Raw genomic sequence first — 56,080 nt, 5'->3', positions numbered from 1 at the left:
CCGGGGTGTGTCCGTATAGTCGTGCGCGGGCAACCTGTTCACTCCCCCCGAACAGTGTTGACCCGTATCGGTGGCTTCGGCCACTTCGATGTGACGTCGCCGGGCCAACTCCCCCCCTTCGCCCGGCGACGTTGCTCATTCCGGGGCCTGAACGGCTCATTTCGGGAGATCACTCGGCGGACGGCACCCACGTGCCGCATGCCGATCCATCCCCTCCACTGTCCAGATCGGACCCTGGCCGTCGATGCCGTCCGCGAATCTGAGACTAGGCCAGCCGACGCCCTGTCGCAATAAAATCAGTAGAGAACGACTGACCTATTGTGCCAAGTACAGCACACAATGAGGTAAAATCGGTTTACATGCGACCGGAGTACGCCACGTTTCTCGCAGCCTGTGTGCGAGAGCGGCGACGCGAGCTCAACCTCAGCCTCGACGATGTGATCGCGGCGGGCGGGCCGACCAAGCGCACGCTGGTCCGGGTGGAGGCCGCGGACCTGGGCCCAAGCCCCAAACCCGTCACCTTCCGCCGCCTCGACGCGGCCCTGTCCTGGGGCGAAGGCAGTGCCGCCCGGGCCTATTGGAGCGGTGCGAAGCCGCAGCCCGCGCCCGCCGGTCGCACGCTCGATCCGGGCACCGCCGTGGTCGCCGTGCCCGCCACGCTGGCGCTGGCCCTGTTCGAAGCCCAGGTCGAGCTGAATCGGGTCGCCGGGCAGGACCCGGCCGATTCCGGCGAGCTGCGGGCCGCCGTGGCCGGGCTCAATGTCGAATGCGGCCGCCTGATCGGCCTGTACCTCACCGACCTGCTGGAACGCAATCACGGCGGCGGCTCGATTCCACCCCTGCTCGAACGGGCCTTCGCCGGATTGCTGGACGGGCCGGTGTCGCCACAGGACCCCGACTACGAGGACAAGCTCTACCGTCGCTGGCTGATCGGCAGCACAGCCGAGATAACAGACCACCTGGCAGGTAGATTCGAGGCCAGGCTTCGGCAGGCACGACAGAACGCAGGAGAAGGCCCGCAATGAATCTCGTCGCGACTCGAGTCGACCGATTGTGCAGGTTGCTCGGAGCACGCGACGACCATCTCGAAGCCCGCGACGAAAACGCCGATATCGCCGAACAGACCGCGCGAGCGCTGGGCCGCCCGGTCACCCCGGCCGAGATCGCGGACGCCCGCGCGCAATCCGGCCGTCCCACCCCGGACCTACTGCGCGCCATGGCGATACAGTTCGAGGTAGACCCGCGATACCTGCTGGACCCGGACACCGAACAGATGCGCACCCTCGATCACAAGCTCGCCATCCTCGACACGGCACGCACCCTCGGCATCAAGCTCGGCGCGGTCCACTTCCGCGGCGGGGAGTTCTCGGTCGAGGCACTGGAACTGCTGATCGAGACCACCCGCCAGGCCCGCGCGGGGCAGGACCTCACCCGTGAGCGATAGCGATCAGCCGCCCGTGCGCGGTGCGGATCCGCTCGCGTCCGTGATCGCGGGCCTGAGCATTCCGGATCCCTGGGATCTGCAACAGTTCGTCGACGCCCTCGCCGCGCAACGCGGCAAACCCATCAGCCTGGTCGGCCGGGCCGGACTCAAGGCGGCCGGATTCCCCTGCGGCCTGCTCGCCGAGACCGATGAGCTGACGCTGATCGTCTACGAGGAGCGGTCCTCGCGCTACATGGTCGAGCACACCGTGCTGCACGAGATCGGCCATCTGCTGCTCGATCACGAGGGCGAGCGGATCCACGACGCCCTCGGTGAATACCTAGGCGGTCTGGTCGGACCGGGTTCGCTGGCCCGGATGGAGACGGCCTTGGCGCGTGGGGTTTTCGGCACCGCCAAGGAACTCGAGGCCGAAGCCTTCGCGAACCTGATCATGCCCGCCATGCGGCGTCGCCCGTTCGCGCCGTTCCGCAATATTTTCGTGCGCGGGTGAGCATGCCGTATCCGCCGATGCCCCCGTACTCGTCGCTGCCCGAGGTCGCGGCCTGGCCGCTGTGGACGTTCACCGCGCTCGTGACGGCCGGGCGACTGATCTGGTGCCGTGACACGTTCGGCAACCGGCACGTCAACAATGCGCTGATCGGATCGACCCTGGCGTGGCTGCTGATGATCGCGTCGGCGCAGGAGCGGATCGAGCGGCTGGATCCGTGGCTGAGCGCGGCCCGGCAGTATCAGCTCGCCAACGCACTGATGATCCTGGTCACCGCCGAGGCGTATCTGGTGGTTTCGCATGCGCAGCAACGCAAGACGCCACGAATGCCGATCGTGTACGCCGCCGCCGGGCTGATGGGCCTGGGCTATCTGGTGCTGGGCAGTCCGATCGCCGCGCGCGGTGGGCTGGTGCTGCAGTACCCGGGTTGGCAGGCCGCGCCGATGACCATGCTGTTCGTCATCTTCCCGTACGCGTGCGCGGTGTTGATCGTGTCGGCGTCGCTGCAGGATCTGCGGGCGCGGCCGCCGTGGAGCGCGCGCGTGTTCTCGCTGCTGTTCCTGGTGATCTTCAGCGGCCTGATCTGGAGTCTCAGCTTCGGGCTCACCACCTCGTTCGTCTTGGCGACCGGACATGTCAACGCCTTCACCGAGTACGCGGCGAGCACCGACCGGATGGCATTCGTGGCCGACATCATCGGCTTCACCCCGCTCGCCGCGATCGCGCTGGTGCTGCGGCTGATCGATGCCGTGCGCGGTGACCCGGCCGCGCGGGCGGTCGAGCGGCTGGCACCGCTGTGGGCGGATCTGACGCGGGCCTGCCCCGAAGTGGTCCAACCGCGTCCCGACGCCGCCGACGCGACCTATCGGCTGCACCGCTCGGTCATCGAGATCAATGACGCGATCCTCTGCCTGGCCCCGTATGTGCCGATCGAACGGCGCACGCGGGCAACCGATTTCGGGGCCATCGCGCGGGCCCTCACGGCCGCGTGCGCGGTGCGGCTGGCCGACGGCCCGCCCGATCCGGCCGCGCCCGTGCTGGACCTGCCCGGCGGCGCGGATCTGCAATCGGAAACCCGTATTCTGTCCGCGCTGTCGAAGGAGTGGTCGAAATGCCAGCCGTACCCCATCCGCCCTGGCGCGTACCACTCGTAGGCGACGCGCTCTCGCTTTCGGCGCGCACACCGGCGCAGAGCATCACCGAGCACGCGGCCGCGCTGGGCGACATCTACGAGGTGCGGGTGCTGCGCTATCCCCGCATGCTCATCGTGAACTCGGCCGCGCTCGCGGAACCCGTGCTCGACGACCGCAATTGGACGAAGGTGAACGGTCCGGCGTTCCGGCGGCTCGCGCCCATGGCTCCGACCGGGCTGCTGTTCACCGACACCGAGGACGCGGTCTGGCGGCTCGCGCACGACCGGCTGCAACCGGCGTTCAGCCGCGCCGCGATGCGGCGGTATCACGCGGCCATGAATCCTGTTATCGCCGAACATATCCGGCGTTGGGGTGCGCTGCCGCAGCCGATCAATGTCAGCGACCTCACCCAGGATCTCGCCTACGACCTGATCACCCGGGCCGGTTTCGGCGCGGAGCTGACCCGCGAGCAGCGGGCGGAATTCGTCGACACCATGTTCGCGCTGATCCGGACGACCAACCGCGGCAAGGTGATTCCGTTCCTCGACGCCGTGCTCGGCGTCAATCCGGTACCGCCGCACGCACAAGCGCTGTGGCGGCATGTCGAGATGGTCGTCGACTCGGGTAGCGGCGAGGCCCCGCTGTCGGCGGCGCTCGCCGACACCGATCCGGAGCGGGGTGCGCCACTGACCCGGCAGCAGGCTGTCGACCAGGCCGTGGTCATGCTGATCGCGGGACACGAAACCACCGCCGGGACGGTCGCTTTCGCGCTGCACGAGCTGTCACGGCATCCCGAGGCCGCCGACCGGGCTCGCGCCGAGCTCGCCGAAACCGGCAGGCATCCCGGGGAATTGGAGTACGAGGACATCGCCGGACTGCGCTACCTGCGCTCGATCGTCGACGAGACCTTGCGGCTGCACCCGGTCGCGCCCGCCTTCATTCGCGCGGCACGGAGCCCGGCCACCCTCGGCGGGCACCGTGTCACACCGGATGACTGGGTGTATCTGAATCTGCTTGCCATCCACCGGGATCCGTCCGTATGGACCGACCCGGATCGGTTCGACCCGGAGCGCTTCCTGGCCGGTCCCCCGCCGCTGACCTACAAACCCTTCGGCACCGGCGCGCGGGCCTGCATCGGCCGCGCGCTCGCCCTGCACGAGGCGGTGCTGACCCTGGCCCATCTGCTGCACGAGCACGATCTGGGCCGGACCGGCTACCGACTCGACATCGAGGAGTTCCCGACGTTGAAGCCGCGGGACCTGACGCTGCGGGTCACCGCTCGCGCGGCGGCGCACTGAACCGCCCGTTTCGGAGCGGCCCGGTTCAGAACAGGATGATCGGATCGTCCGGGTCGCCGATGCGGGCGATCAGGGCGGCCCGGTTCCCGGCGCGCACGGTGACATCGACGTCGAGCGCCCGCAATTGGGCCGTCACCGGCTCGATGTCGGGATGCACGACCTCCAGGCCGAGCAATGACACCTCGGGCAACTCCCCCGCCGGATGATCGGTGTCGCCCCAGTCGATGAGCGCGGGCACGACCTGTGTGCCCTGACTGGGCAGCGGAAAGGTCAACCGCCACTTCAAAACCCGGCCGTCCGGGGTAGCCCGCGACAGCGGCGAGGGCTCGCCCGGGTGGTATCCGGCGGCCCGCGCCGCGGCTACCGCGGCATCGATGTCATCGACCCGCACCAGCCAGCCCGCCAGCCGCGCCTCGGTCAGCTTGTCGATTCCGAAGGGTCGCGGCAGTTCCGGCTCGGGTTGCTCGGTATCCGGCCCGATGATCTCCAGATACGCACCGCTGCCGAGCCCCAGCAGGAAGTTCCGGGTTCCGCGTCCCGGATGTACGCCGCCCGCAACGGGTTTCACCCCGAGCAGTCGCCCCACGGTCTCTACCGTGGCCGCCAGATCCGGCGTCGCCAGCACCACATGATCGAGTTCACTCACACCACAGCACGCTAGAACCCCCGGAGCCCGCCCGACACCGTTGTGCTCGAGCCGATCCGAGGCGCGGGCCGACCGGAGGCGGGGTCAGGCGGTGAAGCCCTTGGCCACCAGGCGGCGAGCCAGCCGCGCCGCGGACAACGTGGTGAGCCCGGCCGGGTCCTGCGGGTCCAGGCCGGTGAGTTCACAGATCCGGGTGAGCCGGTAGGTCACGGTGTTGCGGTGCACATTCAGCGTCCGCCCGGCGGCGAGCTGGTTGAAGCCGAGATCGAGGTAGACGTCCAAGGTTTCGGCGAGCAGCGGCTGATCGTCGAGGGCGTCGAGCACCTGCGCCAGCCGCGCGCACGCGGGACCGCTGACGGCGAGCGCGAATTCCAGGACGAATCGATCTCGGCGACAGAGGATTTCGGGACTGCCGAGGCAACGACCCAGCTCACCCAGCACCCGGGCCTGCCCGTGCGCGGCGGGGACGGCGGAGCGGGTGGCCGCGGTCACCACGCCCACCCAGAACTCCGGCGGTGTGCTGGCGAAGGCGTTCAGCACGGTCGCGAGGCGTTCGGCGGCGGCGGTGCCGTCATCGTCGGGATCGAGGGGGATCAGCGCGGTCCAGCCGCCGCTGTCCAAACGCATGAACGATCCGGGAATCTCGTGCATCCGATTGCGCAGGGCCGTCATGGTCCCGGGACCTGGATCACCGGCGCGCAACACCGTCACCAGGAAGGCCGACGCCACCGGAATGGCCGGGGCCTCGGCCCATTCGAGCGGGTCGCTGCCCGCGAGCAGGGCGTCGGCGATGCCGCGCCGCCGTTCGAGCTGCTCCCAGTGCGGGTCCGGCGTGGACGGGAGGCAGCCGATCGTGACCCGCTCGGTAATGATCGACAGGTAGTGGGCCAGGGGCACGGCGGCGGCGAGCATGGTGTCGCGTTCACTGTCGGTCGCCGCCTCCAGCAGCTGCGACCAGATGAACGCGACGCCGAAGCGGTAGTTGCGCAGCACCACATCGACCGTCATGCCGTCGCGGACGACCGCGCGAGCACGTTCCAGCAATCCACTGGTTTCGGATTCGTCGGGTTCGATGCCGTCGGCCAGGAAGCCGAACAGCAACTCCAGGTTCCGCACGATCGACGGCACGAAATCGACATCGACGACGGTCTGCGGCAGCTCGCTGAACACCGGAGACTCGGCCGAGTAGGAGTCCAGAAACGCCAGCGCCCGCTCGTGCAGCACCTTCAGGACGTCACGGTGATGCGGTTCCATTCGTGCCCTTCGCTGCCGACAACCAGGACGCGAGGCTCGCGCCTGGACCGAGAACAGCACAGCTCTGGCTATTCTGCTATCTCGCAGCAGATGATCTTGGGACCTTCGGCCGGAATTCTTGGAGGCGGACGCATGCGATCAGGGCGGACCGTGGCCCGGCTGGCCCTCACGCTCTGCCTCACCGCCGTCCCGATCCACCTCGCCCCGCACTCCGCCGCTGCACCGCCGACCGGCCCGGCGCCGACTGTTTCGGGCGGCATCGGTATGCCGGAGGGGTACACACCGCCCGCCCCGGTCTTCGGCGTCGGCTACGAACTCGGAAGGCTGATCCCGCTGTCGGACGGCACCCAACTCACCGCCGCCGTGCGCTACCCGACCGATCCGGCGACCGGACTGCGTGCACCCGGCCCGTTTCCGGTGGTGGTGAACTGGACCACCTACGGTTCCATGAACGGTGTCCTCACCGCCGTGGCCACCAGCATCTTCGACCTGCTGCACATCGACCTGCCCGACAATGTGAAAGATGTTCGGCGCGTGCTGAATCAGGCGACCGGCATGCAGGACAGCCTGGTCTCGCGCGGCTATATCGAGGTCACCGCCGACGTGCGCGGCACCGGATCCTCACCCGGGGAATGGGATCCGGCCTCCCGCCAGGACGGCCTCGACGGCAACGAGGTGGTCGAATGGGCGGCGCGGCTGCCCGGATCCAATGGCCGGGTCGGCATGTTCGGCTACTCGTTTCCGGCCGCCTCCGCCCTGTTCACCGCCGAAACCAGCCGTCCCGGAACGCCTTTGCGCGCCATGCTGCTGCACGATGTCCCCGCCGACCTGTTCGCGGACGTGCTGGGCCACGGCGGCATGTTCAGTCCGATCCTGTTGACCGTCGTGGTGCCGCTGGTGCAGTACATGAGCGTGGTGTGGCCGCTGTACAACCTGCCGCTCACCCCGCAGGTGGCGGTCCAGGCGCTCGTGGATCACCTGCGGGGCGCGCTGTTCTCGCCGGAGACCCCGCTGCTGAAAGTGCTCGACGGCTGGCAGGGCGGCACCTTCGCGCACAAGGACGAGTGGTGGGCCGCCCGTGATTTCGGTCCCGGCCTGAAGGCGCTGGTGGACAATGACATTGCCACCTACTTCGTGAACGGCGGCTGGGATCTCTACCAGGACGCCGGGGTCCACAACTACGCCCAGTTGCAGAATCTGGCGGCCGGACGGCCGCAGTACGGGCCGATGCCCGCCACCGCCATCGGCGATCCCCGCTTCCAGCTGTTGCAGGGCCCGTGGTCGCACCTGGAGAACGGTGCGGGACCGTATGCGCGAATGGACACCGACGCGGTGACCATCGCCTGGTTCGACCACTGGCTCAAGGGCATCGACAACGGTGTCGATGCCATGCCCGGCACCCTGCACATGATCGACCAGACGGCGCGCGGCACGAACACCACCGCCTACCCTTTCGCCGGCGCACGCACGAGGACCTACGACCTCGGTCCCGGCACGCTCTCGGATACCCCGGCCGCCGCGCCGCCGGATCGATTGCCCTACACACTGTTCGACAATCCCTGCAACCGTGAGAATTTCGAGCAGTGGACCGCCGGATTCGTGCAGGCGCTACTGAATCTGGTGCAGGTCGAGGATCCGTGTGCGGCGGATGTCCGCGCGCCGCAGTCCGGGCTGACCTACACCGGCGACCCGGTCGCCGCACCCACCCTCGTCGCCGGACCAGGCACCCTGCACGTCTTCGTCTCCCCCAGCGCCGATCAGGCCGCGCTGCAGGTGTTTCTGGAGGATGTCGCGCCGGACGGCGGTGCCGTCCACATCACCGGCGGCGCGCAACTGGCCACCCTGCGCACCCTCGATGAGGAGAAGACCTGGCGGACGGCCGACGGCACCGTCTATTCCGCCGAGGTCAGGCAGTCCTCGGCGGATGTCCTGCCGGTCACGGCCGGGCAAATCGTCGACTTGGCGGTGCGGATCCGTCCCGCCTACTACCGGCTCGAGGCTGGTCACCGGCTGCGCCTGCGCATCACCACCGGCAATTTCCCGTCATCCTTCGCACCGCCGAAAGATGTTCCCGCATTGTGGGGTTCAAGTTTCGACCTGCTGCACGACGCCGCCCATCCCAGCCGCCTGACCATCTCGCTGGCCCCGGCGACCCCCTGACCTGGGGACTGACAAAGTGCACAAACGGCCCCGAGGGAATTCTCGGGTTAGTCAATAGCCCCGAGTTCGGCAAACCAGGTTTGCTATTCGCAGCTCGAATTCCATTCCTCGAATGCGAAAGGGCTCGACATGAACCGCAAACTCACCATTACCGCACTCTCCGCCATTATCGCCACCGGATTCGCCGGCGGCTTCGCGTATGCGGACCCGGCCGGCCCGGACACCGTGCTGCACGGCATCGATCAAGGCGTCGCCTACGACACCGACCTCACCGCCGATGGCAGCGGCGTCACCACCACACTGGCCGACGGCCGCTTCGACCTGGCAGCGGACGGTAAGTCCGTGACCCTCACCGATGCCGGGGGCGCGCAGGTCGCGACCCTGCCCATGGCCGTCCAGGTATCCGGCACCCGCTGGCTGCTGGATCCCCGGATCGACGATGCCGGGCGCAGCCTGACCCTGACCCCGGTGGGCGCGGCCGCACTCACTCCCGAACAGCAGATCCAGGCGCACCGCACATTCGTGGATTACAACGCGGATATCGCCCGGCATCAACACAATGCGGCGGTCGGCGCACTCATCGGATTGGGTATCGGAATTATCGTCGGATTCCCGTTCTTCGTGGTCGGCGCAATTCCCGGCGGCGTGCTCGGCGCGGCGATCGGCGCGATCATCGGCTGGATCGTACCGTAGCCGTCGGCCGCAATTCGACAGGCAGAATCGATCGCCGTGAAAGGGGCTCCGCCATGAGGTTTCACCGCTCCACCGCCGTGATCACGCTCTGTGGTGCCGCTGTCATCGGTGCCGGTTGCTCAGGACGAACGGCCGAACCGTCGGACCGGGCCGTCGTGCCACCCGGGTTGGAAACGTTCTACGCGCAGTCCGTGCAGTGGGTTCCCTGCGGGGAGGGCGATACCGTCGGCTGGTTCACCGGCGAGACGACGCCGGGCCAGGTGTGCGGCCACGTGCTCGCGCCTCTGGATTACCAGGCCGCCCGTGGACACGGTCCGGCCGATACCGCCACGGTGTCCCTGGCCGTCACCCGACGGCCCGCGACCGGAATGAAAGAGGGCACGCTGGTGACCATCAGCGGCGGTCCCGGCCTGCCCGGCCTGCCCATGGTCGAGATGCCCTTTCCCGCATCCGTGCGCGAGCACTTCGATCTCGTCGGATACGACCCGCGCGGGGTGGGCCGTTCGACCCCGCGAATCGATTGCTCGAATCCGGCGGGCCCGGCCCCGGAGGGGAGCCCGGATCCGGTTGCGGCGCAGGAACAATCGGAGCGTGAACTGGTGGCCGCCTGCGTCCGCGGCACCGGGCTCGAGGTGCTGAAGCACATCGGCTCGGACGAGGCCACCAATGATGTCGATCTGCTGCGAGCGGTGCTGGGCGAACGCCGCATCAACCTGCTCGCGGCTTCCTACGGCACCCAGGTCGCGGCCATGTACGCCACGCGTTTTCCCGACGGGTACCGGGCCGCCGTCCTCGATGGCGTCGTGGACACCGCCGAATCCGAGAACGACATGCTGCTGGGCCAGCAGCGCGGGTATCAGCAGACCTTCGACCGCGTCGTCGCGTACTGCACCGGCGAATACCGCAGCGATACGGGCGCGGAATGCCCGCTCGGGAACGAGCCCGCGGCAGCCGAGGAATCCTTCAAACAGCTGTTGCGCGACACCGATGCCCAGCCGGTGCCCGCTACCGGCGGTGCGGTGAGCGCCGGTGAGATCCTGGCCGCCACCACCAACGGGCTGCTGTGGCGCTCGGAGTGGGACCCGTATCTGCGGGCCCTGGCGGCGGTCCGGCACGGGGACGGCACCGAGATCCGCAAGATCGCCGAAACCTTCAGTGGCAGTGAGAACTCCGAGAGCGGTGACATCCCGGCTCCGCGGCAGCCGGTCGACGGCGCGGCCGGAAAGGCCACCGACCCGGCCGCGATCACGGCCATCATGTGTGCGGACTTCGCCGCACCCACCACCGACCGCACGGCCCGTCAGCGGGATGCCCAGGCCCGCCACGATGCGGCGAGCTACGACGACTACCTGCCGCGGCCGGCCGAATTCCCCTTGGGTACTTGCGATCTCTGGCCGTTCGCGGGTGCGCTGCACCCGGCCGTGCCGTCACGTCCCGATTCCGCGCCGCCGCTGCTGTTCGTGGCGATGCGCTACGACCCGACCACGCCGGTCGGGAACGCCGAGCGGATGGCCCGGTACCTGCGCAGCCCGCTGGTGGTGCGGGAGGCCGACGGTCATACCTTCGTCTTCGCCGACGTGAGCAGCTGTGTCGACAACGAGGTGGTGCGCTACCTCGAGGATCCGAAATCTGTGCGGGACAAGACCTGTGACTGAGCGGAGGCATGCGGTGCGTCGTTTCGACAAGTTCGTGTCGGCGGTGGTGGCGGTGACCCTGGTGGCGCTCGGAACAGTTTGCAGCCTGTCGCTGTATCGCCTGCAGGAGGATCACGGCAGGCCCGCATACCTGATCGGCGACGCCGCACTGACCGACCGGATCGATATCGACGTGGTGGTCGTCCGGGTCGATCCGGCGGCCGGGGAGATGGCGGTCCAGGTGACGCCCACACCGCGGGGCCGGTTCGACGATGGCGGGCGCTTCGCCGCTGACACCACCGTCTACACGGCGGGTCTGAAATCGGAGACCATCCAGATTCGGGCGGGTGAACCGATCTCCACCAACGAGATCCGGATCCCGCTCAACACCGGAACCATCACCGACTATCCCTTCGACGACTACCGTGCGCAGGTGGCCTTCGCCGCGGAGGTGGACGCACACGAGGTACCGATGAATGTCAGCCTCTACGGTCTCGACGCCTTCTTCCGGCTCACCCCGCACCTGGCTGCCGAGCAGCACGGTGACGGCCTGAATTCCATGGTCGACGTCGAAAGGTCCGTCCCTTCGGTGGTATTCGCGCTGTTCGTCATGGCCCTGATGCTCGGTCTGGCGGTGGCCGCCGCCACCGCGGCGTTCTACGTGCTGCGTGGGCGGCACGGCCTGGTCTGGCCCGCGATGACCCTGATGGCGGCCATGCTGTTCGCCATGATCCCGCTGCGCAACGCGGTGCCGGGCGCACCGCCGATCGGCTCGATCATCGACTTCGGCTCGTTCTTCATCGCGGAAGCCGTTGTCGCGCTGTCGCTCATCTGCACGGTGCTCATCGGCTACCGGCAGGAGGTCGGGAAGCTAGCGAGCGGTGAGGAGTAGTCGCAGGCCGACGGGTTCCACCGCGAAGGTGAATCGCTCACGCGGCGGCACGTGCGGGGTGGGCAGGGACAGTTCGAAGTCCCGGCACACCATGGTCGCCACCGCCTCGATCTCCAACAAGGCCAGCGACCTGCCCGGGCAGAAACGCGGCCCGCCACCGAAAGGCATGCTGGCCTTGGCATTATGTGTTCCGGTGTAGCCGGTCAGCCAGCGTTCGGGCCGGAAGGCTTCCGGGTCATCGAAATTGGCTTCGTCCACGGCACCGTGACCCGGCAGCACGATGACCGCGGTACCGGCGGGCACCTCGGTATCGTCGATCACATAGGGCCGCAAGGATTCCAGGAACAGGAACGGCGAGATCGGCAGCAGCCGCATCGATTCCGCGATGACGGCGGCGAGATACGGACGCTTCTCCTCCGCCGATTCCGCGCGGATCCGCTCCCGCACCTCAGGATGCTGGGCCAGGTGGTACAGCAGCCAGGCGAGAGTATTGGCGGTGGTGTCCTGACCCGCCACCAGCACGGTCAGCGACTCGGCGAAAAGCTCTGCGGCGGTGAACGCTTCGGAATCCTCATGCTGCTGGATGAGGGCCTCGACGAAGTTGGTCGGCGTCTCGGCGGTCCGGGCCGTCGCGATCACCGCGTCGACATCCTCGCGCAGTTCCCGCAGCGCACGATCCAAGGCGCGGTCGGCGGGCAACTTCACGTAGCGCCAGTACGGCACCGGCGCGTTGACCCGCTTGCCGATCATCGGGAACAGGCGCTGCAACCGCTCCTCGATGGCGTTGCCGCCGCCCTCGAGGGTATTGAGGTCGTAGCCGAACGCGACGCGCGCCATCACGTCGACGGTGAACCGCATGAGGTCGGCATGCACGTCCTCGACCGGGTCCTTCCGCCAGCGCCGCGCGAGCCGGTCGGTAATGACGTCGACGGTGTCGTCGAGGCCGCGCAGCCGGTTCGGTGTGAACGCGGGTGTGACCAGGCGACGCCGCCGCTGCCATTCCTCGCCCTCGACCGCGAACAGGCCGTCGACCCCCATTTCGGTGAGCACCGACTCGATGGCGCTCAGCCGCCGGAAACCATCGGGTCGTTCCCGCAGAATCCGTTGCACGGCCTGGGTTTCCGAGACCACGACGAACGGCCGCCCGAACAGGTTGAACCGGTAGAGCGGACCGTAACGGCCACTCCATTCCAGCAGCCGCTGATGAATGGTGGACGGATTGCCGAGCAGCCGCAGGCCGTTGGCAACAGGGAGATTCTTCATGGTGCGCCCCCGCCGATTCGTTCGCTGATTCCCCGTACTCGGGTCGATCCTGCCCGCCGCATCAATCGCGCGCATCATGTCCGGATAATTTCACACGGCCACCGCCCGAATTGTCGGTGTGGTTGGCGCGCAACCGGAGCCGCCCGCCCTATCCTGTGGACGTGCCGCGGCGGAACCCCGGATCGAGACCCCGACGACCCGAACCTACCGAACGGCTTCGCAATCCCCGGCCCGTGTTCCGGCGGCGGATGCCGTCCCGGCGCGGCGCCATGGAGCAGCCCAATGCCCGGCACGACGGGGACGCGGCATTGACGCCGGTGTTCTGGCTGGTACTGCTGCTGACCGGCGTCGCCACCGGGCTCGGCGGAATCGCGCTGATGTGGCTGCTGTTCCGGGTCGAGGCGTTCGCCTTCCCCGGAAACGGAACGTATCTGGCGAATGTGGCGGCGGCTTCGCCATTGCGGCGGGTGAACTCCTTGCTCATCGCCGGTGTGGTGGCCGGGATTTCGCTGTATCTGCTGCGTCGGCTGACGCCCGGCGAGAAGACCGATCTGGACGACATCGTGTGGACCGCGTCCGGCGAGCTGTCGTTCCGGCGCTGCCTGGGGACGGCGGTCATCTCCGAGGTCGTCATCGGGCTGGGTGCCTCGATCGGGCGCGAGGCGGCGACCAAGCTGATGGGTGGCGCGTTCGGCAGCGTGCTGAGCCATCGGTTCGGGTTGAGTGCGGCGCAGCAGCGGCTGCTCATCGCCTGCGGTGGCGGGGCGGGCTTGGCGTGCGTCTACGACGTGCCGCTGGGCGGGGCCTTCTTCACCGCCGAATTACTGCTGGGCACAACCTCGATCGCGACGCTGCTGCCGGCGCTGGCGTGTTCGGGGACGGCGACCATGACGGCGTGGCTCTACCTCCCCAACCGGGCCACCTACCTCGACATCCCCGACTATCACTGGAGTGTGTCGCTGCTGGTCTGGTCGCTCTTGGCCGGACCGTTCCTGGGCTTGGCCGCCACCGGATACATCCGGGTCATCGGCTGGATCTCGCACTACCGGGTCTCCGGCCGCGTCGCCCTGGTCGCACCGATCCTCGCCTTCGGCACCCTCGGTCTGATCGGCATCGCCTATCCGCAGCTGTTCGGCAACGGACATGGCATCGCGGCGGCGGCCTTCCTCGGGGTCGGTGGTGCCGGATTGTTCCTGGCCCTGGCCATTCTCAAGCCGATCGTCACCGCCCTGTGCCTGGGCAGCGGCGCGCCGGGCGGACTGTTCACCCCGGTGCTGAGCACCGGCGCGGCCTTCGGCGCGGGCACCGGAATCCTGTGGACCCAGCTGTGGCCGGGCTCGCCGGTGGGCGCGTTCGCCATGGTCGCGGCCTGCGCCGCCATCGGTTCCGCCATGCAGGCCCCGCTCACCGGGCTGGCCCTGATCCTCGAACTCACGCACGGCGGGTTCGGCTTCATGCCCGTCATGATCGCGGCCACCGTGACCGCGACCCTCGTGGTCCGCCACCTCGACGGCTACTCCATCTACTCCGCACGCCTGCCCGCGCGCCCGGCCACCACGCCGATCGAGACCCCCGGACTGTCGTCCTGATCACCTCGCGTTCAGTGCTACATCATGTAGCAGATATCATCGCCGCGTGGCCAAGCTCAAGGTTTCCGTAGACGTTCCGATCTCGCCCGACAAGGCCTGGTCGCATGCCTCCGACCTGCCCGAACTCGATAAATGGCTGGTCCTGCACGAGGGCTGGCGCGGCCCGGTCCCCGAGGGCCTCACCCCCGGCACCCGCCTCATCGGCGTCGCCACGGTCAAGGGCTTCCGCAACCGGGTCACCTGGGTCGTCAAGACCGCCGAACCCCCGAACCGGCTGGTACTCAACGGCTCCGGCATCGGCGGCACCAAATTCGGCATCGAACTGCAGGTCTCCCCCACCTCGAACGGGTCCAAGGTCACCGCCAACTTCGATCTCGGCGGCGCACCCCTGTTCGGCCCCATCGGTTCGGTCGTGGCCCGCGCTCTGCGCGGTGACGTCGAGCGCTCCCTCGACCGCTTCGTCCAGCTCTACGGCTGAGACTCAGGGCTTACGACCGACGCCGCACCAGCAGGAGACCTTGGCGTCGAAAGCGGCAGAGAATTCGGTGGATTCGCTGCCCAGCCAGCGGTGCGGGGGCACGACGCCCGGGTCGATGAGGTCGAGGCCGGTGAACCAGCCGACGATTTCGTCGTGCTCGCGAACCTGGGCGGGGAGCTTGCGGACCCGGTAGACCTCCTGGGCCGGAAGGACCTGTTCGGGGGCGAAATCGGCGGTGATGGCGCAGATTACGAGGTAGGAGCCCGGGGCGAGGGCGTCGAGGAAGGTCGACAGGATCGCGGGGATGTCGGCCTCGACGAAGTGCAGCAGGGCGATCATGCTCAAGCCCACCGGCTCGGATAGGTCGAGGGTGTCGACGAGTTCCGGTGCCCGCAGGATGGATTCGGGATCTCTGACATCGCCCTGGATGTAGGTGGTCGCCCCGGACTCGCTGCCCATCATCAGCGCCCGCGCGTACGCCAGCACCACCGGATCGTTGTCGACGTAGACCACCCGCGAATCCGCCGTGATCTCCTGCGCGATCTGGTGCAGGTTGGGCTCGGTGGGAATCCCGGTGCCGATATCCAGGAACTGCCGAATCCCCGACTCCGCCAGGTACCGGGTGCTGCGGTGCATGAACTGCCGATTCACCCGGGCCGCGGTCCGAATATTCGGCCACACCTTCAGGATTTCCTCGGCGGCCTTCCGATCGGCCTCGTAGTTGTCCTTGCCGTCGAGAAAGTAGTCGTACACACGAGAGGTATGCGGCTGGTCCAGTGGGATCTCTCCGTCCATGCGAACACCACAATCGCCTGATCGACCGCAAACCTACCCCGACAGGCTAATCCGCCTGCCGCCGGACCGAGGGGTTTCATGCGGACTCGGCGCCGCCCTGGCAAATTCGGGAAAAGGCCCCAAAACTCAAAGATCAATTGAGTTCCGGGGCCGTGCCGTCAGCAGTTGGCGGACTTCCACGCGGCCAGCTTGCCCAGCAGGACATCGGCCGCATCGGAGTTGATCTGGTCCGGGCCCTTCTTGTCCACATGCCCGACGATGAGCGCCTCGACCTGAGCGAACTGCGCGATGATCGCGGTCGGCGCGGTCGGCCGGAACTTGCTCAGCCGCAAAATCGCCGCCTGCCCGTCCGCCGGCTCCTGCCCCTGCTGCAACTGATGCGCGAGATCGATCTCGTACTGCACCTCGGTGCACGCGTCCCCGCCCCCGGCCGATTGCGCGACCGTGGACGGGACGGCGGCGGGCTGCGTCGTGGCACTCGCGGCAGCCACCGTGGTCTCGGTGTGCTTGGAGTTGTCGTTGCAGGCCGTGAGCGTGAGCGCGGCGAGAACGGCGGCGGTGCAGGCGATGCCGGTGCGGAACAAGAGGACTCCTCGGTTGACGGGTGCGACCTCGATCATCCGGTCGCTGCGCGCGCCAGTCTGGACGGGCCTGCTAACCACCGACTAACCGCTGACTAATCGCGGCCGAGTTCCCCGGTCACCGCGGACTCAGCCTGGCATGGACCACCACATACGAAGCCCCGTACAACACCAGATCCACCACCACCGGCGCTATCACGATCAACACCGGTAGCCGCTCGGTATTGCTTTCGGCACAGGCCCACAACGCAATCCCGACCGCACTCGCGTACACCGCGATGGCGGTCAGCCGGAACGGAATTATCCAGCGCTGCGCGCGATTCCAGTCCCCTACGGTGTGCAGGCCGATCGGAGCACAATTCCCGGCATCCCTCGGCAGCAACTGCTTCAGGATCCGCCGCACCACCCGGCCGTTCATCACGGCCATCCCCAGATAGAGCCCCGCCAGCACGGCGAGTACTGCCCTCTCCATATCCGAACTCCCCCTTTTCGATTCGGCGAGCCCTCCGCCGCCGACACCGAAAACAATTCCGTTCCAGGATATCTCCCGCAATCACCGACCCCCGCCGATCACCTTGTCCGTGCAGGTCAACGCCCCATGACCGGTTGTCCGGTCCGGCCGGCGGAGGGGCTAGCTCGGCAGGCCGAGACCCGCAGCCAGAACCGGCCAGGACCGCTTCAGCTCGTCCTGCCAGTACCCCCAGGAGTGCGTGCCGGTGGGCTCGTAGTTGACGGTCGCCGGAATGCCGAGTTGATCGAGCCGAGTCGCCATGTTGTGGGTGCACCAGTTCACCGCCGCCTCGATCGTGCCACCGAGGATGTCCTGGTCGATCAGCGTCATCAGCTTGCCGTTGATGCGCGGATCGTTCAGGGTGTCGTACTGGCCGGGAATGCCGGTGCCGCTGGAGATATAGAGGTTCAGCCCACGCAGCTGATCGGCGTGCACGTAGGGATCGTTGGCCGCCCACATCGGATCGTCGGCCGGGCCGTACATATTGGAGGCGACGCCGCCGCCCGCGGCGACCACCGTCTTGACGAAGGCATTGCCGATCCGGTCGCTGATCTGAGCGCAGCCGCTGTAGGAGGCGACCGCGCGGTACAGGCCCGGGGCCGAGATCGGCAGTTGCAGAACCGAAGTCGCCGAGGCCGAGAGCCCGGCGATGGCATTGACCCCGTTGGCGCCCAGCATCCGGTTGATTACCGGCGGCAACTCCTGGGTGAGGAACGTCTGCCATTTGTTGACCCCGAGCTCGGGATCCTCGGCACGCCAGTCGGTGTAGTACGAGAACTTGCCGCCCACGGGCACTACGACATTCACGTTCTTGTCGGCCAGAAATCGCAGGGCATCGGTCTGCTGCTCCCAGGTGGCCGCATCCTCGCCGCCGCCCGCGCCGTTGAGCAGATACAACGTGGGCGCGGGCCGGGAAGTATCGGCGGCACGCTGAACATCCACCGTGACGTCCTTGTTCATTGCGGCGGAATGCACCTGCAGCCGCGTGCCGTGATCGCCGTCGGAGGTGGCCGCAGCCGGTTGACCGGCACCGACGAAGAACGGCACGAGCACCGACAGTGCGGCGGTCACGGCCAGCTTCGCGAGTACCGGCTGGGCCGAAAGGGATTTCAAGACCGAACAACTCCTCGGAAATACGGCAACGACATCATCGCCGGTGAAGCTATCAGCGAAAACGCCCGAAGATACTGCTCACCAAGGAACAATTAATGAAGTCCGAAGATTCAAAGAACAACCATGAGAACAGCTTTCGGAATAATTCAAACAACCTTAGAATCCAGTTCCGGAGTTGCTCGGGTCATTTCATGAAAGATAGTCTTCGATTGTTCATCAGAACAATTTCCATTCAAGGAGGAAAAATGCTCAGCGCTCTCATCGGTTCGTCCACCGCCACCTACCCCGCCGCCGTGTTGTCGACCGCCCTCGGCTCGGCGGCCGGCTGGGCCGGACTGGCGACCGGCCTGGGCGCACTGGCCAAGCCGTGACGCCCACCGCCTGAGCGCCTGCGGTCGAGCACCTCTGCAAACCGTCTCCAAAACGCTCGATCGTAGTGTCGGCCCGAATATCGGTCTATTCGACCGCTATTCGGGCCTTTTCGCGTCACCCCATGAGCTCTCGGAGGGTGGGGCCGCGGCCGTGCAGGACGGCGGTTTCCGACCAGATGAGCATGGCGATCGGGCCGCAGACGAAAAGCTCTGCGATCGGGGGACGTTGGGGATATTGCTGCTTCATCGCGAGAACCTTCGGGTCGAGTGAACGAAGTTGCGGACGGCATCGGTGAATAGTTCGGATTCCTCCAGATGACCGAGGTGGCCACTGTTTTCCAGGACGACGAGGCGCGAGCCGGGGATGAGGTCGTTCAGTTCCCGACCCCAGCGCGGGCCGCAGATGATGTCGAAGCGGCCCACGATGACGAGTGCGGGGACGGTGAGCTTCGGCAGGTCGGCGCGGTCGTCGATGAGCTCGGGAGTGCCGAGGGCGTCGAGTCCCGAGATGTAGGTGGCGCGCACCGCATCTCGTACCTGGGCCCAGCGCTTTTCGTCGCCCCAGTAGTCGGCGAAGTACGACGGCAGTACTCCTCGGGCGACAGCCAGGGTCTGTGCGTCGCTCGAAATATCTTGCATCGCACCGAATGCGGCGAGCACATCGGTCAGTTCGGGGCGGTCGGCGTGGGCGGCGGCGAACTCTTGCAGCCGTCGGGTGGCCTCCGCCCCGTGTTCGGGTCCGGTCACGGGCGCACCCTCGTAGAGGATGACGCCCGCGAGCCCGGCCGGGCGGTGGATCGCATGGTAGGCCGCCACGAACGCGCCGTGCGAGTGGCCGAGCAGGTACACCTCGGGGATGCCGAGGTGGTCGATGATCCGTTGCAGCGCAATGCTGTAGCGCTCGCGGGTGTAGCCGTGGGGATGGGTCGGCAGCCGGCCGGAGTCGCCGGTGCCGAGTGCTTCGACATACACCATGGTCAGGTGTTCTTCGAGCTCCGGTGAGCGCAGGTACTCCCAGTGGATGCCCGGGCCGCCGGGATGCGCGAGACAGACAGGGCCACTGCCGTATACGTGGTAGCGCTGGGTGACGCCGTCTGACTCGAAGGCGTGTACCCCATGCCTCAGCGCTTCGGAACTCTTGTGCGACTGGGCCATTACGCGACCTTCAGCGGAACGGCGAAGGACTTGCGCAGCGTGGACGGCCCGACCAGCGGCAGCAGTGCCGCCAGCAGCTTGCCCTTGAATGCCTGTGGGGTCCGGGTCAGTTCGACGTCGACCCGGCAACCGGGCAGGTCGGGCGTGATCTTGAAGACCCAGCCGCCGCCCGCGCCGAAGAGTTTGGAGTCCAGGGTGGTGACGGTGACGGTGTCGCCGGCCGGATCCCAGTCGTAGCGGGCGCGCTCCCAGGCGGCGGCGGTGCCCTCGGTGACCTCGGCCCAGTTCTCGCCGCGAGCGTGGACGACGAAGTGCTCGGCGTCGATGCTCGGCCAGGCTTCGGGGCGGGTCGGTCCGAAGTCGGTGAGCACGTGCAGGACTTCGGCGGGGGACAGGGTGGACATCAGGTGAAATGCAACGGTAGCCATGGGAAATACTTTTGCCGCCGGTGGCAGTGCGCCGAATCTGTCAGATGACGTTGTCTTGACGTAATCAAGTTTTCGGTAGGGTCACGACCGAGCCGGGATACCGTTTCGCGGCTCGGAGGAGGATCCCGCACCATGCCGTTGTTCGGACGCGATACCGAACTGAAAGACCTGGCCACGCTCGTGGACGGCCCCGGCGACCGGAGCGGCATCCTGATCGAGGGCGAACCTGGCATCGGGAAGTCGACACTCGTCGAGCAGACCGTCGCCGCCGCGGCCGCCGCGGGCCTGCGGGTGCTGCGGACCGCCGGGGTGGAGGCCGAGAGCAATCTGGTCTTCGCCGGACTGCATCAACTCCTGTACCCGCTGCGGCGCGAGTTCGATGCCCTGCCCGCGCGCCAATTCGAGGCGCTGACAACCGCTTTGGGCATGTCCGACAACACCGACGAGCCCAGCATCCACCTCGTCGGTCTCGCTGCTTTGACCCTGCTCGCCGACTCGGCCGCCGAGCGCGCGGTGCTGGTCGTCGCCGAGGACGCGCACTGGCTGGATATGGCCAGCGCCGAGGTGCTGGCCTTCGTCGCACGCCGCATCGACTCCGAACCCGTTGCGGTACTGGCCACCCTGCGGGATGCCACGACGTCACCGTTGCGCGACGCCGGACTGTCGCTCATGCGACTCGGTCCGCTCCCCGAGGGCGATGCGACCGCACTGCTCGACGCCCTCGCGCCGGGCCTGCCCGCCCAGCTCCGGCACCGGGTGCTCACCGAGGCGCACGGAAACCCGCTGGCACTGGCCGAACTGCCCACTGCTGCAGCCGATCTCGCCGACAACGCCCCCGCTTTGCCCTTGACCGAGCGGCTGGAGCGGGCCTTCTCGGCACGCGGCTCCGCACTGCCCGGACCGACCCGGTCCGCGCTGCTCGTCGCCGCCCTCAACGACGGCGACTCGGCCGCCGAAACACTCACCGCCACGGGGATGCTGCTGGAGTCCCCGGTGTCGTCCGAGGTGCTTGCGCCCGCCGTGACGGCCCGGCTGATCGGAATCGGTTCCGGCACGGTGACTTTCCGTCATCCGCTGGTCCGCTCCGCCCTGGTCGCGGCGGCCACCGCCGAGGAGCGCCGGCGCGCGCACCAGTCGCTCGCCGACACACTCGGCGATCTGCCCGATCGCCAGGTGTGGCATCGGGCGGCGGGCACCTCGGGCGCGGACGAGGACGTCGCCACGGCACTCGAGGCCGCGGCCGAACGGTCGCGCCATCGCGGCGGCGCGATCGCGGCGCTGGAACGGGCCGCGGCCCTGAGCGCCACACCCGTGCGGCGTGCGGATCGACTGCTGCGGGCGGCCGAGCTGGCCGTCGATTCCGGTCACGGCGAGTCGGTCGAGCGGCTGGTCGCCGCCGCGCGCACACTGCCGCTCACGGCCGAGCAGGAGGCCACGGCGAAGTGGGTGCTCAGCGGGCTCGAGGACGGTATGCGCGACAGTCCCGCGCACATCGGTGAACTCGCCGCGCTCGCCGCTTCCGTGGCCGCCGACGGCTTCCCCGATGCGGCATTGCGGATCCTGTGGGCCGCGTCCTCTCGGTGCTTCTGGTCGGAACCCGGACCCGAGATCCGCAGCGCGGTGCTCGCGGTCGCCGACACCTTCGGCATTCCCGACGGCGATCCGCCCAAGCTCGCGATCGACTCGATCGTGGCCCCGTTCGAACGCGGCGAAGAGGTCCTCGGCCACCTGCGGGTGCTGGCCGCGAGCACGGGTCGTGATACCGAAACCGATCACTTCCTCAGCAGCGCGGCCTATCAGGTCGGGGCCTTCGATCTGGCCGCGCATTTCGCCGGTGCGGCCGCGCCCGGATTCCGGTCCGCCGGGCAGCTGGGATTGCTGACCCGGGCGCTGGCCATCCAGGCCTGGAGCCTGGCCCGCCTCGGCGACCTCGCCGCCGCCGCGCCCATCGCGGCCGAGGCGGCGACCTTCGCCCTGGATACCGGGCAACCCTTCATGCATGCGACCGTCGTCGCGGTGCAGGCCGAAATCGCCGCGCTGCGTGGGGATTACGCGGAGGCCACCGCGCTCACGGCGGAGGCGGAACGGACCGGCCTGGCCGCCGGTGCGCGGCCGGTGCTGGCCACCGTGCAGCTCACCCGGGCGCTCACCGCGCTCGGCGAGGGCCGATTCGACGACGCCTACGCGGATCTGGCGCGCATCCACAATCCGCGCGACCCGGCGTATTCGCCTGCGCTGCGGGTCTGCTTCCTCACCGAACTCGCCGAGGCCGCGGTCCGCAGCGGGCGCGGCGATGACATGGTGGAACTGCTGAATGAACTGGAACCGGTGGCGGAGTCCACGTCGTCGCCCGCCCTGCACCACGGAATGCGGTATGCCCGTGCGGTTCTCGCCGGTGATTCGGCCGCCGAGTTGTTCGCCGCGGCCCTGGCGGCGGACCTCACCGGCTGGCCCGGCGAGCGTGGCCGCCTGCATCTGGCCTATGGCGAATGGCTGCGACGGCAGCGCCGGGTGGTGGAATCCCGCACCCATCTGCGCACGGCCCGAGAGATTTTCGACGCACTCGGTTTCACGGCGTGGAGTGAGCGGGCTCGCCTGGAACTGCGCAGCGCCGGTGAATCCAGCCCGAATCGCGACCCGGACGCCCGGGAGCGGCTCACCCCGCACGAGCTGAGCATCGCGCAGCTGGCGGCGCAGGGGCTGACCAATCGGGAGATCGGGCAGCGGCTGTACCTGTCGCATCGGACCGTCAGCACGCATCTGCATCGGATCTTCCCGAAGCTCGGGATCAGTTCGCGCGGAGACCTGGCGGCGCTGCTGCCCACCTTGGACGAAGCGAGCTGATCGACACCGATTACGTCATCCGACGCACGCGGCGCGGGGGGTGCGCTCCCTAGCGTCGACGGCATGAACATCAACCGACGCGGCCTGTTCGCCGGAATGCTGGCGGCCGGCGTGGCCGCGGCCTCCCTCACCGCCTGCTCCACGGACTCCGCCGGCGCACCCGCGACCACGACGCCCGCGAATACCGTTCCCGGCGCGGCCCTGCGGGCGGGATCCGGTGCCAACACCAGCCTGGGCCCGATCAAGAAGATCGACGCCGGCGTCCTCTCGGTCGCCTACGCCGAATTCGGCCCGGCCACCGGGCAGCCGGTCATCCTGCTGCACGGCTGGCCCTACGACGCCTACAGCTACGCCGATGTCGCGCCGCAGCTGGCCGCGTCCGGGTACCGGGTGCTGGTCCCGTTCCTGCGCGGCTACGGCGAAACCACCTTCTTGTCCGCGCAGACCGTGCGCAACGGCCAGCAGTCGGCCATCGCCCGCGACATCGTGGATTTCATGGACGCCCTGCACATCGACAAGGCGGTGCTCGGCGGATTCGATTGGGGCGCACGCACGGTCGACATCATCGCGGCGCTGTGGCCGCAGCGCGTCAAGGCCATGGTCGCGGTGAGCGGCTACATCATCACCCAGCAGGCCGCCCAGCAGCAGCCGCTGCCGCCCGAGGCCGAATTGGGCTGGTGGTACCAGTACTACTTCGCGACCGAACGCGGCCGCGTCGGCTACGACCGCAATCGGCACGACTTCAACAAGCTGATCTGGAAGCGGGCCTCCCCAGCCTGGAACTTCGATGACGCCACTTACGATCGCAGCGCGGCCGCCTTCGACAATCCCGACCAGGTGGACGTCGTCATCTCCAACTACCGGTGGCGCTTGAGCCTGGTCCCGGGCGAGCCGCAGTACGACGCGTACGAACAGCAGCTCGCGACCGGACCGGCGATTTCGGTGCCCGCCATCACGATCGGCAGCGACTTCGACGGAGCCGCCAAGGACGGGAAGGGGTACCGGAGCAAGTTCACCGGGAAGTACGAGCACCGCGTGCTCGACGGGATCGGGCACAACGTGCCGCAGGAAGCGCCGAAGCCGTTCGCGCAGGCGATCATCGACGCCGACCACCTCTGACAATGCCCTGATGCCGGGCCCGGCGAGACCGCCGGGCCCGGCATTCGGCCGTTTACAGGGAATCGCGCCGCCGCATACCGCCGTCGGCGTCGAGCTCGATCACGGTGTCGATGCCGATTCTGCGCAGGAACGAATAGTCATGGCTGACAACCAGTATCGCGCCGCGATAGTCGCCCAGCGCCTCCACCAGCTGATCGACGCTGCCGATATCGAGATTGTTGGTCGGTTCGTCGAGGATCAGCAGTTGCGCGGGCGGATCGGCGAACAGCAGACGCGCCAGCGAGACTCGGAATCGTTCACCGCCCGACAGCGTCGAGACCGGCCGTTCCACACTGCTGCCGCGGAGCAGTAGGCGGGCCAGTTGATTTCGGACCGTGCCGAGCGCGGTGCTGGTGGCCACGGCGTGCACATTGTCGAGCGCGCTGGCCTGCTCATCCAGATTGTCCAGGCGTTGCGGCAGATAGCCCACCCGGTCGGTGAGCAGCGTGCCGCGTTCCGGATGACGCCCGGCGAGCAGGTTCTCGATCAGCGTCGACTTGCCCGCGCCGTTGGGTCCGATCAGGGCGACGCGTTCCGGGCCCTGGATGACGATGCGCCGGTCACCGTCGCTCAGCTCCGCGATGCGGCGACTGCGCGGCACCTCCGGGTCGGGCAGTTCGAGATGGATGTGCTCCTCGCGCCGGACACGGGACGACGCGGCGTCCAGACTCTCCTGGGCGGCACGGACTTTCGCGTCCAGCGTGGTGCGCATGGTCCCGGCCGAACCCTGGGCCTTACTCGCCCGGTTGCCCGCGAGAATCCGCGGGATTCCCCCGTCCTTCTGGGTCGCGCGGGCGGTGCGCTCGCGTCTGGCGAGTTTGGTCTCGGCCTCGATGCGCTGTCGCTTCTCGACCTTCAACGCCTGTTCGGCGGACCGGGCCGCCTGCACGGCCGCCGCCTGTTCGTGTTCGACGTACTGTTTCCAGGCGCTGTAAGGCCCGCCGAACACTTCCAGGGTCGCGCCGTGCAGTTCGGCGGTGGCGTCCATGTGCTCGAGCAGTTCGAGATCGTGGCTCACCACGATGAGGGTGCCCGGCCACGAGTCCACGAATCCGGCCAGCTTGGTTCGGGTTTCGCGGTCGAGGTTGTTGGTGGGCTCATCGAGCAGGGTGATCGGCGTGCGCTGGATCCGCAGCCCGATGATCGCGACGAGGACGGCTTCACCGCCGGAGATCTCCCCGACTCGCCGGTCCAGATCGGCTGCGCTGAAACCGATTTCGTGCAGCGACTCGTCGGCGCGGGCCTCGATGTCCCAGTCGTCGCCGAGAGTCTCGAAGTGCTCCTCGGCGGCCTCGCCGGATTCGATCGCGCGCAGGGCCGCGAGTTTGCCTGCGATACCCAGTAATTGGGCAATGGTGGCCTCGCGGCCGAGAGTGAGCGTCTGCGGCAGATAGCCCACCGCGCCGGTGGTTTCGATGCGCCCGGACGTCGGCGTCAGCGCTCCGGCGATCAGCCGCAACAGCGTGGATTTACCGGCGCCGTTGCGGCCGACCAGACCGGTGCGCCCGGTGCTCAACGTGCCGTTGAGCCCGGACAGCGCGACGGTGCCGTCGGGCCATTCGAAGGACAGCTGCTGCAGGGTGATGGCAGCGGACATGGATATAGACATGGGTCGTCGACTCTTTTCCTGCTCGTGAATGAGCGGGCCGCACGTGATTGGGAACGTCGCGGAGCCGGACGAAGGCAAAATGGGGAAAGCGCCGCCTTCGACCGGGCGGCTAGATTCTGTCGACTTCCTCCATGAGCACGTGACCACCCTAGCAGCGGTATCAGACGGTGATCGTCTGATATTCGGTGTACTGGCCCAGGCCGACGGCCCCGTATTCGCGGCCGATGCCGCTGGCCTTGAACCCGCCGAAGGGACCGTCGAATCCGACCGGCGCACCGTTGACGGTGACCGTGCCGGTCCGGATGCGGCGGGCGACGGCCAGCGCCGCGGCCTCGTCCGCCGACCAGACGCCGCCGGAGAGTCCGTAGTCGGAGTCGTTGGCAATGCGGATCGCATCGTCGATATCGTCGTAGGCGAGGACGACCAGGACGGGACCGAAGATCTCCTCCCGCGCGATGCGCATATCCGGTGTCACGTCAGCGAAAACCGTTGGTGTGACGTAGAAACCGTCGCGCAGGCCGGGCGGCAGCTGCGGGCCGCCGCACACCAGGCGCGCGCCTTCGGCGAGACCGATCTCGATATAGTCGCGGACCCGCTGCTGCTGATCGCCGCGGACCATCGGCCCGATGAAGGTGCCGGGGTCGCGGGGGTCGCCGACCGGCAGCGACTCGACCAGGGCAGCCAGCGCCGCGACGACCTCCTCGTAGCGGGAGCGCGGGGCGAGGATTCGGGTTTGGGCAATGCAGGATTCGCCATTGTTCAGCAGCGCACCGAATTTCAGGCCGTTCATCACCGCGGTCAGATCGGCGTCCGGCAGGATCACGGCCGCCGATTTGCCGCCGAGCTCGAGGCTGACCCGCTTGAGCTGTTCGCCCGCGAGCGCCGCGATCCGGCGTCCGGCCGCGGTCGAACCGGTGAAGGCGATCTTGTCGACCAGCGGATGCGCGATCAGATGCTCGCTCGTCTCCCGTTCCGCGGGCAGCACGCTGAGCACCCCGTCCGGCAGACCGATCCGATCCACCAGCTCGGCCAGCAGGCCCATGCTCAGCGAATTCTCCGGAGACACCTTCAGCACCACCGAGTTTCCGGTGAGCAGAGCCGGCAGGATCTTCGAGGTCGCGGACGAGAACGGCGAATTCCACGGGATCACCGCGGCCACCACGCCGACCGGTTCGCGCCGAACCACGCTGCGCACGTGCGTATCCGGGTCCGACGGGGTGAGGGTGCGTTCCCAGTCGAAGTGCTCGGCCGCGGTGAGATAGGCGTTCGCCTGCCGGGTCAGACCGGCCTGGCCGGCCCTGGTGAACCAGGCGGCCGAACCGTTCTCGGCGGTGATGAGCTCCGCGATCCGCTCGGCTTGCTCCTCGCGCAGCTTGTTGAACCGGCGCAGCACCGCGATGCGTTCGGCGGGCTCGGTGTCGCGCCACTCGCGGCTCTCGAAGCTCGCGTGCGCCGCTGTCACCGCGCGATCGACATCCGCGGGCTGGGCTTGCGCGGCCTGCCCGAGGAGCGATCCATCGTGCGGCGAGAGGATCTCCAGCAGCGCCGGTTCGCTGGGTTCGGTCCAGTAACCACCGACGTAGAGCCGGTCGTAAGTGATCATTCGCCTGCTCCCGCCGGATCGGTCGGCTCACATGTGGTCGTCGTCATGGCTCCGACGCTAGGTACCCGCGCACGCGGGCCGCGAGCGTCGGATGACGTAATCACCGACGCTGATCCCGATACGTCTCCAGCAGTCGCAACCACACCTCGCTGATGGTCGGGAACGAGGGCACCGCGTGCCACAGCCGGTCCACGGGGATCTCGCCGGTGATGGCGAGGGTGGCCGAATGCAGTAGTTCGGCCACGCCCGCACCGGCGAAGGTGGCCCCGACAATCACCCGGCGCTCGGGATCGATGAGGATGCGCGCCTGCCCGCGATAGTCCGGATCATGCTGCAGCGCACCGGCGACCCGGCCGATCTCGTAGTCGACGACATCCACCGAGCGGCCCGCCCGCGCCGCGTCCTCGGTGGTGAGGCCGACCGCGGCGATCTCCGGATCGGTGAACACGACCTGCGGGACGGCGTGCAGATCGGCGGTTCCGGCGTGCGGCCCCCACGGGGCGGGGTCGAGCTCCCCGCCGGACGCCCGGGTGACGATGACCGCGCCCGCGATCCGCGCCTGATACTTGCCCTGATGGGTGAGCAACGCGCGATGGTTGACATCGCCTACGGCATACAGCCATTCGCCTTCGACCGCGGTCACGGTGAAGGTGTCGTCGGTGGTCAGCCACTCCCCCGACGTCAAACCGACGGTCTCCAGGCCGATGTCGTCGGTGCGGGGTGCGCGCCCGGTCGCGAGCAGTAGTTCGTCGACGATGATGCGGCTGCCGTCGTGCAGGGTCAGATGCAGGCCGTCATCGGGTCCGCCGGCCCGTTCGGCACTCGAAATGCCGGAGTCGAAGCGCAATTCGACGCCGGCCGCGCGGAGTCGCTCCGCCACCAGATCGGCGGCGAAAGGTTCGACCCGGGTGAGCAGTCGCGGCTCCCGTGCGATGAGCACCACCTCGGAGCCGAGAGCCCGCCAGGCCGTGGCCATTTCGACCGCGACCACGCCCGCGCCCAGGATGGCGAGCCGGCCCGGAACCTCGGCGGCGCTGGTGGCTTCGCGACTGGTCCACGGCCGCACCGCATCCAGACCCGGCGGCAGCGCGGCGCGCGTGCCGGTGCAGACGGCGACCGCGTGCCGGGCGTGCAGGCGCACGATCCCGCCGTCGGGTGTTTCGACCGTGACCTGCCGGACGCCGTCGAGTCGGCCGTGACCCCGAATCAGTGCGATACCGGCGGATTCGAGCCATTCGACCTGGCCCTGGTCGTTCCAATCGGCGACCATGCGATCGCGGTGTTTCAGGACCGCACCGGCATCGAGCGGCCCGGTCACCGCGCTCGCGACGCCGGGGAAGCGCGCGGCCTCGCCGTAGAGCAGGGCGGGCCGCAGCAGTGCCTTACTGGGTTCGCAAGCCCAGTAGGAGCATTCGCCGCCGACCAGTTCGGATTCGATGATGACGGCGCTGAGTCCGGCGGCGGCGGCGCGGTCGGCGACATTCTCGCCGACCGGCCCGGCCCCGAGCACGATGACGTCGTAGGTCTGGATGTTCGCGTCAGACATGGGGATGCTTTCGGTGCGGTCAGCGGCCGGGAGCGCGCTGAGTGATTTCCTGCAGGAACCAGCCGTTGCCATCCGGATCGTGGAACGCGGCGAAGGAACCATAGCTGCGCCGCTCCGGGTGGACGCCCGCGACGCGTCCGATGGTTCCGGCGTGATGGAAGACGCCGGTAGCATCCCGGAACGGACCCTCCACGGCCACACCGCGTTCGGTGAGTTCGGCGACGGCTTGCTCGATGTCGGTGACGATGAGATGCAGGCCGTCCAGCAACCCGGGTGCGGCGGCGGTGACTCCCGTGCCGAAGATGAGCGAGCAGGCGGAGCCCGGCGGGGTCACCTGGATCACGCGGTAGCCGTCGTCGACGGTGAAGTCGGCGTCGAGCCGGAATCCGAGCCGGTCGACGTAGAACGCCTTCGCGCGATCGACATCCGTGACGGGCAGCACGACGACTTCCAGTTTCATATCCATGATCGGGTTCTCCTGTAGTGGTGGGGGTTTCAGTGCGCGGCCGCGGCGGCCTGCTCGATGACCTTGGCGACTACATCCGGATGCGAGACGGCGACCGAATGCGAGGCGTCGACCTCGGTGACCTGCGCGTGGGCGCGCTGGGCCATGAACCGCTGCGCTTCGACCGGGATGTTCAGGTCCTTGGTGGTGACGATGTCCCAGCTGGGCTTCTCGGTCCAGGCCGCGACCGTGGCCTTCTCCTCGAGCGCGGACTGCGCGATCGGTCGCTGTGCCGCGGCGGCCAGGGCGGCGCGATCCGCAGGGACGTCGGCGGCGAACTGCGCGGGGAACTTGTCCTGCTGGATGTAGAGGTCGGTGCCGGCGCTGCCGTCGGAATTGGTGAACGGCACCGGATTCAAGGTGCCGGGCAGCGTGGAGCCCGGGAACTTGTTGGTCAGCTCGAGCGCGGTCTCACCGGGCGCGGGCAGGAACGCGGCCACGTAGACGAGGCCCTTGACCTTGTCGTTCCCGGCCGCCGCGGCGCTGATGACGGAGCCGCCGTAGGAATGTCCGACCAGGATGACGGGTCCGTCGATGTGGCTGATCACGCTGCGCAGCGCGGCCGCGTCACTCCCGGGTCCGCGCAGCGGATCGGCCGCCGCCACTACGGGATACCGGTCCTTGCTCAGCTTCGCGATCACGTCGTTCCAGCTGGAGCCGTCGGCGAAGGCGCCGTGCTCGAGCACGATGGTCGGGCGGGGCGCGTCCTCGTCGGGACCGGCGTGGGTGACGGTGTTCGCGGAGCAGGCGACGGCGAGGCTCAGGCCCGCGACACCGGCCACGATCGCCGCAGCGGCCCGGGTTACGCGACGCTTGCGGCCATATCCATTGTCGACCATGGGATTTCGTCCTTCTTGCAGGTGGAAGCGGGTGGTGTGCTTCCACTGTCGTCGCCGGGGTCCCGGTGGCACATCCGTCAGGTGACGGTGGCGGCGACGTACGTACCCCTGCGGCGTCGATGACCTACGTCGTGATCACCGTCGACTGACGGATGCCTGGGTCACCGGCCCGCCGCCAGGGTGGTGTCCATGAATCACAAGCCTTCATCCGAGGTCTACGACTTCGTCATCGTCGGGGGCGGCAGCGCGGGCTGCGTACTCGCCGCCCGCCTCACCGAGGACACGAACGTCCGGGTGCTGCTCCTGGAGGCCGGGGATGCGGCGCTGCCCGAGGCGGTCACGCATCCGCCGGCCTGGCCGACGCTCGCCAACTCCCCGGCCGGGTGGGGTGATCGCACCGTGCCGCAGTCGTTTTCGGGAACACCGGTGCCGCTGCCGCGCGGCAAGGGATTGGGCGGATCCTCGGCCATCAATGCCATGGTGTTCGCTCGCGGGCATCACAGCTCGTACGACGGGTGGAATGTCCACGGCGCCAAGGGCTGGACCTACGACGATCTGCTGCCCTATTTCCAGCGCAGCGAAACCGCCGTGCACGGCGCACCCGGCCGCGGCACCGCTGGACCGTTGACCGTCGGCCCCACCACCGAGCCCAATGAGATTCTGCGGGCCTGCCTGGCCGGTGCGATCGAGGTCGGATTCCCGCGCGCCACCGACATCAGCGGCGGACTCGAGGACGGGTTCGCGCCGGTCGACCTCAATATCGTTGCAGGGCAACGGCAGAGCGCCGCCGACGCCTACCTCGCACCCGCGCTGGCTCGACCGAACCTCACCGTCATCACCAGTGCGCTCGCGCACCGGCTACTCATCGAGGGTCAGCACTGCACCGGTGTCGAGTACCGCGTGGCCGGTGAAATCCACCGCGCCACCGCCACTTCCGAGGTAGTCCTGACCGCCGGGACCATCGGCAGCGCACAACTGCTGCTCTGCTCGGGCATCGGACCGGAATCGGTGCTGCGGGACGCCGATGTCGAGGTGGTGCACCCGCTCCCGGGCGTGGGCCGCAATCTGCACGATCATCCCCGGGTCAATCTGGTGCACAGTTCCCGGCGACTGGTGCCCACACCCCGGGCCAATCACGGCGAGATCATCGGCCTGCTGCGCAGCGACCCGGACCTGCCAGGACCGGACGTGCAGATCATCTTCATCGACATCCCGCTCCCCAATCCCGTTGCGGCGGTGCCGAACGGCTTCACCATCGGCGTCTCACCGATGCTTCCGCGGAGCCGGGGCTCGCTGCGGATCACCTCGGCCGATCCTGCGGTGCCGCCGTTGCTAGACCCCGAATACTTCACGGCCACAGCGGATGTCGAGGCCGTGCTGACCGGCATCGAGGCCGCCCGCGAGATCGCGGCGTCGTCAGCCCTCGCCGGATGGGGCATCACCGAGGTTGCCCCCAGCCTCGACGTCACCGACGAATCCGCGCTCGCCGACTACGCCCGAAGCAATTTCGGCTCCTACTGCCATCCCGTCGGCACCTGCGCCATGGGCGAGGACGAGTCCTCCGTGGTGGATTCCCAACTGCGAGTGCACGGCCTGACGGGTCTGCGCATCGCCGACGCCTCGGTCATCCCCTCCATCCCGTCCGCCAACACCAACGCGACGGTCTACGCCATCGCCGAACGCGCCGCCGACCTGCTGCGCCGTTCCTAACTCAGGAGAGATCATGAATCGACGAATTCTGGCAATCGCCGCCGCGGGTGTCACGCTGGCCGGTGCCGCCACCGTGTACGCACTGGTGGACAGGTCCGATGATGCAACCACCTCGAACGCGAATGCGTTCAACTGCAACACCTTCCAGCTTCCGGCACCCGCCGGAGCCACCGTGGAATCGCTGACCGCGACCGCCGTCCCCGCGGCGACCTTCCAGGTGCCCGGTACCCCGCCGCTGGGCGGGTACCCCGTGCCCGATGTGCCCGCGCACTGCGAGGTGACGGTCACGCTGAGCCATCCCGGCGCGAATGACCATGCCAAGGTGCAGGTTTGGCTGCCGGAGTCCGGGTGGAACGGCCGGTTCCAGGCGGTCGGCGGCGCGGCCTATGCCGCGGGGAACATCGGCGGGGTGGCGGCGGCCGTCAAACAGGGTTATGCGGTCGGAACCACCGACGCGGGCGTGGATACCAGTGGGCTGAACAGCAGTTGGGCGCTGGACTCGAGCGGGCGGATCAATACCGCACTGCTGGAGAACTTCTCGTCCCGCTCGGTGCACGAGCTGGCGGTCGTTGGCAAGCAGGTTGTCAATGATGTGTACGGGCATGCCGCGTCCTACGCCTATTGGAACGGCTGCTCCACCGGCGGGCGACAGGGCTACATGGAGGCCCAGAAGTATCCGACCGACTTCAACGGCATCAATGCCGACGCCCCGGCCATCAACTGGAATCAGTTCGAGGTCGCCACGCTGTGGCCGCAGGTGGTGATGAAGGAGGCGCACACCTATCCGACCGCGTGCGAGTTCAATGCCTTCAACCAGGCCGCGGTCAAGGTGTGCGACCCGCAGGACGGTGTCGCCGACGGTCTGATCAGTGACCCGAGCCGTTGCAACTTCGACCCGCGCAGCCTGATCGGGACCAAGGTCGCCTGCGACGGCAAGGAATACACGATCAGCGAGGCCGATGCCGAAGTGGTGCGCAAGATCTGGGACGGCCCGCGCGACGGCAACGGCCGGCGGCTCTGGTACGGCCTGCCGATCGGGGCCGACTTCAGCAACCTGACCGCCAGCACCACCGGACCCGACGGCGTCACCGTGGGCTCGCCGTTCCCCGTCCCCGCCCAGTGGGTCGCCAACTTCGTGCAGAAGCAGCCCGCCTTCGACACCGCGAACATCACCTACGCGCAGTTCGATCAGATCTTCCAGCAGGCCCGCACCGAGCTCGACGCGAGCATCGGCACCGCCGACCCGAACCTGTCGGCGTTCCGCGACGCGGGCGGCAAGCTCATCACCTGGCAGGGCGACGCCGACCAGCTCATCCCCACCGCAGGCACCGTCGACTACCGCAACCGCGTGGACGCGCAGCTGGGCGGCAGCGCCAAGGTGGACGACTTCTACCGCGTCTTCCTGGCACCGGGCGTCGCGCACTGCGCCCTCACCGGCAGCAACGACCTGACCGCCCTGACCGCGTGGGTCGAGCACGGCCAGGCCCCGGATGTCCTGCGCGCCGACCTGACCACAGCCACCGGTCAGACCGTCTCGCGCGATATCTGCCGACTGCCGTTCGTCTCCCGCTACAACGGCGACGGCGACCCGGCCTCCCCGGCCAGCTTCCACTGCGTCGCACCCTGACCGACCGGGCCCGCCCTCACCCCGAGGGCGGGCCCGAACCCGTATCCCAGACGAAAGGAGCGGAACCATGCCCGAAGCCGACAATCGTCGCGACGGCGCACCCCTCGCTCGGCGCACACTGCTGGGCATGCTCGGTGTCGGCGCGGCGGGGCTGGTCACAGCGCCGTTCGTACAGTCCGGCTGGGAAGGCTTGCTGGCCAAGGCTTCCCAGAGCGATCCGACCGGTCTCACCGGCCTGCTGCCGAACCCGGACGGGTTCCGCTACTACAGCGTCGTCCGCTCGGTTCCCCGCAAGGGCGAGACCGACTACGCGCTGACCATCGACGGCCTGGTGGACCGGCCGCGCACCTACACGCTCGCCGACCTGCGCGCCTTCCCGCAGACCCGGGTCGTCCACGATGTGCAGTGCACCGACGGCTGGCGCGTCGAGAAGGTGCCCTTCGACGGCGTGAAACTGTCCGACCTGCTCGACGACGCCGGAGTCGGCGCGGGCGGTACCGCCTTGCGGTTCAACTGTTTCGACGGCGCGTACACCGAGAGCCTCACCCTCGACCAGGCCCGCCGCTCCGACGTGATGGTGGCCCTGCAGATGCAGGACGCGCCGATCACGCACGAGCACGGCGGCCCGGTCCGGCTCTACGTCGCGCCGATGTACTTCTACAAGTCCCCCAAATGGCTCTCAGGCATATCGATCACCAGCCGGGTCATCCCCGGCTACTGGGAGGAACGCGGCTACGATGTGGACGGCTGGCTCGATGACAGGCATTGACTCGACCGGCATTCGACCGCACAGTGTTCGGCGATTCAGCAAAGCCGAGCGCCTGGTCCACCGCACCACCGCAATACTGATGCTGCTGTGCGTGACGACCGCGGCCTTCCTCTATATAGGGCCACTGGCTCAACTGGTAGGCCAACGAAACCTGGTGGCGACCGTCCACGAGTTCTCCGGTGTCCTGCTCCCCGTGCCGGTCCTCCTCGGATTGTTCTCCCCGGCCTTCCGCGCCGACCTCGGCAGCCTGAACCGCTCGAGCGGCAAATTCAATGTCGGGCAACAGCTCTACGCGGGCTGGATCGCCGGCACCGTCCTGGTGATGCTGTGCACGGGTCTGCTGATGTGGTTCATCCACCTACTCCCCGCCATCTCCCGAACCAGCGCGATCTTCGTGCACGACGTCCTCGCCTGGGCCATCGTGGCCGTCCTGCTCGGCCACATCCGCAAGGCGTCCGAGGATCCGGAGGCGCGACGCGGCATGCGAACCGGCTACGTCGACCGATCCTGGGCGGACCGCCAGCATCCCCGCTGGCTCACCGGACCGCCGAATCGGTGACCGGCACGGGTGATTCGGCCACGGGTGATTCGGCAATGACGATGGCATTGCCGCCCTGCTGTTTCGCTCGGTACATGGCGCTGTCGGCGGCGCAGAGGGTGCGGCGCACCAGCTCATCGGGGCGGCCCGGATCGGTCGCGGCGGGAAACGGGGCGAGGCCGATGCTGACGGTCACGGCGATCGATCCGATCGGCTCGGCGACCGCGCGGCGTAGGCGGTCGGCGATGTCGAGGGCCGGTTCCACCGGAAGACGGACGATGATCGCGAATTCCTCACCGCCGAAACGGGAGACGATGCTGTCGGTGGGCGCGGCGGTGCGCAGTCGGTCGGCGGTGGCGACCAGCACCTCGTCGCCGACCGAATGCCCGAAGGTGTCGTTGACCGCCTTGAAGCGGTCGAGGTCGATCATCATGACGCAGGCCGGGTCCGGCTCGGGTCGCGAGAACCAGATCGCCGAGTAGTAGTCGAGACCGCGTCGGCTCAGCAGTCCCGTCAACGGATCCGAGAGCATCTCGCGCCGCAGCAGCGAATAACAGAGCTGCAATCCGGGCGGCACGATGACCGCCGCCACCATACCCAGGATCATGATCACCGCCGAGGTGATGTCACCACCGCGCACCAGCGGCATCGCCAGCAGCACGGCCGCCGACAGCGACCATACCGTCTGCGCGGCAAGCACTTTCGGACTGTGCAGCGCACTCACATAGATACCGATGATCAACAGCATCATCATGCCGACCGCACGCACCACATAGCCCGGACTCAACGCGCATACGGCGGTGACACAGATATCGGCGGTTCCGGTCAACAGCAGCGACTCGGTCTCCCCCGGGAACGGCCGCAACCACCACCGCGCACACCACGCCACCCCGGCCCCCACCAGGAACCACAGCGCCACCCGCACCACCGAATCCGTCGGCCGTGCGGGTGACAACAGAATCAGCACCGCGATGATCGGGGCGGCCAAGCCGCACAAGCCGACCGCGGCCTTCAACCCGCCGAGCGCAGACCGAGCGGCTATCGCATCGACCACCCACCGGTAGTCGACGTCTTCATCCCACCACTCACGAACCAACCGCAGATCAACGAGCACGCCCAGCCCCTTCGGCGCGGAACGAAACCTCCTGCTATCGATCACATCCGCCCACACCAGCTCCGGCCGGAAACCGAAGTCTACTCGGGAGTAATTACCGCATCCGCCGAATCGTGAGCCCGGTCACAGCGGCAACTCGATGCACGCCGAAACCTGGCCCGTAGCAACCCTCCTGGCGCATATGTATAGTTGGCACCAGCAAGTAGTTGTATGTGCTAATTAAACGGTTCGTAAAGGAATTGATCATGGCGGCCGCAGCCCGTGATCTCAGTGCCACAACGGAACTCGAGGATGCCGACCTGGTCGGCACCGAGCTGGTCCGACTGCTCCGGGCAGTCGGGCGGGCGAAGCATCGGGTCATCAAGCACGGACCGGAAGGTCTGGAACAGCTGGCGTACGCCATGCTGTTCTGCCTCGTGCACGACGGCCCGCAGCGCACCGGGAAACTCGCGGAAACACTGCACGCCGAGATTTCGACCATCAGTCGACAGACCCGCAATCTGGTGGGGCACGGGCTCGTTGAGCGCGGAGCCGACCCCATCGACGGCCGCGCGTGCATCCTGCGCGCGACGCCCGAAGGTGAGCGGATCTTCACGGAGAACCGCAGGCTACGCAATCTGTGGCTGGCCCAGCTGCTCGACGATTGGTCATCGACCGATCGGGAGACGCTGACCCGGTTGCTGGAACGCCTGGCCCGCGACATCGAGAAATCAACCGCAGCAACCGAGACGAAATAAGGCTTCCAGACATGACTTCTGCGACCATCGAGGCGCCACCGGGCTCGGCAGGCGAAGCGCCGGCGAGGCTGTCCCACCGACAGATCCTCACCATCCTGTCCGGCCTGCTGCTCGGCATGTTCCTCGCCGCGCTCGACCAGAACATCGTCAGCGTCGCGATCGTGCGCATCGCCAACAGCCTGCACGGCTTCGATCAGCAGGCATGGGCCACCACCGCCTACCTGATCACCGCCACCATCAGCACGCCGCTCTACGGCAAGCTCGCCGACATCTACGGGCGGAAGTACTTCTACCTCACCGCGATCGCACTGTTCGTCATCGGCTCGGCGGCCTGCACCTTTGCCACCTCGATGTACGAGCTGGCCGGGTTCCGCGCCTTCCAGGGACTCGGCGCGGGCGGTCTGATGTCGCTGGCCATGACCATCATCGGCGATATCGTGCCGCCCCGGGAACGGTCCCGATACCAGGGCTATTTCATGATGGTCTTCGGCATCGCCACCGTGCTGGGACCCGTACTGGGCGGCTGGCTTTCGGGCTTCGATCACCTCGGCGGCATCGAGGGCTGGCGCTGGGTGTTCCTGGTGAACGTGCCCATCGGCATCGTCGCGCTGGCCGTCGTGGCCAAGGTGCTGAACCTGCCGCATCAGCGCCAGCAGGTCCGCGTCGACTGGGGCGGCGCTGTCGCACTGGCCATTTGCGTGGTGCCGCTGCTCATCGTCGCCGAACAGGGGCGCGGCTGGGGCTGGGGATCCGGGCGGGCGATCCTCTGCTACATCATCGGCCTGGTCGGGCTGGCACTGTTCATCGGCATCGAATACCTGATGAAGGACGCCGCGCTGATTCCGTTGCGGCTGTTCAAGAATTCCACCTTCACGGTGTGCATCGTGGGCGGGTTCATCGTCGGCATCGCCATGTTCGGGGCCATCTCGATGGTGCCGCTGTACATGCAGGTGGTGCGCGGATTCTCGCCCACCAAGGCGGGTCTGCTGATGCTGCCGCTGGTGGCGGGCATCATGACCGGATCGCTGATCTCCGGCCAGGTGACCAAGCGGACCGGGCGCTACAAGATCCTGCCGGTGCTCGGCACCTTCATCATCGCCTGCGGTGCGGCGCTGTATGCGACCGTGCACTACAACACCGCGCTGTGGCAGCCGCTGGTCTACGCGGGCATCATCGGCCTCGGGCTGGGTGGCTGCATGCAGACGCTGATCATTGCCGTCCAGAATGCCGGTCCCCGTTCGGATATGGGCGTCTCGACCGCGGCCGCGACCTTCTTCCGGCAGGTCGGCGGCACCCTGGGTGTCGCGGTCTTCCTGACCATCCTGTTCAACCTGCTGCCGCACAAGATCACCGACGCCTTCGGCGGGCACCTGCCGCCCGGCTTCACCACCGGCAAACTCGACACCCTGCAGTCCAATACCGCGGGGATCGCGGCACTTCCGGCGGAGGTGCGTGACCCCATCCTGATCGGGTTCACCGGCTCCATGCAGGCCGTGTTCTGGGCGGCGGCAGGCGTGGCGCTGCTGGCGTTCGTGGTGCTGCTGTTCATGAAAGAGATTCCGCTGCAGGACATGGCGCCCCCGCAGGCCGCGCCCGAAACCGCCCCGGTGCCGCAGGCCCCCGCCGACGACGCCACCTGGGGCGCGGAGCAGGTGTGGGAGGGTGCCGCCGAGGCGATCTCGCAGCCCGTCCCCGTCCTGGCCGGGGCCGTCGCGGCACAGGCCAACGGTCACGTCGAACGGAACGGAGTGGTCAATGCGCTTGCTGTGCAACCGGCTTCCGCCTCGGGAGCGACGATGACCGCGGCCTCGGCCGGAGCGCCCGGCGGGCTCGCGATCGGCGGCCGGATCCTGCGCGAGGACGGACAGCCGGTGCCCGGTGCGGCGCTGACGCTCATCGATCAACGCGGGCACCAGGTTTCGCGCGCGCTGGGCGACGACGGCGGCGACTACCGCATCGACCTGCCCACGGCCGGGAAGTACGTGCTGATCGCCTCGGCGAGCGGGCACATGCCCGCGGCGGTGAACGTGACGGTCGACGGGCACGCGCAGCAGCTCGACCTCACCCTGGAGGGATCCGGCGAATTATCCGGCACCGTGCGCGCTTTCGGCCGCGGTGAACCCCTCGCGGGCGTCACCATCACGCTGACCGACCAGCGCGGCGAGGTGGTGGGCGCGGCCGCCACCGGAACCGACGGCGGCTATGTGTGCCACGGCGTCGGGCCCGGCACCTACACCCTCGTCGCCGCGGCCGAGCGGTTACGACCCCTCGCCGCCACCCTGGTGGTGCCCGACACCGGGTCGCTGCGCTACGACCTCGAGCTCACCGCCACGGCGGTCCTCACCGGCACCGTCGTCGCCGACGGGCAGGCCGTACCGAACGCACTGGTCACCGTGCTCGACGCGGCCGGAACCCCGATCGGCACCACCCGCACCGACGAGCACGGCCGCTACGAGCTGACCGACCTCGTCGAGGGCGAGTACACGGTCGTGACCCGCGGCTATCCGCCGGTGGCCGGCACGGTCGCCGTCAACGGCGGAAAGGTCGACCACAGCGTCGAACTCGGCTACGACCTCGAAGGAGTCGAGGTCACCCAGTCCACGGACCTGCCATGAGCGGACTCACCGCGGACATTCACAGTGCCGAAGGCTGGCCGATCCCGGGAGCCGTCCTGACCGTCACGGATCTGCAAGGCCACCAGCTCGCCCGCGCCACCGCGGGCGAGCAGGGGACCGCGGTCACCGAGCCGCTGCCCGCAGGCACCCACACCGCGGTGGTGACCGCACCCGGCCACCAGCCCGTGGCCCGCGTGGTCCGCATCTCCGCCACGGGCTCGACCACCCTCGGCACGCTACGACTCGACCGCGAGCCGGACGCGGTATCGACACCACCGCCCGGCCCCTGGACCATCGACCCGATGCACTCCACCGTGCAGGCCACCGCCCGCCACCTCGGCATCGCCAGCATCAAGGCCCGCTTCGCCGAACTCGGCGGCCGCCTCGACATCAACGAAATCTTCGAACACTCAACAGGATTCGCCGAAATCAAAGCAGCCACAGTCGACACCGGCATCGGCATGCGCGACGACCACCTCCGCTCCGCCGACTTCCTCGACGTCGACCACCACCCCCTGATCACCTTCACCGGCACCGGCTTCCGCCGCACCACCCCCGAAACCTGGCTCATGCCAGGCGAACTCTCCCTACACGGCCGCACCCGCCCCCTCACCCTCACCGTCACCTACGGCGGCCACGGCCCCGACCCCTGGGGCGGCACCCGAGCCGCCTTCCACGCCGAAACCCTCCTCCACCGCGAGGATTTCGCCATCGACTACAACGCCATGGTCCGAGCCGGCATAGCCGCCGTAAGCACCACGGTAAAAATCGAACTCGACATAGAACTGGTCCAAGGCACTCAGCTGCCCACGATGTAACCGACCCTAAACCGGCCGAGGTCAAGGACTTTCCAGCCCTCGACCTCGGCCGCGATTACTGCGGCATCCCCTGCCGGACCTCTTCGATCATCTCGGCAAGACGCTCTTCCCGCATATTCCTCGGTTCGAACGCCGTACCCATCTTTTCCAGCAAGGCCAGAGCACAAGTCAGCCAGCCTTCGATCAGAATTCGATGACTCAAACTGCCGGTACGAGCAAGAGAATCCCGAACTCGGTCGACGAACTGCAGAAATTCCGGCGGGTCGATCGCGCAAGTACCGTCCGGCCGAGAATTCAACCCAGTAGCGTGCCGACGATCATCATGATCGATATACCCCCGAAACATGTCCCCAAGTGCATCTGCCGTCCCGATGAAGACGATCCCGGTTCGCAACGCCGGATCCCAGACGGTCTCACCATCCACCTCGAACGGCAGACTCATAACGCAAACTCCAATCCGGTGTCGGTACCGTCGTATGTTCATGGGTAGGGCTGGTCGCTTCGTCTGCTGATGGCTGCCCGGATCAACGTTCGGGCTGCATCGCCTGTAACCGCCTGGCCTGCCAGACGTTCGAACGCGCGGCTGAACGCGGCTACCTCGCGGGGCTGTGTGGTGGTCATGGTGGCGGTCACACCCTCGGCAACGACGAGCCGGTTGTCGTAGATGACGAAATTCGTTGGGGAGACCAGATATTGGGCCATCATCGGGACGATTCCCAGCAGGACCCGGGGCAGGGACATAGCCGTCACCAGGCGATCCAGTTGCCCGTACATCACGCCGTCATCACCCACGGTCGTATAGAGCGCCTGTTCTCCGATGAGGTAGTGAACGCGCCGCTTTCCCCGGTAGAGGTATTGCTGCTGCCGCTCCATGCGCGCGGCCACCGCTTCCTCTGCGTCGTTCGGCGTCTGATTGAACTCCGCCACCCGGTGGAACATGGCCTCGGCGTATTCCGGAGTGTGCAGGAGTCCAGGGACCAGGGCCGGATCGTAACCGCGAATCAGGCCGGTCTCCGATTCGATTTCACTGACCTGCTGCTGCACTCGGCGCATGCCGGTTCCGAGCGAACGCCGCCACTCGAGGTGGGCGGCATCGATGTTGCGGAGGTTGGCGACTAGATCCGGTATGTGCCCCTCGGCGGCCGTGTGCTCACACCACGTCCGGACATCGTCCTCGGTCGGCGTCTGCTTGCCGTACTCGATCTTCGAGACCTTCGAAGGATGCCAGGCCGCCAGGTCGGCAAGCTGACGCCCGGATAGACCGGCATCCCTGCGAAGGTCTCGAAGTTGTTGCCCGAGTGCCTCTCGAGCTTTGTGGACGTTGCTCACGCAGTGACGGTAGTCCGGCAATATTCGGCGTAGGGGATCGCTTTCCGCCACACCGCGTCGCGAACCTGCGCACACCGCTGCACCAGTGCCGGGTCGGTCGTGACCGCTGCCCCGGCTGCTGCCCCGTCAGGGGTGAACAGTGTGTACGCGACGGTGCTGTCATCGAACAGCCAGTAGTCGTCGGTCGTCAGGTCGTCAGCATCGACAAGGTGACGTGGTAGGTACCGGATGTCCTCGCCTGCTTCGATATTCATCGGCGACACCACCAAGCTCCAGCGGACGTAGTCGACGTGCGGCACGGTGACCACCCGCGCCCGCGTGAAAACGACTCCGCGTTCGGTTGATTCCTGGACAAGATCGAACCAGCCTTGCAGCCAGGCATAGTCGTCCGCCTCGCCGCTCAGAAACTTCCGGAACGGCTCGGATTCCTCCGGCGTCTCGTACACGTCCTGCACCTCGAGGTGAAACGCCGACCTCTGACACGACCGGAACATATCCGTGAACGCACGGTCAGTTACGTGGAGCATCGCGACGAATCTCTTTCCCTACAGGAACCTCGATGGCGCGCTCATGGGGCGGAAGATCCATCTGCGCCAACGCTTCCGGGTCGGTCACAGGTTCACCCGTAAGCGTGAACGTACCGTGCCCCGTGTCGTGCAGCAGCGTCCCGAGGCATGTGCCGGGCCTGAGGTAGGCGAGCAAAGGGTGGGGAATTTCGATCAGTTCGGGCTGACCGGGCACCCGCCAACCTTGGGTCACGTAGGTATCCCGGTCCGAGGCCCACAGCGTGGGGGAATGGTTGCCCTGGGTGTTCTTGCCGAGGAATCGCAACAACATGGCTTACCTCCGTAGGAGAGTTCCAGACTCTCAGTATGGCGAGAAATACCGCGCACAATCGCCAAAATTTGAAGCAATCTCAAGCAATTTCCTGTTCGTGCAACAGCTCTCGTCCCTAGCGTCGAAGTCAGGCGCTCAGGGGCTGCCGATCGTCACGACATCCCGATCCTGAGTTGCCGCACCAACGGCGGACAGGGGAAGTCGTGATCGAGGAATCAGACGAAGCCACTCCACGTACGCGGCTGTTCCAGTTCCCCGGCGGCGTACTGGAACTCCAGAGCAGCAGCCCGGACGCGGCCGACGATTACGGCGGTTTCTTCCTGCAACTCAACGACTCCACGGCCATCGACGGCCACGACGATCAAAGGGCGGTCATGCGGTACACACCCACCGCGCTCGGATACCTGCGCACCGACGTCTCCGGCGTGAGCCAGCAGTGGGACGAATCCGAGATCCGCAGGCTCGCAGCCCGATACGGCTATGACTTGGCTGGAATCATCCCCTACGACCCTGCTAGTGGTCGGCCACCGTTCGCGCGGTTGAAGGCCCAAGCGACCCGTCTGGACGCCGAGGCGGTGTTCGTGCCGTCGCTCGAACATTTCGAGGAGCGTGAAGCACCCAGTTCTCTGGTGCAGCGCCTGGACGTGGTGACGGTGCACCCGGAATCGACGTACTCACGCCGCGCACTGCCGCCGTGACAACTTGATGGCGTTGCTCCACAACGACGGCAACGCTTTTTGCGATCGGTCCCCGGCTGATGGTTGCAACCGCGCCCGCCGACCGGTCACGCTTCAGTAGCGTGCTGGATGACATCGTTCTACAACACCGTCTTCGAGGACTGAAAGGACCCGGAACCGATGGTCGAACGCTCGGACCGAGTAATTGATCTCGAAGCGGCCCTCGCTGCCACCGTCACCTTCACCGAGGATCCCGACGACAGCTACTGGATGGTCGGGCAGACCCCTGACCAAACCCTGCACGTCCGCATGGGCAACTTCCCCGAGGAAGACATGTGGTCACTGTGGTTGGGCGATGACCGCTGGATGGACTTCACCACCCCGCCCTCGGGCTGGACGCTGAAGTTGACTCCCGGCTGGCCGGCCACCGCGCGCCCAAGACTCCCGAAGGGCGAATTCCACAACTGACGGATAAGCAGTCATGCGGTCCCCGTGTGTCAGTGCGAGATGAGTGTTGCCAGATCCGTTGCCATTCCAATGAAAACGGCCCCGGAACCATTGGTTCCGGGGCCGTCCGCTGTAGTAGCGGGGACAGGATTTGAACCTGCGACCTCTGGGTTATGAGCCCAGCGAGCTACCGAGCTGCTCCACCCCGCGTCGGTGAACACAACATTACACACAGGCTGGGAGCGGTACCAAATCCGCTGGTCAATAGGTATTTATGCGCTTGTTTCGCGAGTCGGGCGGTGGAGCTGACATGGCGAGGCCACCGACTCGAGAGGCCGATAAGCGGAATGATCAGGTTGAAAATCTTCCGTTTGAAAGGCTCGCGCGCACGTATGGCCGCCGAAATTGACCGAAAACGTGACCGCCATCACAAATGATGAGTGATACCAGTCACATCACGGGTAGATAACAGACCGATCGGGATTGGCATTTGCAGCATAGCCAACCTGCATCAACGCCGTTTTCGGCATTATTCGCTTCATGCAATTCTGGAGTTATCAAGACGTGATCTGCCGAGATTTCCTCGTTATGGTCAGTTCCGGCCCGGATCAAACCTGAGATGGGCACCGAACCGAACCGCTGCACTCCGGAAACCCTGTCCCGCGGTCGGAAACCCAGACCTCCTGGGGACAGGGACACGGCGGAGCAAACGCGCCGGGTCGGCAGCGCAGGGAGGGACAACACCATGAAACAGAACCGGAAGATCAACACCCGCGCACTCGGCCTCGCCGCAGTCACCGGCGCACTTGTTGCCGTCCCGTTCGGCTTCACCGCAACCGCTTCCGCTGCTCCGGCACACGACTGGGACGGCGTCGCCCAGTGTGAGAGCGGCGGCAACTGGGGCATCAACACCGGCAACGGCTACTACGGCGGCCTGCAGTTCTCGCAGGGCACCTGGAACGCCAACGGCGGCGCGGGCTCTGCCAGCAACGCCAGCAAGGCCGAGCAGATCCGCGTGGCCGAGAACGTGCTCGCCACCCAGGGCGTCGGCGCCTGGCCGGTCTGCGGCCAGTACCTGCGCAGCGGCCAGTCCACTCCCGAGCCCGAGGCCGCGCCGGAGCCCGCCGCTCCCGAGCCGGTTGTCGTCCCCGTCGTCCCGAACGACCGCCAGGCCCTCATCGATCAGGCCAAGAGCGTCGCCGGCGGCGTCGCCGAGCAGGTCGGCATGCAGGCCCAGTACAACGATCTGCTGCAGGCCAACGCCGGCCTCATCGAATCGTGGGGCAAGTAACACAGGACTCCTTCCGTACCGGAAGAAATGAAAAGGTGCTGCCGTCAATGGTGACGGCAGCACCTTTTCGCAATTCACGGACAATAATTGTTATTACGCGGCAGTAAATGCTGCTCGATTATCGAATGCCCATTCTTGAAAGGTTCGCGGTGACCGGCCCGTGACCTCTGCGACCGTCGGATGCACCACCGAGGTGAAAGATTCCAGGGCCGTGGCGCGCAACGCCATGATGGCCCCGGCCATCTCCGGCTCGACCCCGAAGCGCAGCAGATCCGCCCGCGCCTGCTCCGGCGAGATCTCCTCGAATCGCAGTGCGCGGCCCAGGATTTCGGCCAGCACATCGGTCTGCTCGCCCGGGGACAGCGCCTGCGGACCGGTCACCGTGTAGATCCGCCCGGCATGACCAGTCTCGGTCAGCGCCGCGACGGCGACCGCCGCGATGTCCCGCGGATCCACCACTGCGATCCGGCCCTGCCCGAAAGGCGCACGGACACTGCCGAATTCGCGCACCGAGTGCGCCCAGTGCAGCGCATTGGACATGAAACCCATGGGGCGCACCATGGTCCAGTCGACGCCGCTCGCACGGACCGCGTCCTCCCCCGCACGATGCCAGGCCGGGATCGGGTCGGTCGCGGCGGCATCCCCGGCACGACCCGAGGACAGTTTCACAATGCGTTCGACCCCCGCGACCGCAGCGGCCTTCGCGAGATTCGCGTCGTGCACGGGAATTTCGGGGCCCGCGGTCGACAGGAACACTCCACGCGCATCGGACACCGCAGCGGGCAGGCTGCCCGGATCGCTCAAATCGGCGCGCACCACCTCGACTTCCGCGGGCAGCTCCGCGGACTCGGGGCGGCGGCTGATCGCCCGCACCGGATGGCCCGCGGCCAGCAGTTGATCGACCACCGCGCGGCCGACAGTTCCGGTAGCTCCGGTCACGAGGAACATGGGGTACTCCATTCATCATCGGCGGGTGTTTCCCGCTTCATTCATCCTGCGAGGGACGGAGAATTCAGACCACAAAGCGCCGCGACATCGGTGATATCTGCTAGATCTCGTGCATCTGCGATGATTTCTTCCATGCTTGATGCTGTGGATCGCGGTCTCGTCCATGCCCTGCACATCGACGGCCGGTCACCGTTCAGCCGCATCGGCGAGGTGCTCGGCGTCTCCACCCAGACCGTCGCCCGCCGCTATCACCGCCTGCGCGGCGAACACGGTCTGCGCGTGGTCGGCCTGCCCGATCCGGGCCGAACCGCCACCACCCAGTGGCTGGTCCGCCTGACCTGCACCCCCGCCACCGCCCGCAAGCTCGCCGACGCCTTGGCCCGCCGCGACGACACCAGCTGGGTGATGCTCACCTCGGGCGGCACCGAAGTGTTCCTCATCGTCGACGGCCCCGGCCCCGACGCACCGGCACTACTGCTGGACGATCTGCCCAAAACCTCAGCGATCACCAGCATTTCGGCGCACTACGTCCTGCACACCTACGTCGGCGGGCCGACGGCGTGGCCGGGACGCCTCACCGTCCTCGACGAATCTCAGCGCCGAAAACTCTTGCCGGACAACCATTCCGACGCCGATACCGTGGCCGCCGACGACTCGGACACGGCGACCCCTGCCGACGACACCCGCGATCCGGCCCGCCCGATCCGCACCTCGGAGCCCAAACCCCGTGCCGCTGCGCCCAAGCCCGTCTCGGCCGCCGACGCCGCGCTGTTCTCCGCGCTCCGTTCCAACGGCCGCGCCACTCTCGCCGACCTGGCGGCCGTCACCGGCTGGTCGCAATCAACGGTGGCGCGCCGCGTCGCGGATCTCCGCACGGCCGGGGCGCTCTACCTGGATGTCGATCTCGACGACCGTGCCCTCGGCGTCACCACCCGCGCCCTGCTGTGGGCGACCGTCGCCCCCGGGCAGCTCGACGCGGTCGCCGAATCCCTGTCCCGCCACAACGAATTGGCCTTCGTGGCCGCGACCACCGGTCGCACCAATCTGATCGCCGAGGCACTGTGCCCCGACCCGGCCGCCCTGCACCGCTACCTGATCGACCGCATCGGATCCTTCGACGCCATCCACACTCTCGAAACGACCCCGGTCCTCGCCACCGTGAAGTCCACCGCGCCGCCAGCCATCCCCACCCGCCGTCCCCGCCCCTGATCCCGGCGCGCTACCGGTGCCCTTGGCTCACCACGCTTCTCAGCTGGCTCGACACAGCTTCGCGGCCATGCGAAAACGGTTGTCCGAACCCACTCCCGTGCGCCCCGCAGATGCGAAAGGCGCTGTCATCCAGGGGATGACAGCGCCTTCACGTCGGGCCGGACCTCAGTGGGTCAGTTGCCCGGCTTCTCGTAGTTGTTCACCGCGGTCTGCAGCTGTTCCAGCGCCTTGCCCAATTGTCCGAGGTCGCCGGACTTCTGGGCGTCCTGGACGGCCTTCAGGGCGTCGTCGAGCTGCTTGACGGCCACGTCCTTACCCGCCGAACCGGTCGCCGGGGGCGGCGTCGGGGTGGTGGGCGGTGGTGTCGTCGCGCCACCCTGAGCGGGCGGCGTCACCACCGTGCCGGGCACATCGATCGCGGCATTGGCGAGGTCGGTGGCTCCGACCTGGGCCAGCGCCTCCTTGACGGTCGACCCGTACCCGATCTTGTCGTTGTAGCTGACCAGCACCTTCACCAGCTGCGCGAAAGACGGTGCGTTGGTGGAGGTCGCGCGCTCCAGGTACCACGGCTCGACATAGAGGATGCCGCCGTTGCCGACCGGCAGCGCCAACAGGTTGCCGTATTTGAGCTTGTTGCCGTTGGTGCCGGTCAACAGGGTTCGGAACGAGGCCACATTGCCATTGCTGGTCATCTGGTTGTGGATCGTGCCCGGGCCCTGCGCCGCCGAGTCCGGCAACTTCAGCACCGTCAGCTTGCCGTAGTTGTCCGGATCCGAATGCGCCTGGATGTAGGCCGACAGGTAGTTCCGCTTGTACCCGACCATCACGCTGGTCAGGTTGAACTGCGCCTTGCCCGTCTTCGGATCGCCGATCAGCACGTAGTACGGCGGCTGATGCGCGCTGGCGGCCGCACCCTCCTGGGTCGGATCGTTGGGCACCGACCAGAAGGCGTTGCCCGCGAAGAACTCTCGCGGATCATCCACGTGGTACTTGGCCAGCATCTCGCGCTGCACCTTGAAAAGGTCCTCCGGATAACGGAAGTGCGCGCGCAGCTCGGGGGTGATGGCGTCCTCGGACTTCACCGTGCCGGGGAAGACCGCGCTCCAGGCCCGCAGCACCGGGTCGGTCTTGTCGACCTGGTACAGGGTGACGGTGCCGTCGTAGGCGTCGACGGTCGCCTTCACCGAGTTCCGCATGTACGACACCTCTTTACGAGGTAGTAGACGCCCCGTGGTCTGGTCGATGCTGTCCTCGACCGCACCGTCGAGCGGCGTCTTCTGCGCGTACGGGTAGTTGTCGAGCGTGGTGTAGGCGTCGACGATCCACAGGATGCGGCCGTTGACCACGGCCGGGTAGGAATCGCCGTCGGCGGTCAGCCACGGCGCGACCTGGGTGACCCGGTCGCGCGGATTGCGATTGAAGATGATCTTCGAATCCGACCCGATGGCACCCGAGAACAGAATGTTGCGCTCGGCGTACTTCGCCGCGAAGGCAAGCCGGTTGAACCAGTTCCCGATCCGGACGCCACCCTCACCGTTGTAGGTGAACTGCGAATCGTTGGTGTCGTATTCGCGCGGCGCCTGGTTGTTCGCGCCGACGATGGCGTAGTCGGCATCGGTCTTCGAGATCAGCGGGCCGTAGTAGATGCGCGGCTGGTTGACCTTGATGGCCTCCTGGTCCACGGGCGTGCCCAGGTCGCTGACCGTCTTCAGATCGGTCCCGTTCGGACCCGGCACCGAGAACACCGGGTAGCCGTAACCTCCGCTGGCGTCGCCGCCCGCGGACTGCTGCGCCTGATTCGGATCGTTCGGCGGCGCGGCGTTCACCTTGTTCGCGGGCGAGGCGACGAAGCCGTTGCCGTGCGTGTACACGGTGTGCCGGTTGATCCAATCCTTCTGGTTGTCGGCCAGATTCGCCGGCTGCAGCTCACGGGCCGCGACCACATAGTCACTGGTCACACCGGCGACGTTGTAGCGGTCGATGGACAGGGTGTCCGGGAAGCCGTAGATGTTCTGCAGCTGATTGCGCTGGGTGAAAGTGGCGGTCAACAGGTTCGGATCCAGCAGCCGGGTATTGCCGATGGTCTGCTGATCGGCCACGCCCTGCGCCGCGGACACCTGGCCGCCGCTCTTGTAGTCGACGTAATCCACCTTGTCGGGGGTGATCCCGTAGGCCACGCGGGTGGCGTCGATATTGCGCTGGATGTAGGCGCTCTCCTTGGTGGACGCGTTCGGCTTCACCGAGAACTGCTCCACCAGCAGCGGCCATACCGCGCCCACCAGCACCGACGACAGCACCAGCAGCGCCGCCGCCATGGCCGGAATCCGCAAGTCGCGCAGCACGACTCCGGCGAAGAAGGCGATGGCGCAGATGACCGCGATGGACAGCAGGATCAGCTTGGCCGGCAGCACCGCGTTGATATCGGTGTAGGAACCACCGGAGAAGGTCGGATCCTTGCGGGTGCTCGACAGCAGCGCGTACCGGTCGAACCAGTAGGCGACCGCCTTGAGCAGCACGAAGATTCCGGCGATGATCGCCAACTGCACGCGCGCCGAGGTGCTCAGCGCGCCCTCGCGCCCGGCCAGCCGCAACCCGCCGAACACGTAGTGCGCCACCAGGTTCGCGAAGAACGCGATCACCACGGAGACGAACAGCCAGTTCAGCACCATGCGGTAGAACGGCAGATCGAAGGCGTAGAAACCGATGTCCAGGTGGAACTGCGGATCCTGCTGCCCGAACGAGCCGCCGTGCAGGAACAGCTGCACGGTCACCCAGTTCGACTGCGCGACCAGACCCGACAGCACACCGATCAGCACCGGAATACCGATGCCGAACAACTTGAGCCGGCTCATCACGGTGGTGCGGTAGCGCGCGATCGGATCGCCGGGACCGCTGGTCGGCACGAACACCGGTCGCGAGCGATAGGCCAGCAGCAACGCCGACCAGATGATCAGGCCCACCACGATCGCGACCACCAGGAACAGCAGGATCCTGGTGAGCAACACGGTGTTGTAGACGTTGCGGAAACCCACCTCCCCGAACCACAACCAGTTCGTGTAGGCGTCGGTGAGCCGAGGCCCGACCAGTAACAGAGCCGCCAACACCAAAGCCGTGACGAGCAGTATGCGACTGCGTCGGGACAGCGAAGGTAAGCCGGTCGGGGGGCGCATGCCCACGATGCCACTCTCCCAGGGTCCGGCGGCATTCCACGCCGGGTTTTCCCGGCCCGGAATGCCGCAGTCCGATGATGCGAGTTGGTCCCAGGGGACCGTTCGCGCCCCACTCTACGTAAAACGCCCGCCGCGCGGCCCAACACCTGCCGCGTGGAGCGACTGGGAGCGATGCGAGGATTGCGGGGTGAATCCAGAGCAGTGGGCAGCGTCGGCCCTGTACCGGTCCATCCGGGAAGTCGCGGAGTATGTCGACGGCGAGGGCTGGGACCGCCCGCCGCAGATGTTCGCGCTGGTCCCGACGGCCGACCTGGTCGCGGCCGAACCCGGACTACTGGATCAGCTGGACGCCCACAACGCACTGACTCCCATTGCGCAGGAACCGTTCCCGGTGGACATCGCCGGGGAGGCCGACGCCATGGCGCTGGACGAATTCCTGGGCACCACCAGCTGGCCCGCCTCGGTCGAGGGTTGCGTACTGGCCCAGCAGATCGTGGTGCTGCCGCCCGATGCCGAGCAGACCCTCGACGACGCCATCGCGCCGCTGCTGGCCGATCGTGAGGCCGCCGACGAGGCCGCCCGGCGTGCCGCGCTCACCCACTCCGAGCGTCGCGACGCGCGATTGTTCGTGGGCGTGTTGCGCGACGGCACCTCGCTGTCGCTGCTGCAGGTCCGTCCGGCCGAGGACGAGGAGGACCCGTTCGGCGACCTCGAGCTGCGCACCGCCCCCGACCTGGCCACCGGCCTCGTCGAGGCGTTGCGCAACACCCTCGAGAACGACCCCGACGACTTCTGAGCTGACCGACCGGGGCTAGCTGCAGCCCTGAACTTCCTTGCCGGCGTTGAGGTCCTGGAGTGCTTGGACCGCGTCGGCCAGGTTGTCGACCTTGACCAGGCGCAGGCCGTCCGGCGTGCGCTGGGCGGCCTCGTTGCAGTTGGCGGCCGGGACCATGAAGGTCACCGCGCCCGCGTCGTGGGCGGCGATCATCTTGTACTGGATGCCGCCGATCGGGCCGACCTTGCCGTCCGGGTCGATGGTGCCGGTGCCCGCGACGAACTTGCCGCCGGAGAGGTCACCGGTGGTGAGCTTGTCGATCACGGCCAGGGTGAACATGAGTCCGGCCGAGGGGCCGCCGATCTCGCCGAGATTGAAGTCGACCTTGACCGGGCCCTTGCTGAACTCGCTGGGGGTGACGCCGAGATAGCCCTTGCCGGAATCGTCCGGACGCGCGCCGACCGGGATCTCGACGTTCTGCTCCTGATTGTCCCGGCGCACGACCAGGTGGACGGGCGTGCCCGGCTTGGTCGAGGAGATCGCGGTGACAACATCTTTGGTCGTGGCGACCGCCTTGCCGTCGATGCTGACGATCTCGTCGTCCTTCTTCAACAATTCCTTGGCCGGGCCGTCCTCGGACACATTCACCAGCCGGACCTCGGTCGGCAGCTTCAGATAGTTCAGCGCCGCCAATTCCGCGGAGTCCTCGGAATCCTTGAACTGCTGCTGATTGGATTTGTCTACCTCGTCACGCGACTGTCCCGGCGGATACACCTCCGCGCGCGGCACCAAACCGTGCTGACCGTCGATCCACAGGCCCAGCGCCTCGAAGATATTCAGCCGATCGCGAACGGACACCGTCGTCATATTGAGATTGCCGGTGGTCGGTTTCAACGGCGCTCCCTGCACGTCGACGACCTGTTTGCCCTCGACTTCGCCCAGCGTGTTGAAGGTCGGCCCGGGTCCGAGGGCGACGAACGGAACGGTAACCACACTGCCCACGACGCCCAGCGCCAGAATCGGGATCAGAGCGGCGAGCAGGGTGATTATCCGACGGTTCACGCGGCCAAGGGTACTGGTCATCGAGGCCATTGCCGCGCTCCGCTCGGCGGTTCGCGTGGTCCGGGGCTCCAGTACCGTAGTGGGTATGAGTGATTTCCCGTTCGGATTCTCGAATCGCGATGACGATCCGGAGCGCAAGCCCGGAGATCAGTCCAGCGGTTCCGGTGCGAACAACCCGTTCGGATTCCCCATCGGGGGTCAGGGCGGCGGCGGATTCGATCCCTCGCAACTCGGTCAGATGCTGAGTCAGCTGGGCGCCATGTTCTCCAACATGGGCCAGCCGGGCGCGCAGAGCGGACCCGTCAATTACGACATCGCCAAACGGCTGGCCCGCCAGCAACTCGGCGCGAGTGTCACGCCGGTCTCCGCCGGCGCGCAGAGCGCGGTCACCGATGCCGCGCACCTGGCGGAACTGTGGCTCGACGCCGCCACCACCTTCCCGGCGGGCGCGAACAAGACCGTCGCCTGGACCGCCAACGACTGGATCGAGGAGACGCTGCCCACTTGGAAGCGGCTGTGTGATCCGGTCGCCGAACAGGTTTCGGGCATGTGGACCGCCACTCTCCCGGCCGAGGCCAAGGAGTTCGCGGCCCCGATGTTCGGGATGCTCGGGCAGATGGGCGGGCTCGCGTTCGGTTCGCAGCTGGGTCAGGCGCTGGGGCAGCTCGCCAAGGAGGTCTTGACCTCCACCGATATCGGTCTGCCGCTGGGCCCCGACGGCACCGCCGCGCTGATGCCGGCGGCCATCTCGGAGTTCAGTGCCGGGCTCGAGCAGCCCGAGAGCGAGATCCTGGTCTACCTGGCCGCCCGTGAGGCCGCCCATCAGCGGCTGTTCGCGCACGTGCCGTGGCTGCGCCAGCAGGTGCTGGGCGCGGTCGAGGATTACGCGCGCGGCATCAAGATGGATTTCTCGGCCATCGAGCAGGCGGCGGCGAACCTGGACCCGATGACCCTGGCACAGGATCCCTCCAAGCTCGAAGAGCTGTTGTCGCAGGGCACTTTCGAACCGCAGACCACGCCGGAGCAGAAGGCGGCGCTGGAGCGGCTCGAGACGCTGCTGGCCCTGATCGAGGGCTGGGTCGAGACCGTGGTCACCGACGCGGTGGGCGATCGGCTGCCCGGGGCGGGCGCACTGGCCGAGACGCTGCGCCGTCGTCGCGCCACCGGCGGCCCGGCCGAGCAGACCTTCGCGACGCTGGTCGGTCTGGAACTGCGGCCGCGCAAGGTGCGTGAGGCCGCGGCGCTGTGGCGGCGACTGACCGGTGATGCCGGGCTGGAGAAGCGCGACGGCGTCTGGGCACACCCGGATCTGCTGCCCGACTCCTCGGATATGGACTCGCCCGCGGGCTTCATCGATTCCGTCTTGGGCGGTGGCACGGCGGTATTCGACGATCCGCTGGCACAGCTGGCCGAGACAGAGGCACGCGAGCGGGCCGAGAAGGAAGCCAAGGGCGAGGATTCCGGCGAGGAAGACTCGAAATAAGAGTTGTGGATAACCCGCGAAAGCGCTGATGAACAAGCGTTTTCGCGGGTTTCCGCGTTTCCGGGGGCGCGCAGTCTGGACAGATGACGACGCTGACTGCCACGCGCGGGCCACGCACCCGTGGGCCACTGCTGCATCCTCGAATCACCGTGCTGGTGCGGCCGAACGGCGCGATCCAGCTGGGGTGGACTCCGGAGTCCGCGGTGATCGTGCAGCCACCCGGCCCGGTCGAGGCCGTGCCCGCGCTGCTGCGGCTACTGGACGGGACCCGCAGCACGGCCGAGATCCTCTGGCAGGCGCGGGAATTGGGATTCGCCCCCGAGACCGTGCAGGAGCTGCTGGACCGGATGATCGCCGCCGACCTGCTGGCCTCCGATCAGCCGCGCTCCCGGTTGCGGACGGTGCGGATCCACGGGCGCGGCCCGCTCGCCGACGCGCTGCTCGAAGGTCTGCGGCGGATCGGCCTGCGGGGCGGGCATTCTCACGATCGGCAGGCTACGGACACCCTCGATGCCGACCGGCCGGATCTCCTGGCGCTCTCCGATGCGCTGGTCCCCGATCCGGGGCTGGTCGCCGAACTCATGCGCCGCCGCATCCCCCACCTGCAGGTCCGGGTGCGCGACGGCCGCGGCATCGTCGGCCCGCTGGTACTGCCCGGCGAAACCGGTTGTCTGCGTTGCGCGGATCTGTACCGGACCGACTACGAACCGGCCTGGCCGCACTTGGCCGCCCAGCTGCTGGGCCGCGCCGGGTACGCCTCCCCGGCCGGGGTGGCGATGACGGCGGCCTTGGCGCTCAAGGAGATCGAGACCATTTCCGTCGGCGCGGCCACGCGGCCACCGGCCACCTTGAACGCCACGCTCGAACTGGATCTGGACGCACCGCATCTGGATCGACGGCCGTGGCCCGCCCATCCCAGCTGCGGTTGTGGCGAAAAGGCATGACTGTGACCAAAACCACTATCGTTCGCGACCCGAACAAACATCGAATTCTCCTGGCACACCGTCTGGGACATCGGCATGATGGGAACGTGTCAGAGATTGTGAGCAAGCGCTCTTCCCGTAATGCCAAGCTGGCCAAGATTCCGCTCGGCATCGCAGGGCGGGCGGCCGTGGGTTTCGGCCGCAAACTTGCCGGGGGAGACAAACAGGAGATCAACGCCGAACTCAATCAGAAGGCCGCCGAACAGTTGTTCGCGGTTCTCGGTGAGCTCAAGGGCGGGGCCATGAAGTTCGGCCAGGCGCTGTCGGTGATGGAAGCCGCCGTCCCGGAGGAGTTCGGCGAGCACTATCGCGAGGCGCTGACCAAGCTGCAGGCGGCCGCGCCGCCCATGCCGACGGCCACCGTGCATCGCCAGTTGGATCAGCAGCTGGGCACCGGGTGGCGGCAGCGCTTCCAGGAGTTCGACGACGAGCCCACCGCCTCGGCCAGTATCGGCCAGGTGCACAAGGCCGTCTGGTCCGACGGCCGGGTGGTCGCGGTGAAGGTGCAGTACCCGGGCGCGGACGAGGCGCTGCGCGCCGATCTCAAGACGCTCAACCGCATGGCGGGCATGATGAGCGCCGTCATTCCCGGCGCGGACGTCAAGCCGGTGCTGGCGGAGATCAGCGAGCGCACCGAGGAGGAGCTCGACTATCGCATCGAGGCCGGGCATCAGCGGCAGTTCGCCAAGGCCTTCGACGGGCACCCGCGTTTCCTGGTGCCGAAGGTGGTGGCGAGCGCGCCCAAGGTGATCGTCACCGAATGGCTGGACAATGCCACCCCGGTCTCCAAGATCATCCAGCGCGGCATGGAGGATCCCGAGGGCACGGTCGAACTGCGCAACCGCACCGCCACCCTGATGGGCGAATTCCATTTCAGCTCACCGGCGATCGCGGGCCTGCTGCACGCCGACCCGCACCCGGGCAATTTCATGGTGCTCGAGGACGGCCGCCTCGCGGTCATCGACTACGGCGCCTGCGCTCCCCTGCCCAACGGCTTCCCCAAGATCCTGGGCGAGCTGGTGGCCTACGAGGTGGAGGGCCGCTTCGAGGAACTGACCGCCCTGCTGCACGACAACGGCTGGGTCATCCCCGGAAAAACGGTGAGCCGCGAGGAAATCCAGTCCTACCTCCGCCCCTTCACCGACCCCATCAAGACCGAGACCTTCCACTTCACGCGTAAGTGGATGCAGCGGGTCGCCGGCAAGGCCACCGACATCTCCAACTCGGAAATGATGAAAACGGCCCGCTCCCTCCAACTCCCGGCCGAACACGTGATGATCTTCCGAGTCCTCGGCGGCTCGGTCGGCATCTGCGCCCAACTCGACGCCACCGTCCCCTTCATGAAACTCATGCACGACTGGGTCCCCGGCTACGCCGAAACCCTCACCGCCGCAAGCTGACACCCCGACAGCTGGCGGCACGAAAGTCGTTCTGACGCAAAGCGACCCGCTTACCGGCAGGTAAGCGGGTCGTCTGCGTTCTGTTCCCCCGGAAGCCGGGGCGATCATGCCACCGCGACCTTGCGCGGGCGGCCACGCGGGCGCTTGCGGGCGATCACGACACCCTGGTCGAAGATCTCACCGCCCCAAACACCCCACGGCTCAGCGCGATCCAGGGCTGCCGTCAGGCAGGTCTGGCGGATCGGGCAGGAAGCGCACAGCGCCTTCGCCTCTTCCAGCTGGGCGGGGGCCTCGGCGAACCACAGATCCGGGTTACCGGCTCGGCAAGGCAGGGTGATGGTGACGACCCGGCGGGTGCGGGAAGTCGTGTTGGCCACGGTGTTGCGGCATGTCACTCGTTCACGGATGACCGTGGTGGTAGACACGTCGGGCTCCTTCAGCTCGTGCTTCGGTCGTTCGGGTTGCGCGAAACCGGTGCCGAAGTGGCTGGAGGCCGATAAAACAATGGCCAC

Annotated in this window: 53 protein-coding genes and 1 tRNA gene; 29 read left to right on the top strand and 25 right to left on the bottom strand. The window is 67.5% G+C overall.

Annotation, left to right across the window (positions count from 1 at the left end; translation table 11 throughout):
• The first annotated feature begins 359 nt into the window (after nucleotides 1-359).
• From ACFXHA_RS25560 to ACFXHA_RS25540, 5 genes are read left to right on the top strand one after another with little or no spacing between them, the layout of a single operon-like run.
• Nucleotides 360-1,025 carry a hypothetical protein gene (locus ACFXHA_RS25560; protein ID WP_379360918.1) on the top strand — a complete coding sequence of 222 codons (666 nt, stop codon included), beginning with the start codon at nucleotides 360-362 and terminating at the stop codon, nucleotides 1,023-1,025.
• Nucleotides 1,022-1,444: a hypothetical protein gene (locus ACFXHA_RS25555; RefSeq protein ID WP_379360916.1), complete on the top strand. Its 423-nt coding sequence runs from the start codon at nucleotides 1,022-1,024 to the stop codon at nucleotides 1,442-1,444. The genes ACFXHA_RS25560 and ACFXHA_RS25555 overlap by 4 nt, the downstream gene beginning before the upstream one ends.
• Entirely contained in the window at nucleotides 1,434-1,934 is a 501-nt protein-coding gene (locus ACFXHA_RS25550) for a hypothetical protein (RefSeq protein WP_379360914.1), read from the top strand. Before ACFXHA_RS25555 ends, ACFXHA_RS25550 begins: the two co-directional genes overlap by 11 nt.
• Before the next feature lie 2 nt (nucleotides 1,935-1,936).
• Nucleotides 1,937-3,085: an MAB_1171c family putative transporter gene (locus ACFXHA_RS25545; protein WP_379361602.1), complete on the top strand. Its 1,149-nt coding sequence runs from the start codon at nucleotides 1,937-1,939 to the stop codon at nucleotides 3,083-3,085.
• A complete protein-coding gene (locus ACFXHA_RS25540) occupies nucleotides 3,043-4,362 on the top strand; it encodes a cytochrome P450 (protein WP_379360912.1) in 1,320 nt (439 codons plus the stop codon). Before ACFXHA_RS25545 ends, ACFXHA_RS25540 begins: the two co-directional genes overlap by 43 nt.
• 25 nt (nucleotides 4,363-4,387) lie before the next feature.
• On the opposite strand, the gene ACFXHA_RS25535 is transcribed toward ACFXHA_RS25540, so the two are convergent.
• Entirely contained in the window at nucleotides 4,388-5,008 is a 621-nt protein-coding gene (locus tag ACFXHA_RS25535; protein WP_379360910.1) for a VOC family protein, read from the bottom strand.
• Between the two features lie 84 nt (nucleotides 5,009-5,092).
• Nucleotides 5,093-6,262, bottom strand: coding sequence for a PucR family transcriptional regulator (locus ACFXHA_RS25530; RefSeq protein WP_379360908.1), 1,170 nt, complete (start codon nucleotides 6,260-6,262; stop codon nucleotides 5,093-5,095).
• 132 nt (nucleotides 6,263-6,394) lie between these two features.
• On the opposite strand from ACFXHA_RS25530, the gene ACFXHA_RS25525 reads away from it, so the two are divergent.
• The 4 genes from ACFXHA_RS25525 (at nucleotide 6,395) to ACFXHA_RS25510 (ending at nucleotide 11,641) form a co-directional block, all read left to right on the top strand.
• The gene (locus ACFXHA_RS25525; protein ID WP_379360906.1) at nucleotides 6,395-8,422 is read left to right on the top strand and encodes a CocE/NonD family hydrolase; all 2,028 of its coding nucleotides are present in this window, start codon (nucleotides 6,395-6,397) and stop codon (nucleotides 8,420-8,422) included.
• A 129-nt stretch (nucleotides 8,423-8,551) separates the two neighbouring features.
• Nucleotides 8,552-9,115, top strand: coding sequence for a hypothetical protein (locus ACFXHA_RS25520; RefSeq protein WP_379360904.1), 564 nt, complete (start codon nucleotides 8,552-8,554; stop codon nucleotides 9,113-9,115).
• Between the two features lie 53 nt (nucleotides 9,116-9,168).
• Nucleotides 9,169-10,770 (top strand): alpha/beta hydrolase, encoded by a 1,602-nt coding sequence (locus ACFXHA_RS25515; RefSeq protein ID WP_379360902.1) that lies wholly within the window; start codon nucleotides 9,169-9,171, stop codon nucleotides 10,768-10,770.
• Nucleotides 10,763-11,641, top strand: coding sequence for a DUF4436 family protein (locus tag ACFXHA_RS25510; RefSeq protein WP_379360900.1), 879 nt, complete (start codon nucleotides 10,763-10,765; stop codon nucleotides 11,639-11,641). Before ACFXHA_RS25515 ends, ACFXHA_RS25510 begins: the two co-directional genes overlap by 8 nt.
• Here ACFXHA_RS25510 and ACFXHA_RS25505 read toward each other — a convergent pair.
• Nucleotides 11,621-12,904: a cytochrome P450 gene (locus ACFXHA_RS25505; RefSeq protein ID WP_379360898.1), complete on the bottom strand. Its 1,284-nt coding sequence runs from the start codon at nucleotides 12,902-12,904 to the stop codon at nucleotides 11,621-11,623. The two genes, ACFXHA_RS25510 and ACFXHA_RS25505, sit on opposite strands and share 21 nt — an antisense overlap.
• Before the next feature lie 269 nt (nucleotides 12,905-13,173).
• Here ACFXHA_RS25505 and ACFXHA_RS25500 point away from each other — a divergent pair, with 269 nt between their 5' ends.
• Both ACFXHA_RS25500 and ACFXHA_RS25495 read left to right on the top strand, forming a co-directional pair.
• The gene (locus tag ACFXHA_RS25500) at nucleotides 13,174-14,493 is read left to right on the top strand and encodes a chloride channel protein (protein ID WP_379360896.1); all 1,320 of its coding nucleotides are present in this window, start codon (nucleotides 13,174-13,176) and stop codon (nucleotides 14,491-14,493) included.
• A 46-nt stretch (nucleotides 14,494-14,539) separates the two neighbouring features.
• The gene (locus ACFXHA_RS25495) at nucleotides 14,540-14,971 is read left to right on the top strand and encodes an SRPBCC family protein (protein WP_379360894.1); all 432 of its coding nucleotides are present in this window, start codon (nucleotides 14,540-14,542) and stop codon (nucleotides 14,969-14,971) included.
• A gap of 3 nt (nucleotides 14,972-14,974) precedes the next feature.
• Here ACFXHA_RS25495 and ACFXHA_RS25490 read toward each other — a convergent pair whose 3' ends face one another.
• The 4 genes from ACFXHA_RS25490 to ACFXHA_RS25475 all read right to left on the bottom strand — a co-directional run bounded on the left by ACFXHA_RS25490 (nucleotide 14,975) and on the right by ACFXHA_RS25475 (nucleotide 17,971).
• Entirely contained in the window at nucleotides 14,975-15,766 is a 792-nt protein-coding gene (locus ACFXHA_RS25490) for an SAM-dependent methyltransferase (RefSeq protein WP_379360892.1), read from the bottom strand.
• 158 nt (nucleotides 15,767-15,924) lie between these two features.
• Complete coding sequence (locus ACFXHA_RS25485) at nucleotides 15,925-16,350, bottom strand: hypothetical protein (protein ID WP_379360890.1); 426 nt, start codon at nucleotides 16,348-16,350, stop codon at nucleotides 15,925-15,927.
• A gap of 115 nt (nucleotides 16,351-16,465) precedes the next feature.
• Nucleotides 16,466-16,819, bottom strand: a complete 354-nt coding sequence (locus tag ACFXHA_RS25480) for a hypothetical protein (protein ID WP_379360888.1) — start codon at nucleotides 16,817-16,819, stop codon at nucleotides 16,466-16,468.
• Nucleotides 16,820-16,978: 159 nt separating this feature from the next.
• Nucleotides 16,979-17,971, bottom strand: a complete 993-nt coding sequence (locus ACFXHA_RS25475) for an alpha/beta hydrolase (RefSeq protein ID WP_379360886.1) — start codon at nucleotides 17,969-17,971, stop codon at nucleotides 16,979-16,981.
• 245 nt (nucleotides 17,972-18,216) lie between these two features.
• Between ACFXHA_RS25475 and ACFXHA_RS25470 the strand changes: the two genes are divergently transcribed.
• Nucleotides 18,217-18,342 carry a hypothetical protein gene (locus tag ACFXHA_RS25470; RefSeq protein ID WP_379360884.1) on the top strand — a complete coding sequence of 42 codons (126 nt, stop codon included), beginning with the start codon at nucleotides 18,217-18,219 and terminating at the stop codon, nucleotides 18,340-18,342.
• A gap of 115 nt (nucleotides 18,343-18,457) precedes the next feature.
• Here ACFXHA_RS25470 and ACFXHA_RS25465 read toward each other — a convergent pair whose 3' ends face one another.
• The 3 genes from ACFXHA_RS25465 to ACFXHA_RS25455 are packed head-to-tail and all read right to left on the bottom strand — an operon-like array spanning nucleotide 18,458 to nucleotide 19,925.
• Nucleotides 18,458-18,589 carry a hypothetical protein gene (locus ACFXHA_RS25465; protein ID WP_379360882.1) on the bottom strand — a complete coding sequence of 44 codons (132 nt, stop codon included), beginning with the start codon at nucleotides 18,587-18,589 and terminating at the stop codon, nucleotides 18,458-18,460.
• Nucleotides 18,586-19,497 carry an alpha/beta fold hydrolase gene (locus ACFXHA_RS25460; RefSeq protein WP_379360880.1) on the bottom strand — a complete coding sequence of 304 codons (912 nt, stop codon included), beginning with the start codon at nucleotides 19,495-19,497 and terminating at the stop codon, nucleotides 18,586-18,588. Before ACFXHA_RS25460 ends, ACFXHA_RS25465 begins: the two co-directional genes overlap by 4 nt.
• On the bottom strand, nucleotides 19,497-19,925 hold the full coding sequence (locus tag ACFXHA_RS25455) for a hypothetical protein (protein ID WP_379360878.1): 429 nt from the start codon (nucleotides 19,923-19,925) through the stop codon (nucleotides 19,497-19,499). The genes ACFXHA_RS25460 and ACFXHA_RS25455 overlap by 1 nt, the downstream gene beginning before the upstream one ends.
• Before the next feature lie 132 nt (nucleotides 19,926-20,057).
• Between ACFXHA_RS25455 and ACFXHA_RS25450 the strand changes: the two genes are divergently transcribed.
• Nucleotides 20,058-22,769 (top strand): AAA family ATPase, encoded by a 2,712-nt coding sequence (locus ACFXHA_RS25450; protein ID WP_379360876.1) that lies wholly within the window; start codon nucleotides 20,058-20,060, stop codon nucleotides 22,767-22,769.
• Nucleotides 22,770-22,832: 63 nt separating this feature from the next.
• On the top strand, nucleotides 22,833-23,888 hold the full coding sequence (locus ACFXHA_RS25445) for an alpha/beta fold hydrolase (protein ID WP_379360874.1): 1,056 nt from the start codon (nucleotides 22,833-22,835) through the stop codon (nucleotides 23,886-23,888).
• Between the two features lie 52 nt (nucleotides 23,889-23,940).
• Here ACFXHA_RS25445 and ACFXHA_RS25440 read toward each other — a convergent pair whose 3' ends face one another.
• From ACFXHA_RS25440 to ACFXHA_RS25420, 5 genes are all read right to left on the bottom strand, one after another.
• On the bottom strand, nucleotides 23,941-25,536 hold the full coding sequence (locus ACFXHA_RS25440; protein WP_379360872.1) for an ABC-F family ATP-binding cassette domain-containing protein: 1,596 nt from the start codon (nucleotides 25,534-25,536) through the stop codon (nucleotides 23,941-23,943).
• Between the two features lie 160 nt (nucleotides 25,537-25,696).
• A complete protein-coding gene (locus ACFXHA_RS25435) occupies nucleotides 25,697-27,139 on the bottom strand; it encodes an aldehyde dehydrogenase (RefSeq protein WP_379360870.1) in 1,443 nt (480 codons plus the stop codon).
• Between the two features lie 100 nt (nucleotides 27,140-27,239).
• Nucleotides 27,240-28,685, bottom strand: a complete 1,446-nt coding sequence (locus ACFXHA_RS25430; RefSeq protein WP_379360868.1) for a dihydrolipoyl dehydrogenase family protein — start codon at nucleotides 28,683-28,685, stop codon at nucleotides 27,240-27,242.
• 19 nt (nucleotides 28,686-28,704) lie between these two features.
• The gene (locus tag ACFXHA_RS25425) at nucleotides 28,705-29,151 is read right to left on the bottom strand and encodes a VOC family protein (protein WP_379360866.1); all 447 of its coding nucleotides are present in this window, start codon (nucleotides 29,149-29,151) and stop codon (nucleotides 28,705-28,707) included.
• A 29-nt stretch (nucleotides 29,152-29,180) separates the two neighbouring features.
• Entirely contained in the window at nucleotides 29,181-30,029 is an 849-nt protein-coding gene (locus tag ACFXHA_RS25420; protein ID WP_379360864.1) for an alpha/beta fold hydrolase, read from the bottom strand.
• A gap of 189 nt (nucleotides 30,030-30,218) precedes the next feature.
• On the opposite strand from ACFXHA_RS25420, the gene ACFXHA_RS25415 reads away from it, so the two are divergent.
• The 4 genes from ACFXHA_RS25415 to ACFXHA_RS25400 all read left to right on the top strand — a co-directional run bounded on the left by ACFXHA_RS25415 (nucleotide 30,219) and on the right by ACFXHA_RS25400 (nucleotide 34,694).
• Complete coding sequence (locus ACFXHA_RS25415; RefSeq protein WP_379360862.1) at nucleotides 30,219-31,739, top strand: GMC family oxidoreductase; 1,521 nt, start codon at nucleotides 30,219-30,221, stop codon at nucleotides 31,737-31,739.
• Between the two features lie 13 nt (nucleotides 31,740-31,752).
• On the top strand, nucleotides 31,753-33,366 hold the full coding sequence (locus ACFXHA_RS25410) for a tannase/feruloyl esterase family alpha/beta hydrolase (RefSeq protein ID WP_379360860.1): 1,614 nt from the start codon (nucleotides 31,753-31,755) through the stop codon (nucleotides 33,364-33,366).
• Nucleotides 33,367-33,433: 67 nt separating this feature from the next.
• Nucleotides 33,434-34,135, top strand: coding sequence for a molybdopterin-dependent oxidoreductase (locus tag ACFXHA_RS25405; RefSeq protein ID WP_379360858.1), 702 nt, complete (start codon nucleotides 33,434-33,436; stop codon nucleotides 34,133-34,135).
• On the top strand, nucleotides 34,122-34,694 hold the full coding sequence (locus tag ACFXHA_RS25400; protein WP_379360856.1) for a cytochrome b/b6 domain-containing protein: 573 nt from the start codon (nucleotides 34,122-34,124) through the stop codon (nucleotides 34,692-34,694). Before ACFXHA_RS25405 ends, ACFXHA_RS25400 begins: the two co-directional genes overlap by 14 nt.
• Here the strand turns inward: ACFXHA_RS25400 and ACFXHA_RS25395 are convergent.
• Nucleotides 34,672-35,787, bottom strand: a complete 1,116-nt coding sequence (locus tag ACFXHA_RS25395; RefSeq protein WP_379360854.1) for a diguanylate cyclase — start codon at nucleotides 35,785-35,787, stop codon at nucleotides 34,672-34,674. The two genes, ACFXHA_RS25400 and ACFXHA_RS25395, sit on opposite strands and share 23 nt — an antisense overlap.
• Nucleotides 35,788-36,032: 245 nt before the next feature.
• Here ACFXHA_RS25395 and ACFXHA_RS25390 point away from each other — a divergent pair, with 245 nt between their 5' ends.
• From ACFXHA_RS25390 to ACFXHA_RS25380, 3 genes are read left to right on the top strand one after another with little or no spacing between them, the layout of a single operon-like run.
• A complete protein-coding gene (locus ACFXHA_RS25390; RefSeq protein ID WP_379360852.1) occupies nucleotides 36,033-36,524 on the top strand; it encodes a MarR family winged helix-turn-helix transcriptional regulator in 492 nt (163 codons plus the stop codon).
• 11 nt (nucleotides 36,525-36,535) lie between these two features.
• On the top strand, nucleotides 36,536-39,139 hold the full coding sequence (locus ACFXHA_RS25385) for an MFS transporter (protein WP_379360850.1): 2,604 nt from the start codon (nucleotides 36,536-36,538) through the stop codon (nucleotides 39,137-39,139).
• Nucleotides 39,136-39,957, top strand: a complete 822-nt coding sequence (locus tag ACFXHA_RS25380) for a YceI family protein (RefSeq protein ID WP_379360848.1) — start codon at nucleotides 39,136-39,138, stop codon at nucleotides 39,955-39,957. Before ACFXHA_RS25385 ends, ACFXHA_RS25380 begins: the two co-directional genes overlap by 4 nt.
• Before the next feature lie 55 nt (nucleotides 39,958-40,012).
• On the opposite strand, the gene ACFXHA_RS25375 is transcribed toward ACFXHA_RS25380, so the two are convergent.
• The 4 genes from ACFXHA_RS25375 to ACFXHA_RS25360 are packed head-to-tail and all read right to left on the bottom strand — an operon-like array spanning nucleotide 40,013 to nucleotide 42,123.
• Nucleotides 40,013-40,399 carry a DUF6086 family protein gene (locus ACFXHA_RS25375; RefSeq protein WP_379360847.1) on the bottom strand — a complete coding sequence of 129 codons (387 nt, stop codon included), beginning with the start codon at nucleotides 40,397-40,399 and terminating at the stop codon, nucleotides 40,013-40,015.
• Nucleotides 40,400-40,437: 38 nt separating this feature from the next.
• Nucleotides 40,438-41,286, bottom strand: coding sequence for a helix-turn-helix domain-containing protein (locus ACFXHA_RS25370; RefSeq protein ID WP_379360845.1), 849 nt, complete (start codon nucleotides 41,284-41,286; stop codon nucleotides 40,438-40,440).
• Nucleotides 41,283-41,780 (bottom strand): DUF6879 family protein, encoded by a 498-nt coding sequence (locus ACFXHA_RS25365; RefSeq protein ID WP_379361600.1) that lies wholly within the window; start codon nucleotides 41,778-41,780, stop codon nucleotides 41,283-41,285. Before ACFXHA_RS25365 ends, ACFXHA_RS25370 begins: the two co-directional genes overlap by 4 nt.
• 16 nt (nucleotides 41,781-41,796) lie before the next feature.
• The gene (locus ACFXHA_RS25360; protein ID WP_379360843.1) at nucleotides 41,797-42,123 is read right to left on the bottom strand and encodes a hypothetical protein; all 327 of its coding nucleotides are present in this window, start codon (nucleotides 42,121-42,123) and stop codon (nucleotides 41,797-41,799) included.
• A gap of 203 nt (nucleotides 42,124-42,326) precedes the next feature.
• Between ACFXHA_RS25360 and ACFXHA_RS25355 the strand changes: the two genes are divergently transcribed.
• Both ACFXHA_RS25355 and ACFXHA_RS25350 read left to right on the top strand, forming a co-directional pair.
• The gene (locus tag ACFXHA_RS25355; protein ID WP_379360841.1) at nucleotides 42,327-42,821 is read left to right on the top strand and encodes a hypothetical protein; all 495 of its coding nucleotides are present in this window, start codon (nucleotides 42,327-42,329) and stop codon (nucleotides 42,819-42,821) included.
• Nucleotides 42,822-42,980: 159 nt separating this feature from the next.
• On the top strand, nucleotides 42,981-43,268 hold the full coding sequence (locus tag ACFXHA_RS25350; protein WP_379360839.1) for a hypothetical protein: 288 nt from the start codon (nucleotides 42,981-42,983) through the stop codon (nucleotides 43,266-43,268).
• A 115-nt stretch (nucleotides 43,269-43,383) separates the two neighbouring features.
• On the opposite strand, the gene ACFXHA_RS25345 is transcribed toward ACFXHA_RS25350, so the two are convergent.
• Nucleotides 43,384-43,457: transfer RNA gene (locus ACFXHA_RS25345), tRNA-Met, on the bottom strand.
• 535 nt (nucleotides 43,458-43,992) lie between these two features.
• On the opposite strand from ACFXHA_RS25345, the gene ACFXHA_RS25340 reads away from it, so the two are divergent.
• Entirely contained in the window at nucleotides 43,993-44,538 is a 546-nt protein-coding gene (locus ACFXHA_RS25340; RefSeq protein ID WP_379360837.1) for a transglycosylase family protein, read from the top strand.
• A gap of 93 nt (nucleotides 44,539-44,631) precedes the next feature.
• Here the strand turns inward: ACFXHA_RS25340 and ACFXHA_RS25335 are convergent, their stop codons facing one another.
• Complete coding sequence (locus ACFXHA_RS25335; protein ID WP_379360835.1) at nucleotides 44,632-45,486, bottom strand: NAD(P)H-binding protein; 855 nt, start codon at nucleotides 45,484-45,486, stop codon at nucleotides 44,632-44,634.
• A gap of 132 nt (nucleotides 45,487-45,618) precedes the next feature.
• Between ACFXHA_RS25335 and ACFXHA_RS25330 the strand changes: the two genes are divergently transcribed.
• A complete protein-coding gene (locus tag ACFXHA_RS25330) occupies nucleotides 45,619-46,695 on the top strand; it encodes an Lrp/AsnC family transcriptional regulator (RefSeq protein ID WP_379360833.1) in 1,077 nt (358 codons plus the stop codon).
• A 173-nt stretch (nucleotides 46,696-46,868) separates the two neighbouring features.
• Here ACFXHA_RS25330 and ACFXHA_RS25325 read toward each other — a convergent pair whose 3' ends face one another.
• Nucleotides 46,869-49,871 carry a UPF0182 family protein gene (locus ACFXHA_RS25325; protein ID WP_379360831.1) on the bottom strand — a complete coding sequence of 1,001 codons (3,003 nt, stop codon included), beginning with the start codon at nucleotides 49,869-49,871 and terminating at the stop codon, nucleotides 46,869-46,871.
• Between the two features lie 181 nt (nucleotides 49,872-50,052).
• On the opposite strand from ACFXHA_RS25325, the gene ACFXHA_RS25320 reads away from it, so the two are divergent.
• Entirely contained in the window at nucleotides 50,053-50,661 is a 609-nt protein-coding gene (locus ACFXHA_RS25320) for a PPA1309 family protein (protein WP_379360829.1), read from the top strand.
• Nucleotides 50,662-50,676: 15 nt separating this feature from the next.
• Here the strand turns inward: ACFXHA_RS25320 and ACFXHA_RS25315 are convergent, their stop codons facing one another.
• Nucleotides 50,677-51,702 carry a PDZ domain-containing protein gene (locus ACFXHA_RS25315; RefSeq protein WP_379360827.1) on the bottom strand — a complete coding sequence of 342 codons (1,026 nt, stop codon included), beginning with the start codon at nucleotides 51,700-51,702 and terminating at the stop codon, nucleotides 50,677-50,679.
• Nucleotides 51,703-51,787: 85 nt separating this feature from the next.
• Here ACFXHA_RS25315 and ACFXHA_RS25310 point away from each other — a divergent pair, with 85 nt between their 5' ends.
• The 3 genes from ACFXHA_RS25310 to ACFXHA_RS25300 all read left to right on the top strand — a co-directional run bounded on the left by ACFXHA_RS25310 (nucleotide 51,788) and on the right by ACFXHA_RS25300 (nucleotide 55,568).
• Nucleotides 51,788-53,185 carry a zinc-dependent metalloprotease gene (locus ACFXHA_RS25310; protein ID WP_379360825.1) on the top strand — a complete coding sequence of 466 codons (1,398 nt, stop codon included), beginning with the start codon at nucleotides 51,788-51,790 and terminating at the stop codon, nucleotides 53,183-53,185.
• 83 nt (nucleotides 53,186-53,268) lie between these two features.
• Nucleotides 53,269-54,129, top strand: coding sequence for a TOMM precursor leader peptide-binding protein (locus ACFXHA_RS25305; RefSeq protein WP_379360823.1), 861 nt, complete (start codon nucleotides 53,269-53,271; stop codon nucleotides 54,127-54,129).
• 86 nt (nucleotides 54,130-54,215) lie between these two features.
• Nucleotides 54,216-55,568 (top strand): ABC1 kinase family protein, encoded by a 1,353-nt coding sequence (locus ACFXHA_RS25300; protein WP_379360821.1) that lies wholly within the window; start codon nucleotides 54,216-54,218, stop codon nucleotides 55,566-55,568.
• A gap of 104 nt (nucleotides 55,569-55,672) precedes the next feature.
• On the opposite strand, the gene ACFXHA_RS25295 is transcribed toward ACFXHA_RS25300, so the two are convergent.
• Nucleotides 55,673-55,945 (bottom strand): WhiB family transcriptional regulator, encoded by a 273-nt coding sequence (locus tag ACFXHA_RS25295; RefSeq protein WP_379361598.1) that lies wholly within the window; start codon nucleotides 55,943-55,945, stop codon nucleotides 55,673-55,675.
• Nucleotides 55,946-56,080 lie beyond the last annotated feature (135 nt).

This window comes from Nocardia sp. NPDC059240, from assembly GCF_042753865.1.
Lineage (GTDB): Bacteria > Actinomycetota > Actinomycetes > Mycobacteriales > Mycobacteriaceae > Nocardia.
This window is presented reverse-complemented; position numbering and strand designations above follow the sequence as displayed.

Bases quoted from the DNA above. Each gene is read 5' to 3' on its own strand.
- ACFXHA_RS25560 (WP_379360918.1), top strand. From the start codon at position 360: ATGCGACCGGAGTACGCCACGTTTCTCGCAGCCTGTGTGCGAGAGCGG.
- ACFXHA_RS25555 (WP_379360916.1), top strand. From the start codon at position 1,022: ATGAATCTCGTCGCGACTCGAGTCGACCGATTGTGCAGGTTGCTCGGA.
- ACFXHA_RS25545 (WP_379361602.1), top strand. From the start codon at position 1,937: ATGCCGTATCCGCCGATGCCCCCGTACTCGTCGCTGCCCGAGGTCGCG.
- ACFXHA_RS25540 (WP_379360912.1), top strand. From the start codon at position 3,043: ATGCCAGCCGTACCCCATCCGCCCTGGCGCGTACCACTCGTAGGCGAC.
- ACFXHA_RS25530 (WP_379360908.1), bottom strand. From the start codon at position 6,262: ATGGAACCGCATCACCGTGACGTCCTGAAGGTGCTGCACGAGCGGGCG.
- ACFXHA_RS25525 (WP_379360906.1), top strand. From the start codon at position 6,395: ATGCGATCAGGGCGGACCGTGGCCCGGCTGGCCCTCACGCTCTGCCTC.
- ACFXHA_RS25520 (WP_379360904.1), top strand. From the start codon at position 8,552: ATGAACCGCAAACTCACCATTACCGCACTCTCCGCCATTATCGCCACC.
- ACFXHA_RS25515 (WP_379360902.1), top strand. From the start codon at position 9,169: ATGAGGTTTCACCGCTCCACCGCCGTGATCACGCTCTGTGGTGCCGCT.
- ACFXHA_RS25505 (WP_379360898.1), bottom strand. From the start codon at position 12,904: ATGAAGAATCTCCCTGTTGCCAACGGCCTGCGGCTGCTCGGCAATCCG.
- ACFXHA_RS25500 (WP_379360896.1), top strand. From the start codon at position 13,174: ATGGAGCAGCCCAATGCCCGGCACGACGGGGACGCGGCATTGACGCCG.
- ACFXHA_RS25490 (WP_379360892.1), bottom strand. From the start codon at position 15,766: ATGGACGGAGAGATCCCACTGGACCAGCCGCATACCTCTCGTGTGTAC.
- ACFXHA_RS25480 (WP_379360888.1), bottom strand. From the start codon at position 16,819: ATGGAGAGGGCAGTACTCGCCGTGCTGGCGGGGCTCTATCTGGGGATG.
- ACFXHA_RS25470 (WP_379360884.1), top strand. From the start codon at position 18,217: ATGCTCAGCGCTCTCATCGGTTCGTCCACCGCCACCTACCCCGCCGCC.
- ACFXHA_RS25465 (WP_379360882.1), bottom strand. From the start codon at position 18,589: ATGAAGCAGCAATATCCCCAACGTCCCCCGATCGCAGAGCTTTTCGTC.
- ACFXHA_RS25460 (WP_379360880.1), bottom strand. From the start codon at position 19,497: ATGGCCCAGTCGCACAAGAGTTCCGAAGCGCTGAGGCATGGGGTACAC.
- ACFXHA_RS25455 (WP_379360878.1), bottom strand. From the start codon at position 19,925: ATGGCTACCGTTGCATTTCACCTGATGTCCACCCTGTCCCCCGCCGAA.
- ACFXHA_RS25450 (WP_379360876.1), top strand. From the start codon at position 20,058: ATGCCGTTGTTCGGACGCGATACCGAACTGAAAGACCTGGCCACGCTC.
- ACFXHA_RS25445 (WP_379360874.1), top strand. From the start codon at position 22,833: ATGAACATCAACCGACGCGGCCTGTTCGCCGGAATGCTGGCGGCCGGC.
- ACFXHA_RS25440 (WP_379360872.1), bottom strand. From the start codon at position 25,536: ATGTCTATATCCATGTCCGCTGCCATCACCCTGCAGCAGCTGTCCTTC.
- ACFXHA_RS25435 (WP_379360870.1), bottom strand. From the start codon at position 27,139: ATGATCACTTACGACCGGCTCTACGTCGGTGGTTACTGGACCGAACCC.
- ACFXHA_RS25430 (WP_379360868.1), bottom strand. From the start codon at position 28,685: ATGTCTGACGCGAACATCCAGACCTACGACGTCATCGTGCTCGGGGCC.
- ACFXHA_RS25425 (WP_379360866.1), bottom strand. From the start codon at position 29,151: ATGGATATGAAACTGGAAGTCGTCGTGCTGCCCGTCACGGATGTCGAT.
- ACFXHA_RS25420 (WP_379360864.1), bottom strand. From the start codon at position 30,029: ATGGTCGACAATGGATATGGCCGCAAGCGTCGCGTAACCCGGGCCGCT.
- ACFXHA_RS25415 (WP_379360862.1), top strand. From the start codon at position 30,219: ATGAATCACAAGCCTTCATCCGAGGTCTACGACTTCGTCATCGTCGGG.
- ACFXHA_RS25410 (WP_379360860.1), top strand. From the start codon at position 31,753: ATGAATCGACGAATTCTGGCAATCGCCGCCGCGGGTGTCACGCTGGCC.
- ACFXHA_RS25405 (WP_379360858.1), top strand. From the start codon at position 33,434: ATGCCCGAAGCCGACAATCGTCGCGACGGCGCACCCCTCGCTCGGCGC.
- ACFXHA_RS25400 (WP_379360856.1), top strand. From the start codon at position 34,122: ATGACAGGCATTGACTCGACCGGCATTCGACCGCACAGTGTTCGGCGA.
- ACFXHA_RS25390 (WP_379360852.1), top strand. From the start codon at position 36,033: ATGGCGGCCGCAGCCCGTGATCTCAGTGCCACAACGGAACTCGAGGAT.
- ACFXHA_RS25385 (WP_379360850.1), top strand. From the start codon at position 36,536: ATGACTTCTGCGACCATCGAGGCGCCACCGGGCTCGGCAGGCGAAGCG.
- ACFXHA_RS25380 (WP_379360848.1), top strand. From the start codon at position 39,136: ATGAGCGGACTCACCGCGGACATTCACAGTGCCGAAGGCTGGCCGATC.
- ACFXHA_RS25375 (WP_379360847.1), bottom strand. From the start codon at position 40,399: ATGAGTCTGCCGTTCGAGGTGGATGGTGAGACCGTCTGGGATCCGGCG.
- ACFXHA_RS25365 (WP_379361600.1), bottom strand. From the start codon at position 41,780: ATGTTCCGGTCGTGTCAGAGGTCGGCGTTTCACCTCGAGGTGCAGGAC.
- ACFXHA_RS25360 (WP_379360843.1), bottom strand. From the start codon at position 42,123: ATGTTGTTGCGATTCCTCGGCAAGAACACCCAGGGCAACCATTCCCCC.
- ACFXHA_RS25350 (WP_379360839.1), top strand. From the start codon at position 42,981: ATGGTCGAACGCTCGGACCGAGTAATTGATCTCGAAGCGGCCCTCGCT.
- ACFXHA_RS25340 (WP_379360837.1), top strand. From the start codon at position 43,993: ATGAAACAGAACCGGAAGATCAACACCCGCGCACTCGGCCTCGCCGCA.
- ACFXHA_RS25335 (WP_379360835.1), bottom strand. From the start codon at position 45,486: ATGTTCCTCGTGACCGGAGCTACCGGAACTGTCGGCCGCGCGGTGGTC.
- ACFXHA_RS25330 (WP_379360833.1), top strand. From the start codon at position 45,619: ATGCTTGATGCTGTGGATCGCGGTCTCGTCCATGCCCTGCACATCGAC.
- ACFXHA_RS25310 (WP_379360825.1), top strand. From the start codon at position 51,788: ATGAGTGATTTCCCGTTCGGATTCTCGAATCGCGATGACGATCCGGAG.
- ACFXHA_RS25305 (WP_379360823.1), top strand. From the start codon at position 53,269: ATGACGACGCTGACTGCCACGCGCGGGCCACGCACCCGTGGGCCACTG.